This is a genomic window from Fimbriimonadaceae bacterium, from assembly GCA_023957775.1.
Taxonomy (GTDB): domain Bacteria; phylum Armatimonadota; class Fimbriimonadia; order Fimbriimonadales; family Fimbriimonadaceae; genus JAMLGR01.
In genome coordinates, this window is record JAMLGR010000014.1 from 1 (window position 1) to 57,671 (window position 57,671).

The following is a 57,671-nucleotide window of genomic DNA, read 5'->3' on the forward strand; positions in this document are numbered from 1 at the left end:
GGGGCCAGCCATCGGCGCGGCGGGGGAGTCTCACGCAGAGAACGCTAAGGGCGCAAAGGGGTAGGGAGGGCTCACGCGGAGGCGCTGAGGCGCGGGGGGGAGTTTCACGCAGAGGCGCAGAGGCGCGGCGGGGGCGTTTCACGCAAGGGACGCAATGGGCGCTATGGGGGCGTTTCACGCAAAGAACGCAATGGGCGCAAAGGGGGGGGCATCGCCCCAAGGCCCAAGGCCCAAGGCCCAAGGCCCATGGACGAAGGCCCAAGGACCAACCGGGCCCAAGGCCCAAGGCCCAAGGCCCAAGGCCCAAGGCCCAAGGCCGAAGGCCCAAGACCCAAGGGCCGGGTCATAATCGGACATGGCCACTTTGTCGCCCTCCGTCGCTACGCACCGTGTCCCTCTCGCCGAATCCGACCCTGCGGTGTACGCGCTGGTTCGGAAGGAGGAAGTGCGGCAGGAGCACCACTTGGAGCTCATCGCGAGCGAGAACATCGCGAGCATAGCCGTTCGGCAGGCGATGGCGTCCGTGTTGACGGACAAGTACGCCGAAGGCTATCCGGGCAAGCGCTATTACGGCGGGTGCGACGTGGTCGACGAGGTCGAGGAGTTGGCGATCGCGCGCGCGCAGGAGCTGTTCGGCGCCGAGCACGTGAACGTGCAGCCGCACAGCGGCGCGCAGGCGAATATGGCCGCGTACTTCGCGGTGCTCCAGCCTGGCGACACGCTGATGGCGATGAACCTCGCGCACGGCGGGCACCTGACCCATGGCAGCCCCGTGAACTTCAGCGGCAAGTTCTACAACATCGTCCCTTACGGGGTTCGGGAGAGCGACGAGCGGATCGACTACGACGAGCTGCGCCGATTGGCCCGCGAGCACAAACCGAAGATGATCGTCAGTGGGGCGACCGCCTACTCGCGGGAGTTCGACTTCGCCGAGTTCCGCAAGATCGCCGACGAGGTGGGCGCGCTGCATATGACCGACATGGCGCACTACAGCGGGCTCATCGCCGCGGGTGAGTACCCCTCGCCCGTTCCACACGCGGACATCGTGACCACCACGACGCACAAGAGCCTGCGCGGTCCGCGCGGCGGAATGATCCTCTGCAAGGAGGATTACGCCAAGGAGATCGACAAGGCGGTGTTTCCGAACGTCCAGGGCGGGCCGCTCATGCACGTCATCGCCGCCAAGGCCGTGTGCTTCGGCGAGGCGCTGCGCCCGTCGTTCAAGACGTACCAGCGGCAGATCCGGCTCAACGCCGCCGAACTGGCTGCGGCGATGGCGCGCGAAGGCTTCCGTATTGTCAGCGGGGGGACCGACTCGCACCTCATGCTCGTGGATTTGAGGCCCTTTGGGGTGACCGGCAAGATCGCCCAGTCCGTGCTGGACCGGGTGAACATCACCACGAACAAGAACTCCATCCCCTTCGACCCCGAGAAGCCGTTCGTGACGAGCGGCATCCGCCTGGGCACGCCCGCAGTGACGTCCCGAGGCATGAAGGAGGAGGAGATGATCGTGATCGCCTCGCTCATCGCCAGGGCGCTCAGGGGCCACGAGGACGAGGGCGTGCTCGAACTGGTTCAGCAAGACGTCAAACGCCTAGCCGAGTCTTTCCCCGTTCACGACGTCTGATCTCGTTCGTCGCTGGGGGTCACGAAGCGTTGAGAAAGGCGAGCGCCTGTTCGCGGGTTGTTCGGACCTCGGCGACGGATTTCGGCTTTCGGGCGATGCTGGCTTGCTTCGTGAGGATCAGATCGCGGATCTGCATTCCCCGCATCGTCACCGTTGCTCCGACGGGGAACATCACGGCGAGCGGAGTGGCGGCCGCAAGGTCCTCGATCACGGCGGTGAACAGGCTGCGCCCGCGCCGGACTCGGAGAACGGGGACCGTACAAGCGATCCCTCGCCGGCGCGCAGGGCGTCGGGCGTAGCCGTCCACGACAAACTCACCGAGATCTGGGAACTCATGCTGCAGCGCCATGCGTGGGATGGACGAGCGCAAGACTCGGGCCAAAGTGGGAAGGTGCGGGCGTGGCACCCGATGGGCACACCGCAGCCCGCTCCACCCGTTGTCACTCCCAGAGGGCTTACTTTTCTTCTTTGAAGTCGGCGTCGATGACCTCGCCTTCGGTCGCTCCCACTCCCGCGGTCGCCGTTTCGTCCTCATCCGTCGGCACATCCGAGGTCGCCTCTCCGGCGGACTCGCGGTAGAGCTGCTCGGCGAGCGCGTGGCTCTCGGCTTCCAACTCGGCGAAGGCCTGGCGCATCGGATCCTCCTCGTCGGCGGCGACGGCTTTGCGCAGCTCCGCGACCTTCTCCTCGATGCGGGTGCGGTCGCTCTCCGCAACCTTGTCGCCCGCCTCGCGGACCGTCTTCTCGACCGAGTGGCAGAGCTGCTCGCTCTTGTTCTTCAGCTCGGCGCGTTCCTGGGCGGCCCGGTCGGACTCGGCGTTGGCCTCGGCTTCCTTGACCATCCGCTCGATCTCATCCTTGTTGAGGTTGCCCGAGCCGGTGATCGTGATGCTCTGTTTCGTGCCGGTGGCCTTGTCCTGAGCACTCACTTGGAGCAACCCGTTCGCGTCGATGTCGAACGTGACCTCGATCTGCGGAACGCGCGCCGGCGCCGGCGGAATGCCCGCCAAGTGGAACCGGCCGAGGCTCTTGTTGTCCTTCGCCAGCGGGCGCTCGCCCTGCAGGATGTGGATCTCCACCTCCGGCTGGTTGTCCGTCGCGGTCGTGTAGGTGCGGCTCTTCTTGGTGGGGATCGTCGTGTTGCGGTCGATCAGCTTGTCGAAGATGCCGCCCTGGGTCTCCACGCCGAGGCTGAGCGGGGTCACGTCGAGCAGGAGGATGTCCTTGACCTCGCCGCCGAGCACGCCCGCCTGGATCGCGGCGCCGATCGCCACGACCTCGTCCGGGTTCACCGAGCGGTTCGGCTCCTTGTCCGTCAGTTTGCGGACAAGGTCCTGCACCTGGGGCATGCGCGTCGAGCCGCCCACGAGGATCACCTCGTCGATGTCCTTCGACTTGATCTTCGCGTCCTCGAGCGCCTGCTGGAACGGCTTCTTCACCCGCTCCATCAGCGCGGAGGTGAGCTCCTCGAACTTCGCCCGCGTGAGGTTCATGTCGAGGTGCTTGGGCTCGTTGTCCACCGCGGTGATGTACGCGAGGTTGATGTTCGTGCTGACCTGGCTGCTCAGCTCGATCTTCGCGCGCTCCGCCGCTTCGCGCAACCGCTGGACGGCCGCGCGGTCCTTGGTGAGATCCACGCCCTGGTCCTTCTTGAACTCCGCCGAGAGCCACTCGACGATCATCTGGTCGAAATCGTCGCCGCCCAGATGGCTGTCGCCAGCCGTCGAGAGCACCTCGACGACCCCTTCGCCCACGTCGAGGATGGACACGTCGAACGTGCCGCCTCCCAGGTCGAACACCAGGATCTTCTCTTGCGACTTCTTTTCAAGGCCGTAGGCCAGCGAGGCCGCGGTCGGCTCGTTGATGATGCGCAGCACCTTCATGCCCGCGATCTCGCCGGCGTCCTTCGTGGCCTTGCGCTGCGCGTCGTTGAAGTACGCAGGCACCGTGATGACCGCCTGGTCCACGGTGGTGCCCAGATACGCCTCGGCGTCTGCCTTGAGCTTCTGGAGGATCATCGAGCTGACCTCTTCGGGGGTCAAATCCTTGTCGAGGGCAGGCACGTGCACGACCACCGTGCTGTTCTTTCCGGCTTTGACCTTGTAGCTGACGCGCCCCGCCTCGTCCTTCACTTCGCTGAGCTTGTGGCCCATGAAGCGCTTGATGCTCGCGATCGTGTTCTCCGGGTTCACCACCGCCTGCCGCTTGGCCGTGACGCCGACCAGCCGTTCGCCGTTCTGCTTGAACGCGACGACGCTGGGGAGTGTGCGCGAGCCCTCTGCCGTCGAGATGACGACGGGCTCTCCGCCCTCCATCACCGCCACCACGGAGTTCGTGGTTCCTAAATCGATTCCAATCGTTTTTCCCATGCTTGTTGCCTCGTGTCCTTACCTTACCTTATCGGCTTGTTGCGATAGGTATGAAGACACTTGAGTCTATTACACTCAACGCCAGATGGCCGCAAAGGGTTCCCGGGGTCAGGGTTGGCCCGCAACCCAGAGCGCTTCGTACGTTTCGGGGTCCTCGCAGAGTTCGTGGGCGACGGGACCGTCGAAGATCGCCTCCCAGCGTTCTTCCAGTTCGGCGTCGTCGCGAACGATGCGGTCGTAGCTTTCCGAGTAGAAGGGTGGGAAGGTCTCCCCCGAGCGTTTGGCGATGGCCTTGCCGGCTTTGGATTTGGCGCGTTCCACGATCGCGGCGAGTTCGTAGGGGCGGCCGTGTTTGTCTTCGCGAACGGTGAAGAGCAGTTCGGTCGTTTCCGGCAGCACGCCGACGATGAGCAGATCCCACTTGTCCCCTTCGGGTTTGAGGAGTTCGCGCAGGAGGAGCAGGCGTTCCGCGGACTCGAGGGCGCGGCGGTGGCGAAAAGTGACGTAGTAGCGGACGTCGTCCGCGCGCCAGTGGGGCAGCCGCCCCCTCCAGATGCTGAAGTTCTTGAATGGATCCATATGGGAATCGGGAAACGGGAAACGGGAAACGGGAATCGGGAGTCGGGAGTCGGGAATCGGGATCGGGATCGGGTTCCTAAGACAGCGCGGCGTCGCCTCGTTCTCCGGTCCGGATTCTTACGGCATCCATCACTTCGCTGACGAAGATCTTGCCATCGCCGATTTCTCCCGTTTGGGCGGCCCGGACGATGCTCTCGAGCGCGGTCTCGAGCTCCTCGTCGCGCACGACGACCACGATCTTCATCTTGGGGAGCAGATTCACCGCGTAGGTGCTTCCCCGGTATTTGTCGGTGCGCCCGAACTGGCGGCCGTAGCCGCGCACCTGCTCGCAGCTCATCCCGGCGATCCCGGCATCCTCAAGCTCCTGCTTGACCGCCTCGAGACGGTTGACGCGGACGAAGGCCTCGACGCGTTTCATAGCACCTCCACGGTCAACGAGTCATTGGTGAACACGCAGATCTCCGAGGCGATGGCGAGCGCCTCGCGCGCGATGGCCTCGGCATCCAGGTCGCTGTGCCGCAGCATCGCCCGGGCCGCCGCGACCCCGTAGGCGCCGCCCGAGCCGATGCCGGCCACGCCGTCGTCGGGTTCGATGACGTTGCCATCGCCGCCGACGATGAGCATGCCCTCCCGGTCGGCGACGATCATCAGGGCGTTGAGCTGGCGCAGGATCTTGTCGGTGCGCCACTCCTTTGCGAACTCGACCGCGGCGCGTTTCAGGTTGCCTCCGAACGACTCGAGCTTGGCCTCGAAGCGGTCCTGCAGGGCCTGGGCGTCGGCGACGGAGCCGGCGAAGCCGCACAGCACGTTGCCCGAAGCGAGGCGCCGCACCTTCTTCGCGCGGTGTTTGAGGACGATGTTTTCGCCGAACGTAACCTGGCCGTCTCCGGCCAGCGCGGTTCGGCCGTCCCTGCGAATTCCAACCACGGTGGTGGAGCGAATCATGCGCGAAGTGTACTGTCCGCCGGCAGCGGTTGGCATCATGGGACCCTGCTGGCTCGTCCTTGGAAGAAGGGATGGGTTCCAACACGTTCGGATGGAAGGCTGCGGCCGTGGGTGCGCCGTTGCTTCTGGTCGCCGCGGCGTTGCTCTCGTGGAGCGGTTCGGTGGCGATCCGTGCCGAATGGATGCTGCTTGGCGGAGCCGCCGTGCTCGCGCTCGCCACTTCTCTGATCTTCCGGGAGTGGCGTCAGGTCGAGTTGGATCGCCGCGAGGATGCGTGGCGGCTCGAGCTCTTGGAGTTGGAGTCCACGCGCCAGCGGGAGGCCGTGGATGCACTCGCGGACGGGCTCGAGGTGGCGATTCTGATCTGCGGGGCCAAAACGCAGATCCTCTACGCGAACCGCCGCGCTCGGGAGCTGTTCGGCTTTGACGATCCGCGAGGGCGCCCCATCGTGGCGGTCACCCTCTCGTACGAGTTGGAGAAGCTCGTGCTTGGCGCCGAGGAGACGGGCGAACCCCAGTCGGCCGAGCTCACGTTCTCCTATCCCGAAGCGAGGGTGGCCCGGGTCAAGGCGTGGCTCGCGCCCGACGGCCGCGCGCTGGTGACGATCATCGACCTTACGGCGCTTCGGCACTTGGAGCGCGTTCGGCAGGACTTCGTGGCCAACGTGTCCCACGAGCTGAGGACTCCGCTCAGCGTCATCCGGGCGATGGCCGAGACCCTTCTCGAGGACCCCGAGGCCGACGAGGCGCTCCACGAAACGTATTTGGCGAAGATCGTAGGGGAGGTCGACCGCCTGTCGCTGATCGCGAACGACCTGCTGATCCTCGGCGCCGCGGAGTCCAACCCCGTCCGCAAGCAGGCGTGCGACGTGGCGGACGTGTTCCGGACGTCGCTCGGCCAACTGGAGCGCAAAGCGCGCGAGAAGGGACTCGAAGTCGCCTACAAGGGGCCGGACCATTGCGTGATCCCCGCGAACGCTACGCAGATCTCCCAGGTTGCGACCAACCTCATCGACAACGCGATCAACTACACGTCGCAGGGATCGGTGACCGTTGCGTTGCAGCGTCGGGAGAAGGACGTGCTGATCACGGTTGCGGACACGGGCATCGGCATCGCCTCCGAGCACCTCCCCCGGCTCTGGGAGCGGTTCTACCGGATCGACAAGGCCCGTTCCCGGTCCACCGGAGGCACCGGACTCGGCCTGAGCATCGTCAAGCACATCGTCGAAGTGCACGGGGGCACGGTCTCCGTCCGTTCCGCGCTCAACGAGGGCTCGACCTTCGAAGTCACGTTGCCGGTTGGGGACGAGGAAGCCACCCCCGAGGTGTAGAAGGTCTCACGCAAAGGACGCAAAGGGCGCAATGGGGGAGTCTCGAAGGCCCAAGGCCTAAGGCCAACGTAGTCTCACGCAAAGGACGCAAAGGGCGCAATGGGGGAGTCTCGAAGGCCCAAGGCCCAAGGCCCAAGGCCTAAGGACTAAGGACGACTCTCGGCCCCTCGTTACCACACCGGTCGATGATCGAAACGGCCACGCTCGTCGCGCCGGGGCTGAAGCCGGTCGTTGCCGAGCCTTCGCATCCCACCACGTGGCTAAGCGTCCACTTGCCGCCCTGCTTCTGATAGACCGCGGCGAAGAGGGCGTCTTTGTCTTTGGTTCGAATCTCCAATGTTCGCGCCTTCCCGGCACGCACCGCTCGAACCGTCGGCGTAGCGGGCGCTTTGCCGTCGAGCCAAGGCGAGGGAGGGATCAACGCGGCGTCGCGGTACGGGCCGGCCATGAGCGCGGCGGCCACCCCCTTGTCGGGGTTCATCAGCGCCTTCATGCTGAAGTGGACGTTGCCCCCGCGGTTGGGCAGTGCGCGTCGCGTGGCGGCCACTTGGTCGAGGATCTCCTGAACCGGCCATTTCGCGCTCGTCAGGATCTGGCTGGTGAAGTTGCCGGGCCACAGGTTCCGCTTCTTGACGTTCTGGCTCTTCCACCAATCGAGCAGGACGGTGTAGCTCTGCGGCTTCTGGTCGATCGGCCAGTACAGTTGCGGAGTGTAGTAGTCGCACCACCCTTCGACCAGCCACTTGCGCGCGTCGGCGTAGAGCGCGTCGTACTGGTCGATGCCCGCCTGGATCCCCTGGGGCACCCCTGGGCGATAGATGCCGAACGGGCTGATCCCGAACTTGACCCAGGGCTTCGCGCCCTTGATCGCGGTGTAGAGTCGGTGGATGAACCCGTCGACGTTGGCTCGCCGCCAGTCACCCAGCGCCAGCTTCCCGCCTCCCGCCTGATACTTCGCGTAGCTGGAGGCGTCGGGGAACGGGAGGTCCCTCTTCTTCTCGGGATCGCTCGGGTCCTTGACGGGGTAAGGGTAGAAGTAGTCGTCGATGTGGACCCCGTCGAGGTCGTACCGCTTCACCACGTCCAACATCACCGCGATCGAGTGGTCTTGCACCCGTTTCTCGCCCGGGTCGAGCCAGAGATAGCCGCCGTACGCCTTGGCGAGGTCCGTGGTTTGGGAGATGTGCGTGGGCGCGGGTTTGCCCTTGGCGGCCGGGTGCCAGGCCCGGTAGGGGTTGAACCAGGCGTGAAGCTCGAGTCCGCGCTTGTGCGCCTCTTCGACGGCGAACTTCAGGGGATCCCAGTTGGGCGAAGGCGGCCTTCCTTGGGCGCCCGTCAGGAACTCGGACCAGGGCTCCAGCTTGCTCGGATAGAGGGCGTCGGCAGCGGGGCGCACCTGGAGGATGAGGGCGTTGAGCTTGATCTTCTGGGCTTGATCGAGAATCGCGACCAGCTCCGCCTTGGCTTGCTCGGTGGAGAGGTCCCTCTTGGAGGGCCAGTCGATGTTGTCCACCGTCGCGACCCACGCGGCGCGGAACTCGCGCGGCGCCAGGGGCGGCAGGTCGGGCGGGACGAGGGCGATCGAAAGCAACGCGAGCATGCCCCAAGGATACCGATGCCTTCGCGTGCGGGCGCAAATGCGGGCGGGACCCGTCCCCTCGCGAGATCGGTATCCTCCCAGAATGATTCTCGTGGTTGGGGGGGCGGGCTACATCGGTTCGCACATGTGCCGGGTGCTGCGCGAGGCTGGGGAGCCGCATCTCGTTTTCGACAACTTCGAGCAGGGCCACCGGGAGGCGCTCCACGGCAGCCCGGCATTCGACGGCGATCTGCGCCGGCCCGAGGATGTGGCCCGCGTGTTCGCCGAACACCCGATCGATGTCGTCATGCACTTTGCGGCCTACATCTCCGTAGGGGAGAGCGTGAGGGAGCCAGGCAAGTACTGGCGCAACAACACCGCGGGCGTGCTCAACCTATTGGACGCGATGCGGGAGGCCGACGTGTCCAAGCTCGTATTCTCCTCGACGGCCGCGATCTTCGGCGAGCCGGAGTATGTGCCGATCGACGAGGACCACCCCAAGTGTCCGACGAGCCCCTACGGCCAGAGCAAGCTTGCCGTCGAACGCATGCTGGCGGACTTCGACACGGCGCACGGCTTGCGCAGCGTGTGCCTGCGCTACTTCAACGCCGCCGGAGCCTCGCCGGAGGGGGAGTTGGGCGAGGACCACACGCCCGAGGAGCACCTGATTCCCCTTGCGATTCTCGCCGCGCTGGGACGGCGCGCGGGGCTGAAGATCTTCGGCACCGACTACCCGACCCCGGACGGCACGTGCGTGCGCGACTACATCCACATCCTCGACCTGGCGGAGGCCCATCTGCTGGCGGTGCGCCACCTGCGTGCGGGCGGCGAGTCCCGTCGTTACAACCTCGGGAACGGGGTTGGGTTTTCGGTTCGCGAGGTGATCGACACGGTTGAGAGGGTGTCGGGTCGGCCCGTACCCCGCGAGGATGCCGCCAGGCGCCCGGGCGACCCGGCAACGCTGGTCGCCGCGAGCGACCGGATTCGGGAGGATTGGGGTTGGAAACCGACCTACCCGGACTTGGAGACGATCGTGCGCCACGCGTGGGCGTGGTTCGAGGCGCATCCCCAGGGGTACCGGAGCTAAGTCTCTGCTGGTGGTGGGGGGCCTTGCACGCCCTTCCAGCGGGCGTGGCACCCCCGGGGGTGCCCCCGGGACGGCCGGGTCCGGTCGCGGAGCGGCCCGCCCGGGTGCGGGAACACCCGAGCAGGGAGGGGAAGGGTCCCCCTGTCAGCGGGCCGCCATCGCTTCGCGGTTGATCTCTCCCACCGCGATGTCGGTGAGGTGTTTGTCGGTCGCGCCCTCTTCGTCGAGGGTGGTCTGCAAGGTCCGCTGGATCTTCGAAAGGCCGAGGTGCTTGGCGTAGGTGCGGACGCATCCGTACCCCGCCATCTCGTAGTGCTCGACCCTTTGCGCCGCGGCGATCAAGCCTGCGTCCTTGACGTCGGGGTCGGCCTTTTCGGCGATCATTTCGCTGCCTTCCTTGATCAACCCCTCCATGGCCTTGCAGTGCTTGCCCTTGGGGTCCTCGCCCAACTCCTCGAACACCTCTTCGAGGCGCGACACGTGTTGTTTGGTCTGCTCAAGGTGGTCGCCGAAGGCCCTCTTCAGACGGTCGTTCGACGCGGCGTCCTTCATCTTGGGAAGGGCCTTGAGAATTTGGTGCTCGGCGTTGTACAGATCCCTCAACTCCTCGACGAACAACTCTTTCAGATTGGTGACTCGATCGGACATAGTGACTCCTCCATGAAGTTTCGGAGGGCTCTCGGGCGGGATTGCCCGAAGGGCTTGCCTCCTTGGTCCCATTATCGAGGAGGCGGCGTGGCGTTGCCATCAAGATTCCGCAAAGATCAGCGATCGCCACGAAGCGCCCGTGCAAGGGGGTGGACCGCGCCGGCGTGGCGCGCGACCTCTCGATCGAAGCGTTGCCGGTCCACGAGGAAGAGCGGGATCCAAATCACGGGCCGGCGGCTCAGGTGGGCGAGGCGGAGGTAGGCGAATCCGGGTGCCAGCGTCATCTTGCGGATCGTAGCGAGATCGCCCCAAGCGAGGCGGTGGTAGCGGTTCCAGATGTCGTAGCCGCCGATCCCCTCTTCGTCCACATCGATCCGGTAGGTCCACGTCGCGTAGAACAGCGGAATCGCGCAGAAGGCCCACGCGCCCACGACGGCGACGGGGAGGTGCCACCACTCCCGGTTCGGATTGTCGATCGTCACCGCCATCACGGGAGCAAGCAACAAGAGGAACGCCGCCACCGTGCGGAACGGCACCCAGAACGAGCTGGCGAACTGGGTGCCTCGGCGCGGCTTCGAATGCCTCATCCATCGGAAGGGACGGGCGGGCGGGCGCGAGGGTTGCCGGACAAAGGGGTGCCACGCCCGCTGGACGGGCGTGGGTTCGAGTTTGAAGCTGGAAAGTGTCGGCGCATCCGCCCTGCGGCGTGGGACGCGCGCGGCAGTCCCGAACGGTCAAGGTTTCCAGGCCGCGGTGCCGTGCAGGGTGATCACCCCGTCGCTGGCCTCGATGGACGTCAGCGTCACGTCCAAAGGCAGGTCGGCCGCGTCGAACACGGGATTGACCTTGGCGAGGTTGGTCTCCACGAGGCCCCGAACGGGCGACGGGACACCGTCGGCGCTGGCGAGGTCGACCCAGATCTGCTTGCCGTCGACGAGTCGGAGCGTGCAGACCACGCGCGCCCGAATCTCGACGATCACGCGCGCGCTCGCCTCGACCACCACCTTTCCGTCCTCGAGTTGAACGTCGAACCGTTGCAGGCCGCCCGGCGCCTTCTGCTCCAAGAAGGCGGCCACCGCGTCCGCGCTGATTTTCGCGACGAGCTCGGCGGGGGCCATCGAGACGGCAAAGGGCTCCGTTTCGATGCGCGTGGCGTCGGCCTGGAGCGTCAACTCCTCGATCGTGAGACCGACGGAGGTCTCCAGATCGGCAAACGTCGCGGCCCAGGCTCCGGCGCGGATGGATTCGGACATGGGCGGAGCCTACCTGCCTGCGGCGGGCGTGTCCCCCCTTCGGCCTGCAGGTACGCTTTCGAGCCTGGGCGAGTGGCGGAACTGGTAGACGCGCTGGATTTAGGTTCCAGTGTCGCAAGACGTGAGGGTTCGAGTCCCTCCTTGCCCACCACGGGGGTTTGCGGGGCGGGGTTTCACGCGCACGCAAGGAACGCAAAGGGCGCACGGGTTTCACGCAGAGGCGCTGAGGGGTTTCACGCAAGGAACGCAAAGAGCGCACGGGGATGGTGTCACCTTGGGCGTCGGTGGGTGTAGGGTGTAACTGTGCTGCTCGAAGTGTGCTGTGGTTCGGTTGAGGAGGCGGTGGCGGCGGCAGGGGCGGGGGCGGACCGCCTCGAACTCTGCGCCGCGCTGCCCACGGGCGGGGTGACGCCTTCCATCGGGATGATCGAAGAGGTGCGGGCGCGCGTGAGCCTTCCGCTCGTGGCGATGGTGCGGCCCCGCGAGGGGGGGCCGTGCCCGCACGAAGCCGACTTCCGTGCCGCGGTGCGCGACGTTCGACGCTGCGTGGCCGCCGGGGCGGACGAGATCATCTGCGGCGTGCTGGACGCGGAGAGCCGCGTGGACCTTGCGCGAAACGCCGAGCTGGTATCGGCCGCGGAAGGCACGCCCGTGGCCTTTCACCGCGTGTTCGACATGGCGGCCGACCTCGACGAGGCGCTGGAGGCGCTGGTGGGACTCGGGTTTTGCCGGGTGCTGACGAGCGGCGGCGCCCCCAACGTGGACTTCGGTTTCGAAGCTCTGGTCCACCTGTTGGAGCGGGCCGCGGGCCGCATCGCGATCCTGCCGGGTGGCGGTGTCAGAGAGCACAACGCCCGACCCCTCCGGGAGGCGGGGTTCGAGGAGATTCACTTCTCCTTCCGGCGAGAGAAGGGAACAGGCTACGGCGGGGTCGCCGACACCGAACCGGACCCGGAGCGCATCCAAAGGATTCGCGCGGTGGTGGAGTAGACGGGGAGTGGCAAGGACCACAAACCACAAACCCCAAACCACGAACCTACAAGACGATCACCGACCGAATCACATTGCCGGTCTCCATCTCGTGGAACGCGTCCTCCACGTCCTCGAGCGCGATCGTCCGCGTGACCATGGCGTCGAGCTGGAGTTCGCCTCGCAGATAGAGGTCGGCCAGGAGGGGGAAGTCGTGCGAGGGGAGGGCGTCCCCGCAGTGGCACACGTGCAGGGCGGCCTTGTTCCAGTACACCCCGACCGAGAAATCCCCGAGGTTGAGGTTCAGCGCGTCGTCCTCTGCCGGGAACCCGATCGTGGTTGCCGTCCCGCCATAGGAGAGCATCTTCACGCACTGCTCGGTGCACGCCGGGATCCCCGTGGCCTCGAACGCGTACTCGACCCCGCCGTCCCAGCCGTCGTCGGTGAGTTTGCGGACCTCGGCGACAGGGTCGCATTCGGATGCGTCCACCGTGTGCGTCGCGCCAAAATCGCGCGCCCACTGGAGCTTCACCGGGTTCACGTCGATGCCGATGATCTGCCGGGCGTGCTGCAGTTTGGCTCCCTGGATCACGCTCAGGCCCACCCCGCCGCAGCCGACCACGGCCACGCGCGCGCCGGCGAACACGGGCGAGGTGTTCATCGCCGCGCCAACGCCGGTGATCACGCCGCACGCGAGAAGGCACGCTTTGTCCAGCGGCATCGCGGCGGGCATCTTGATGGCGGCTTTGGAGTGGACGACCGTGTGCGTGGAGAACGTCCCGCAACGGAGCACCTGCGAGCAGACCGCTCCGTCGGCCTTGCGCTTGATCCGGGGCTGGGGCCTCAGAGCGGCGTAGCAGTGCCTTGGGTCGCCACGCAGGCACGCCGGGCACTTCTCGCACGGCGCGCGGTAGGCGAGCACCACGGGATCGCCGGGCGCGAGCGACGTCACGCCATCGCCGACCATGTCCACATATCCGGCGCCTTCGTGGCCGAGCACGATGGGAAACGCCATCCCGCTGCCGTTCAGGTTCTTCACCGTGAGGTCGGTGTGGCAGACCCCGCTGGCGACCAGTTTGACCCGGACCTCGCCCGGCCCGGGATCGTCGACCACGATCTCCCGCACCACCGCCGGTTCGCCCGGCGCCTCCAACATCGACGCACGTCCTTCGATTGCCATCTGACCATGGTAGCGGACAGCCACGCGCCACGGGAAGTCATAGGCGTGAAACGGCCCAAATCAGATGCACGACGTCGTCCTTGAAGAGGTCGTCGTGCCCCCCACCCATCGCCGGCGATCCCTCGTAGATCATGCGGCTGGCGTCGAGGTTCAACAGCCAGGGCCGGGGTTGGGCGCCCGTCTCCGAGAGCCAGCCGCGAAGGTCGGGCGGATGCACGAGGCTCGCCAGCCGCCCCCCTTGGCCCAGCGTGGGAGGGCGGCGAGGCGGATCGCCCACACGGTGAAGGCCCACATATCCGGAGGCCATCCGCGCGTGGTTGGCAAACGGGTAGTAGAAGCCGTTGGCGAAGTCGTACGCCGAGTACACGCAGGCGATGGCGCCGCCCACCGCACGACGGGCGGGCTCCGCGCGGAAGAACGAGTCGGTCCCCGTGGCGGACTGGATCAGCGTCAGGGAGTGCACGGGTTGGGAGCCGGGGTTCTCGACGGCTAGGCGTTGGGTTGCGTTCTGCATGACGAGCCCGCCAAAACTGTGGCCCACGAGGTGAATCCGCGCCTCGTGCAACGCGTCGCACGATCGCGCCAACTGGCCGAGAAACGCCCCAGCCTGATCGCCGGCCAGCACGCCCTTGCGCTGCATTTCGAAGAATGCGAGTTGGTTCTCCAGCACGTTGGCGATCGCGTGGTAGCGGCTATCGGCGGGCAAGGCGGCCCGGAGCCAGCCCAAGGGCGTGCGCGCGATCCACGCGAGCGCGTCCCGAAGGTGCCAGGGCGGCGGCCGTCCCTTGCCCATCCGCTCGCGCGAGGGGCGGAGCGCGACGAGGACGACTACGAAGGCGACGGCCCAGAGCCAGGAGGAGACGGCCAACGGAGCCTCCCAAAGAGCCGCGGCGGCGATGATCGCGGTCAAGAACGGCAGGCTGCCCCGAAACAGGAAGGTGAGAAGCGAGATCGCGAGAAGAGGAAGCGCGCAGACGATCTGCAGCGGCAGCCAGGCGACGACCGCCGGCAGCGAACTGCCTTGGGACGCCTCGCCGCGGCGCAAGGCGGTGATGGCGGAGGCGCCGGCCAGGGTCAAGGCGGCCAGGGCGAGCACGGCCAGAACCTGGAGGTGCCACGGGCTTCCGGCGAACTCCGACCAGCGCACGCCCAGCCACTCCCACACGCTCGCCGCGGCCGGCCGAAGCGGTCGTGCGATCGCGGAGATCCCGGGAAGGGAGACGAAGCCGCTCCAAGCCGTCTCCAGCGCGCCGATCCAACTTCGCCAATCCCGGCCCATGGCAAAGGTGGCCAGCGCGCCGAGGCCGACGGTCGCCACCAGGAACTTCACCGTCGCGGCGAGCGCGCCGCGGAGCCCGACGGTCGCGGCGGCGCGTTCGCCCTGATCTTCCAAGACCGAGCGCGCGTCGGCCTCGAAGTAGCACGTCCACGCGAGAGAGACCTTTTCGGGCAGCGACGCGTTGGCCCCGGCCTTGACCTCGTAGCGGACGGCGAGGGCGTCGGTAAGCCGCCGCGCGTTTGCGTCCAGTTCGGGGTCCAGAGACGGCACATCGGGCGCGGACACCTGGGCGAACAGCGCGAACAGGTCCTCGAAGTCGTTGAGAAAGTCGCTCTCACCGGTGCCGGGGCAGCAGTCGAATGCCTCGCGCGCGAGCGCCAGGAAGCTGGCCTTGGAGCGGCGCCCCGCGGGGTCGAACCAGCCGTCTTCACCGGTGTCCGAGTGCCAGTGGAACGCGAGAAACAGCGGCGAGAACGGCCGGCTTCCGGTGTTGAGCACCCCTCTGCGGAACAGGGCGCTCATGCGGCTGAGAAGCCGATCGTAGGCGGCGACGCCGGCAAAGAGGTTGCGGTGCCAGCCGTGGCTCAGCACGAACACGTCGGTGAAGGGCTCGTTCCCCGCAAAGGTCTTGATGTTCTGAATGACCTCGAGCCGGTCCTGGTCGTCTCCCACTTCGAGCAGAGGCACCAGGAAGTAAGGGCGCATCTCCCGTAGGTCCAAGGCGGTGTCGGGCCTGAGTTCGAACGTGGGTTTGAAGCCCACCCGTTTGGCCTTCTCCCGAGTGGGTGCGTCGATGACGCCCGTTTCCGGAAGCCCCTCGGCCCGCTGGAACGCCAGGGTCGCACCCCTCGTCAGCGGCCCCCACTCCCCGTCGAGGGGACCCGGATCGACGGCAGCCTCCTTCAGAAACTGCTGCCACTTCCTCACCGAGGGAGACGGACTTGAGGGAACGTCGGGGGGCACGATCCGAGTTTAGGCGATCGGCGAGGCTGTGGCAAGGCTCCAGTTCCCGGCAAATTTGCCGATGCTCCTACCAGAGGACCTCCGCCCCATGAGCTCGAACGAATCCCAACCCACTTGCCCCCGCCCCCCTTCCACCAACCTGCCTTGGACCGGCGAGCGCATGGTGCCGAACGCCTCGGACATCGCCACCGAGTTGTTCCACTGGCAGCGCTACCTCTATTTCCGCCCGTGGTACGACGGCCGGCACGTGGTGGACGCCGCCAGCGGCGAAGGGTATGGAGCGAACTACGCCAGTGCCTTCGCATCGGAGACCGTGGGATTGGACCTTTCGGGCGAGGCCGTCGCGCACGCGTCGAGCCGGTACCCGCACGTCCGCTTTGTCGAAGGCGACGTGTGCGCGTTCGATTACAGCCTGGCCGAACTCGTCGTGAGTTTTGAAACGATCGAGCACCTGCCCGAGCCGGAGAAGTTCCTCGAGGCGCTGAAGGGCTGTCCGGGCAACGTGGTGATTTCGACGCCGAACCGAAACACGCACTCGCCGGGCCATAGCCTCCACGACGCACCGCTCAACCCCTTCCACACCGTCGAGTGGACGCCTTCGGAGTTCGCGGATCTGATCCGCTCGCACTTCCCCGATCGGCAAGTGCGATTCCTCTCGCAGGAGGGCCGATGGCCCGGACTGATTCGCGAGGGGCTGGACGAGGAGGCGATGTACACGATCGCCGTGATCGGGGACGGGGAATTGCCGAAGTGGCCCCGGTTGGGATTGGCAATGCCCGTACACGCCAACGCCAAAGCCGCCCACGACGCCGTGCTCGGCATCAGCCGGGTCTATCCGGGCGAGATCGAATTCGCGGTGGTGGCGAACGGAGCCGACGAGGGGAATCGGCTGATCCTGCGGGACCTGGCCAACACGTTCCCCCACATGATCCACCTCGTCGAGCTGGACCGCAACGAAGGGTTCGCCGGCGGGTGCAACGCTGGCCTCGAGTTCTTGTGGCAGGAGAGCTGGTTCGACTACTTCGGCGTGGTGAACGACGATGTGCTGCCAGCCACGGACTGCGTGTCCGAAATGGTGTGCGCGATGGTCGAGTTGGAGAAGCTCGGCTACCATCCCGGCCTCCTTGGCCCGACGAGCAACATCGTCGCCGGCGCGCAGCAGGTCGAGATCGGAGAGTTCGGCAACTATGCCCAGATGCTGGATTGCGCCGATGCGTACCACCGCGACCGGGTGAACTCGGCGAGCGCCACCCGCCAATTGCGAGGCCTGTTCCTCCTCATCCATCCCGAGTGCCTCAACGCCGTCGGCGGCTTCGACACGCGCTTTGGGCTTGGGAACATGGAGGACGACGACTTCAATCTGCGCGCCCATTACGCGGGCTTCACGCTGTGGATCGCCGACGGCGCCTTCCTGTACCACGAGGGTTCCAGCACGTTCCGCAAACTTGGACTCGACTACGAGGCGGGCATCGAGCGGAATCTCGACCTCCTCTTGGACAAGTGGGACGCGGAGAACCTGCTCGAACTGTGGGAACAGACGGAGAAGCCTGAGCGGGTCGCCGTTTACGAGCCGCTCCATCTGCGGCGCCCATCGCCGAGCGGATTCTCGCTCCACTTGAACGGAGAAAACGTGGACCTGGTGCATCAGGCCAGCGACCTCGAGTTTGCGGTCTGGATCATGAGCAACTTGAAGGGCAAGCCCCGCACGTCGCGGAAGGCCCTGATCGAGCTCCTCTCGGCGTAACGGGGGCCGGAGGCGCGAGCCACCCCCCGGGACACGGGTGTGCGTCCCGCGCAATCCCAGCTACTCGTGCGTGAGCGGGTTGGGCGCCGCGGGCGTGCGCATCTCGATTCGCTCGCCCGACGCGTCGGGCACCAGAACCCCGCAGGGGCCGCCCGAAGCGCTCTCCTCGAGCGCCACCTCCGAGCCGTCCATGCGCAACACGGGGTGGTAGAAGGGCGCGACGCGCTCCGCATTGCCCGTGATGTAGTGCCCGATCAACGCCCGGCGGAACCGATCCGGGGACGTGTTCGGGAAACTCCCGTGAATCAACAACCCGTGGAAGAAGAGCACGTCGCCCGGTTGCATCCGCACGGGCACGGGCGCCATGCCGCCCGGCACCGGGACCGTGACGTCGGTGAAGCTCTGGGTCGTGTCGGCGCGTTCGGTGCACAGAAGGGGCAGGGTGTGGGAACCCGGCACGACCTGCAGGCACCCGTTCTCCTCGTCGCAAGGGTCGAGGGCCATCCACGCGGCCAGGCAAGTGCCGGGGGCGGCGCGAAGATACGTCTGGTCCTGGTGGAGGGCTTGGCCCCGGGCTCCGGCAGGTTTGAAGTAGAGCATCGTCTGCACGGCGTACGGCTCCTCGCCCGAGAGGCTGCGCAGCGCCGCGCCGATTTTGGGGTCCAGCACCCAATCGCGGCTGATGGCGTCCCACCGGTGCATGTGGATCATGCGGGGGTAGCGTTTGAGGGGATCGTTCCCGCCGATGTCGACGCCGTCGTAGTCCCCCGGGTGCGAGCCCTCCTCCCGGAGAGCCATGAAGTGCTCGCGCAACGCGACGGCATCGCTTGGGGAGAACAGGTCGTGGAGGACGACGTAGCCCTCTGTCTCAAACTGCGTGCGCTCGGCCTCGGTCACGGGCATCGTTCCACCTCGTTTCCATTATGGATCGGTTTCGAAAGACGGTCAGCACGCCCGTCCAGCGGGCGTGGCACGCGGGTTCTTGCCCGGGCCGGTCATGATGAGGGTATGAGCGAACTGCTCTCGTACGAGGCGTTCCTGGATGCGGTGCGCCCGCACCTCGCCGTTCCGACCGGCGGCGAGGCCGCCGCGCTGGATCGCGCGGTGGGGCGCGTATTGAGCCAAGACGTTGTGGCGACCGAGGCCTACCCGCGGTTCGACAACTCGGCCGTGGACGGCTACGCCGTTGGCCATGCGTCGGACGCGCGAGCCGGGAGCCGGCTGGCGGTGGCGGCAGCCGTGGCCGCCGGAGACGCTCCGCCCGAGGGGATCGCACGCGGAACCTGCGTGCGCATCCTGACGGGAGCGGCGGTTCCCCCTGGCACGTGGGGCATTGCGATGCAGGAGGACGTCGAGACCGTGGCGGACGCGGTCGTGCTGCGTGCCGAATGCGCCGAGGGGGCGCACGTGCGGCGGGCTGGCGACGACTACCATCCCGGAGCCGTCCTGCTGCGAGCGGGTTCCCGCGTAGGGCCGGGAGCCGTGGCGGTCCTTGCCGAGCAGGGGGTCGGGACGGTGGACGTGTGGCGGCGTCCACGAGTCGGCGTACTGGCCACCGGAGCCGAACTCGTCGACGCCTCCCAGGAGCCTCCGCCGGGCTGTCTGCGCGACTCCAACGGGCCGATGTTGGCGGGATTGTCCCAGAGGTACGGGGGAGAGGTCCTCGGGGTGGAGCGCTGCGGGGATACGGAGCAGGCCACTTGCTCCGCGTTGGAGAGGCTTTGTGGCTCCAACGATCTTGTGATCACCGCCGGGGGTGTTTCGGTGGGGGATCGGGATCATGTGCCGGCGGCGGTGGAGTCCCTGGGCGAGGTCGTTGCGCACGGGGTGAAGATCAAACCCGGTAAGCCGATGCTCTTCGGAAGGGTGGGCCCGTGCTCCGTTTTTGGGTTGCCCGGCAACCCGGCGAGCGCGTTTGTGGGCTTCCACCTGTTTGTGCGGGAGGCGCTGGCGGCGGCCTCGGGGTGTGCGAATCCACGACTGGAGTGGATGGAAATTCCCTTTCTCTCCGAGCGCGAGGCCCACGGTCGGGACGAGTTCGTCAGGTGCGTCTGGGGCTACCGTGGAGATCGCTGGGGGGCCTGGCCCGCGGGGGAGCAGGGTTCGTTCGGCGTCCGGTCGCTCGCCGAGGCCACATGCCTGGTACGGCTCGTCGCGGGCTCGACGGGCCGCTCGGGCCAATTGCGGCCCACCTTGGCCGTCGATTAAGGGTTCCTGAGGTACCCGCCGATCCCTTCCGATAATCTGCTTGCCGGCCCGATTTCGCGTGGGCCGATGGGCTGTATATGGATAACCGTAGGAAAGCAGGCGCCGTGCGCGCCGTTGCCATAGGCGTCGGGCTTGCACTGACGGCCGTCGCTGGGGCGCAACAGGACGATTTGACGCAACTCAGCCTCTCGGATCTCATGCAGATCAAGGTGGTGTCCGCGTCGAAGCGCCCGCAGGGCCTTGCCGACGTGGCCGCCTCCGTCTTCGTGATCACCGGGGAGGATATCCGGCGGTCGGGTGTGCGTTCCATACCCGAGGCGTTGCGGCTGGCCCCCGGCGTGCAAGTGTCCCAGCAAGATGCGGGGACGTGGTACGTGGGCATCCGGGGATTCTCCGGACGGTTCTCCAACAAGCTGTTGGTTCTCGTGGACGGCCGAAGCGTCTACACTCCGCTCTTCTCCGGCGTGTTCTGGGACGCGGTCGATGTGCCCCTTGCCGACATCGATCGCATCGAGGTGATCCGTGGACCGGGCGGCGCGGTTTGGGGGGCGAATGCGGTCAATGGTGTGATCAACATCGTGACGAAGTGTGCCGCGGACACCCAAGGCGGACTCGCGGAGGCCGGGGCCGGGACCGAGGAGCATGCGTTTGGTTCGGTTCGTTATGGCGGCACGTTCGGGCGCGGCGGGCACTACCGGGTGTTCGCGCAGGCGACCGATCATGCGGCTTTGGACCGCTCAGACGGTTCCGCCGCCGACGATGCCTTCCGCTCGCAGCACATCGGATTTCGGGCGGACGACGCGTCCACGGAGAGGGACAACCTGACCGTCACGATGGGCGCGTTCGCGCGCCAGTGGTCGCAGGCAACGCTGAGCCCGGTTCTTGGGGCTCCGTACGGGACTCGAACCGTCTCCGATCAGTCCGCCCAACACTGGTACGGGCACCTGGACTGGGACCACGACAGCGGGCCGAACACGAAGACGGCCGTTCTTGGCAATTTTGAACACTTCGATCGGGACATGCCCGAGATCGCCACAAAGCGGACGACGTGGTCGCTCGATTTCCAGCAGTCCACGCTCGTCGATGCCGCGCAACGCTGGGTTTGGGGATTGGGATTCCGCCGGACCTCGGACCACACCGATGGGACGTTCCTCGTCGCGTTGGACCCGGCCAACCGCACCGAGGATCTCTGGAGCGGCTTTGTCAGCGACGAGGTCTCGCTCACGGACAAGACGCGGCTGACTCTTGGCGCCAAGCTGGAACGAAACGGCTACACGGGATGGGAGTTTCAGCCCAGCGTGAGGTTGCTTCACCAGCCGGATGCCGACCAGACCTGGTGGGCTTCCGTCAGTCGGGCCGTTCGAACACCGAGCCGCATCGATCAGGACGGGCGCATCAACTTTCGGGCGATGCCGGGCATGGGCGGGATGCCGACTCTGATCGCGCTCTTCGGCGACGGGTCCTTCGACTCCGAGAAGTTGACCTCGCACGAGGTCGGGTGGCGCAAGAGGGTCTCCGACACGCTGACGCTCGACGTTTCCGGCTACTACAACATCTACTCCGATCTGCGCAGCTTCGAGCCCGGGGCCGGTTTCCTCGAAACGTCTCCACCGCCGGACCACGGCGTTGCGCCTTACATCTTTGGCAACCAGATCAAGGGAACGACGCGCGGACTGGAGGTCGTCGCCCGCAGTCGCCCTACCTCCAGGTGGAATCTGCTCGCCGGTTTCGCGTGGTACCACGAGGACTTGCGGCTGACGGAGAACTCGTTGGATCCGTTTGGCCCCGGTGTGGGGGACGGCAGGGGGGTCACCCCGAGCCGGCAGTTCCTGCTGGTCTCGCAGCTCGACCTCGGCGGCAGCTGGCAGCTCGACAGCAATCTCTTCTACGTGGATTCGATCCAGGAGCTTGCGGGACACGTCGATCCCTACTGGCGTTGGGACGTCCGCCTCGGCTGGAGCCCAAGCCCCGACCTCACTCTGGGCCTCGTCGTGCGGAACTTGCTGGACGACCGCCACGAGGAGACGAACTCGTCGTTTCTCACGCCGTCGTCGAGCATTCCGCGATCGGCCACGCTCCAGGCTTCATGGCGCTTCTAGGGAACGAATGACGATCCGGACACCAGGAGGGAGTCGTTTGCGGGGAGCGTTGAGACTGCTCGGCGTCGCGCTTCTCGTCGTCTCCGGTTCTCTGCGGGCGCAGCAGGTGAGCGAGTACCAGCTCAAGGCGGCGTTCCTGGTGAAGTTCACCGCGTTTGTCGTGTGGCCTCCCAAGTCGCTGCCGCCTCCCAAGGAGCCGTTCGTGATCGGCATCGTGGGCGCCGATCCCTTCGGACGGCTGCTTGACGACGCGGTCAAAGACAAGTCCGTCGAGGGACGGCCGATCGTGGTGAGGCGCTTCGCTTGGGGCCAATCCTTGGACGCGTGCCGCGTCGTCTTCATGTCCGATTCCGAAGGACGCAAGGTCGCCCGCCTGTTGCTCGCGACCCAAGGCAAGCCCATTCTCACCGTGGGTGAGACCGAGAGGTTTGCCCAGCAGGGTGGGATGATCGGTTTGCGGGTGCTGAACAGCCGAGCGGCCATGGACGTCAACCTCGGCTCCGCCAGGGCCAACGGCTTGGCGATCCGATCCGGCCTGCTCCAGGTGGCCAACTCCGTGATCGACGGTTCGAGAGGTGGGTCGCGATGAGTTTGCAGATCCTGCTCAAGAACAAGCCTCTCCGCGCCAAGCTGACGCTTGTCACGACGATTTCCTGCACGGTGGCGATGCTGGTCGGCGCAGGCGGATTCATCGCGGTCGATCTCGCCTCGTTCCGCGTGCGCATGGTGCATGAGCTGAAGACCCAGGCGGACCTCGTGGCCGCCAACATCGGAGGTTCGATCGCCTTCGGAGACGAGGAGGGCTCGCGTCGGATTCTCCGTGCGCTCGGGTCGCGCCCGGAGATCCAGGTCGCCGCCGCCTACGACTCTTCCGGTGCCTTGATTGCGGGCTACGAAGCGCAGAACTCCACCGCGCCTCCGGTTCCCCTCGAGCCCCCGAAGCTCGGGTTGAGCAACGAGCGTGGCCGGATGCGTGTATGCCAAGAGATCGTGGTGGGCAACCAGAAGGTGGGCGTCGTCTACCTCGAGTCGAACTTCTCCCCCTGGTTCGACAGGCTGCGTGGCCACCTGGGCATCGGCGTGCTTCTGCTCTTCTGCGGGCTGTCGGTGTCGCTCGCGCTCTCCCGCAAGCTCCAGCGGCTGATCTCCGATCCCGTGACGCAACTGGCCGCGGCGACGCAGAGAATCGCCAACGAGAAGAACTACGGCTTGCGCGTCCCGTTCAGCAGCGACGACGAGTTTGGCACGCTGGTGCAGTCGTTCAACACGATGCTGCAGGAGATCGACGCGCGCGACGGCGCCCTGCTCAGCGCGAACAACGAGTTGGAGCACCGCGTGTCGGAGCGCACCGCCGAGTTGGAAGCGGAGGTCGCCGAGAAGCGGAGGGCGGAGGAGGCGCTCCGCAAGAGCGAAGAACGCTACCGCGCGTTTGTGCGGCAGAGCTCGGAAGCGATCTGGTGCTTCGAGTTCGAGTCCCCTCTCTCGCTTTCCATGACCGAGTCGCAGATTCTGGCCCATTGCTTCGCCCGCGGCCACATGGTCGAATGCAACGATGCCATGGCGCGCCTCTACGGCGCCGAGTCCGCGGCGAGCATGCTGGGCATTCGGCTCAAGGAGCTGCTCAGCCCGGGGGACAACGCCAACGTCGAGATGCTCCTTGCGTTCTTCCGCTCGGGCCACCGCCTCGAGGACGTCGAGACGCACGAGCTGCGCCCGGACGGGGAGGAGCGATGGTTCCTCAACAACATGGTTGGCATCGTCGAGGACGGCTTGTTGCTCCGGATCTGGGGCACCCAGCGCGACATCACCGAACGGAAGCGGGCCGAGTCCGCCCTCGGTGAGGCCAACCAGGACCTGGAGATCGCCATCGAGCAGGCCAAGGAGCTGGTCGAGGTCGCCGAGTCCGCCAACCGCGCGAAATCCGAGTTCCTCGCCAACATGAGCCACGAAATCCGCACGCCGATGAACGGGGTGCTCGGCATGACCGGGCTGCTGCTCGAAACCGAGTTGACGGATGAGCAGAAGGAGTTGGGCGAGACGATCCGGACGAGCGCCCAGTCGCTGATGAAGATCATCAACGACATCCTCGACTTCTCCAAGTTCGAGGCGGGGAAGATGACCGTGGAGTCGGTCGAGTTCAACCTCAGAGAAACGGTGGAGGACGTGCTCGAACTGATGGCACCGGTCGCGTTGGAGCGCGATCTCGAACTTGTCAGCCGCTTGCCGGTCAACTTCCCGGAGCACTTGAGCGGCGATCCCACCCGCATCAAGCAGGTTCTGAGCAATCTGGTGGGGAACGCCCTGAAGTTCACCGCCCAGGGCTTTGTCGAGGTGGGACTCGCCGTCGAGGACGAGGACCCCGACGAGGTCTCTTTCAGGATTTGGGTTCGAGATACCGGCATCGGCATTCCAAAGGACCGTCAGAACGCGATCTTCGAGAGCTTCACGCAGGCGGACGGCAGCACGACCCGCCGCTTCGGAGGCACCGGCCTCGGGCTTTCGATCTGCAGCCAGCTGACCAGGCTGATGAACGGCAGGATCACCGTGGAGAGCGAACCTTGGGCCGGTTCGACCTTCTCGGTCCATCTTCGGCTTCCCAAGTGCGATGTCGAAACGTCTGCGCCGACTCCGTACCCTGGGGCGTGCCACCTGATCTCGAGTCAACCCGCGACGTCTCGGGCGTGGGGCGACCTCCTGGCCGACCTCGGCTTCCGGGTCACGATCGGGGGGCTGGACGAGGTGGGCGCAGCCGATCTGGTGGTCGTCGACGGTCGGGACTTGGGCGGGTCGCCCCCACCGTTCCCCGAAACCGTGCCGGTGCTGGCATTGGGAACGCCCATGCTGCGGCCGCTCCTCTCCGAATCGTTGAGCGGATACCGGCACGCGATCGTGAATCGTCCGTCGCGACTGCGCGTCGTGCGCGGCGCTTTGGACCTTCTGCTCGGCGTCGTTCGAAAGGACGAGGCGATCGAACCGCGGACCTTGCGGAAGCGCGCATTGAATCCCACGGCGCTCGCCGCGATACGTTCCGAGGATCCAGCCTTGGCCAGGCAGCTGGTCCACGAGTTCGTCGAGTCTTCGGAACGGCTCCTCGAGGAGTACCGGAACGCAGCGTCCGCGGGCGATGCGAAGGGCGCGGCCAAGGCGCTTTCGGTGCTGGGAAGCAGCGCGGAGACGATTGGCGCGGAGCGGCTTCACGACCTGTGCGACGAGAAGGGATCTGGACGCGAGGGCCTGGACGAGTCGATCCAGGCGGAGTTGGCCGAGCTTCGGTTCCTGCTCAAGTCGGATTTGGCTGCCTAGGCATTGTACGGGGCAACCCCTATTTGGATGAAACTTCGACCATCGGCCGGTCGTCATCAATGCCGAACGAGTGGAGGAATGCAATACATGGTGAAGCGGGCTGTTCGATTGGGTGGGGTGCTGCTGGCGCTCTTCATTGCGACCCTTGGCGCGTGGGCAGACGGGTTCACGCAGGCGGATCTTGAGAAGATGGTGAGAGAGCTGGAGACGGTATTGCCGCCGGATCCCAAACTCCTCTATCCCATCAAATGCACCGTGGTGGAGAAGAACAACGTCAACGCCTACGCGACTGCGACCGAGGAGGGTGGAAAACTGCGCGCCACCATGGTCGTGTTCAGCGGGCTCGTCGATTTCGCGAAAGGCGATCTCAAGATGATTCGAGCGGTCGTGGCGCACGAGGTCAGCCACCTGTCTCGCGGCCACATCACGGGCCCCTCGCCCGCCGCGCGGGACGCCAGCAACCTCTGGACGCGCCAGCAGGAGTTCGATGCGGACATCACGGGCGCGGCGGCCCTCCAGCGGTTGGGCTATTCGAAGGACGACATGGTCCAGATGCTCCTGATGTTGGAGACCCTCAACGACCGGTCCGGAAGCTGGTGGGAGCAGATCAGCGCCGACCACGCGGATCCCAAGGCCCGAGCCGCGGAGATCTCGGACAACCCGACGGTGCTCAAGGCTCTGATGCAGTTCGATGTGGGTCTGGCCTTCATGGACAGTCGGCGCTGGGCCATGGCGGAGCGTTTCTTCGACGACGCGTATGCCCGCCAACCGAAGCTCGTCGAGGCGCTCGTGAATGGCGCCCAGTGCGAGCTCCAGCGCTACTACGAGTTCCTGCCGTTCGAAGTCCGGGAAAAGTGGCTGCGGCCCGATTTCGGCCCGATCTTGGCCAAACCGCAGCTCGGCTCCCGGGGAGACGTGGTCACCGACGGGGACCGCAAGCGGTACGCCGAGGCGCTGGCCAAGCTCGAAGAGGCTGTCTCCAAATCGGGGACGGTGCGGGCCAGGGAGCTTCTCGCCCTCGCCCAAGTGCTCGAACCCGACGGCAAGAAGGAGATCGTCCAGAAGGGGATCGACTCCATGAAGGCGATGACCCAGTCGTTGACGGACTCGAAAGAGGACCAGATCCTGCGGCTGCGGCTGGCCAACAACCTGTGCGTGGGATACCACCGGATCGACGACCTCAACGCCGGGTACGCCGCGTTGATGGACGCGCAGAGGAAGACGAAGTACTTCAACTACGCGCTTGGCGAGAACCTCGGTCGCATCACGGTCAACAAGCGGTCCGAGTCGGACGAAGAGCTCGCGATGAACGTGATGTTCACGTGGTTGAAGAACGCTCAGAAGGTCGCTCCCTACTGGGAGGCCGTCCACAAGAACTATGTGGACGCGTGCGGGCGGCTAAGCCTGAAGCCCAATACGATCGAAGCGCGGCCGTTGATGTTCTGCAAGGCCGTGACGCTCTACGTGGGAGGCCGCGAGTACGGCCTCTTCCGCCCCATCGAGGAGTACCGCGACGGCTTGGGAGATCCCGACGCAACGATTCGCTTCAGCGACGTCTACACCGACCTGATGGAGATGCGCTGGAAGGCGGGCAACATCTCGATCTTCACCGAGCGGGGCAATGCGATGCGCCTGACCACGTACGAATCGGGTTCGCGGCTGTTCCTGCAGCCGACGGATCGCGCCGTCTCCGGCGGGTTCAACATCACGGTGGGCATGAGCGAAACGGACCTCAAGAAGATCCTCGACCCCGAATCGGGCGTCAAGGTCAATCTCGCCAAAGGTGGCGATCTGGAGGAGTGGCGCTATTGGTCCGGGCTGAACTTGGGAATCCTTCTCGAGGACGGGCGGGTGAAGGGGTTGACGATCACCCCCGTGGACGAGTGATGCCCGCGCCCGCCTCGACGACCGGGGTCGTCGGGGCGGGTTTTGCGAGCCAGGTCGTGCGAACCCCTTTGTCGTCGAGGAGCACCAAGAGGAGGCCCCGTTCGCGGATCGGCCCGACCTCGGCGATGGTGGAGAGGGGAGGGATTTTCGCGAAGAGCTCTTGGCTCTTGCCCCCACTGCGGACCGTCGCGAGGAGATTGCCGTTGGCGTCCACGGTCCCCGAGATCGCGAACAGGGTCCCGTCGCCGGTTTCGAAGAGCCCGGAGGCCTTGCCTTGGGAGGTCGCGCTCAGCGTGAGCTTGCCCGTGCTGCGCTCCATGGCGTCGTCGACGGCGTCGACGTTCCATTCGATCGATCCGGCGAACCGGCCCGCACCCGCACCGGTGTAGGCGAAATCCGCGATCAACGGGCTACCCAGCTGGGCGATCGACGCATCGTACGCCAGCGCATCGACCTTCGCATCTTCGCCGGCCGCGCGCGCAAGGTCTCCAAGCTGGCGCATCGCCTCGAGGTGGACGAACGGGTAGCCCCACGAGCGCTCGGTGCGGGACTCTTCGAGCAACGGGACGGCGTCCTCCTTCTTGCCGAGTTTGAGAAGTGCGAGCCCTTTCAAGGCGCGCGCGTAGCCCTCCACAGGCTCCGAGTCGGAAAGGGTTTTGAGGATCTCGTCCCGTTTGGGTCCATCGGCGTCGAGGTACGCGCGCAACAGGGTTTCGCCAAGGCCCTCTGCGCCCGGGTAGGGAGTGAACTTCGCGAGCAAGGCGCGGGCGCGGTCGGGCCGGCCCCGCATGGCGTGGGTGAAGGCGAGGTGACGGATCGCGTCGCTGGCGACCGGGCCCGCGGCGAGGGCCATGGTTTCCAGCTTTTCGCACGTCGCGTCATCGCCCGCGCCCGCGAACGCGATGACCAGCGTGCTGAGCGCGTCGGCGGGCACGGTGCCTGCGTCGATGAGCTTCCCGAACTGCTCGCGACAGGCCCGAGCGACCTGCATTTGCCGTTCCATCATCGCGCCCATCCGCACCAACGGCCACCAGCCGTACACGGTGGGCCCCAGGTCTTTGCGCACCTCGTCCAGCATGAGGAACGCGCCGTTGGCGAACATGGCATACGTTTCCGCCGGGACCTTCCCCTGGTCGAAGGCATCGCCCAGAAACGCATCGAAGAGCTCGACGAACTCGATGCGCAGCCCCACGGGATCCGGCGCGTACGACTCGGCTTCGGCATAGGCCTTGAGCAGGGCCTCGCTGCCCCCTTGCAGCGCGTCGGCGACGGAGGCGGCGAGGCGGGCCTTCCATGAGTACTTGAAGCGCTGGGCGATGGCGGCCGCCTCTTGGGCGACTTGGGCCGAATCTGCGCCCAGCACGCGGAGCCCTTGAAGCATGGAATCGGCGTCGCGAACCGACTCGAAGGCCAACTTGACCTCTGCGACCGCCCCGGCGCGGTCCCCCTGGTCGCGCAGGATTTGGGCTTTTTTCACGTGCCAGATCGAGACGTGGGAGCCACCCGCCTCGATGCGCTGGTCCACGAGCTTGGCGAACTCGGCGCGGGCACCCTGCGTTTCCAGGAGATTGGCCAGGAGGAGGGCTCCGATGTTGGCCGTCGGCTCCTCCTCGGGGTCTTCCGTGCGGTTGGCGACGCGGCCGAAGGCCTGGCGGGCGTCCTCGAGGCGGTTCTCCAGGACCGCCGCTTCGCCCGCGAAGTAGTCGCGGAACCGCGAGGGAAGTTCCTCGAGCTTCTGCACGTCGCGCAGGAACGCGATCTGGGCGTCCTTCTGGGCGTAGAGCTTCAAGACGCTCCACGCCACGTAGGCGCTGACCGAGTCGTGCCCGAGCGCGAACACGCGCTGGGCGGCCTTTGCTCGTTCGACGGGGTCGAAGGACGTGTCCGGATCGAAGCTGGCCGAGAGGCTTCCGAAGTAGGATGCGGGATCCTCCGTGCGGACCTGGCGGAACCGTTTGGAGGCCTCGGCCTGGCGTTCGGTGAGGTAGAAGGTCAATCCGAGCATGTAGGTGCCGAAGGGGGATAGCCCTATCGACTCGGCGGCCCGGAGAATTTCGACGGCGTCTTCGGGGCGCCCGCCGTCGAGGAGCACGGACGCGTACTCGGTCATCGCGGCCACGAACGCGTCGGGATCGAGGGACTTCGCCTGTTCCCGAAAGGCGGCGACCGTCTCGGGATCGCCACTTTCGGGCGGATAGGCGGCAAGAAGCACGTCCTCGGTCGGACTGCTCCACACCGCCGGGACCTGGGCGTCGTCGCCGTAGTCGCGTTCGGTGTCGGCCTGCGTTTCGCTCTGGACGCGTTTGCCCACTTCGGAGGCCCAGAGGGCGCCGGACACCGGATTGCGCGCCTTCGGATCTTCCAAGACGCGAAGGAGGTGGTAGGCGAACACCCCGTGTTGGAGGCGCCCCTCCTCGTAGGAGCGTTGCCCGGGTGCCGTTCCCAGCATGACGGCGATGTTGGCTTCGCGGCCGAGTCGTTGGAGCTCCTCGCCGAACGGATTCTCCTTGCCGCTCCGGCATGCGTCGGCGATGATCAGGACGTTCTTAAGCCCTCGTTTGACGAAGCGCTGGACGAGGGACGCCACGGGAACGCCGACGACTTTTGCGGAGGCTTTCCGGGCATCCGTAGGCAGCAGGAAATCGCCCTCGGGGAGACCGACGCCGTGGCCGGCGAAGAAGAAGACAAAGAGGTCGCCCTTGTCGAGCCTGGGGTCCGCCAGGAGGGTCTCCAGTTCGCCGATGATGTGCCCCGCGGTGGGGGTGTCTTTGGCTTCCCCGTCGTCGGTGAGGAGCCGCAGGGTGTCCGGTTCGAACCGAAAGCGCTGGACGAGCGTGTCCGCGACGGCGCGCGCGTCGTCGCACGCGTACTTGAGGGGGGCGTAATCCTCGTACCCTTCGGCGCCGATCACGATGGCCCAGCGCTTTCCCTGCACGAACGGGACCGTGGTCGACGCCGCAGGCGCCCGCTGGCCCCACACAAGCGGGACGAGGGCCAGGAGGAAAAGGGGAACGAGTCTGAGCCGCACGAAGTCCATGATAACCTTGGAAGGGGTCGTTTGCGGGCTCTCTTTGGCTGCGGGAGCCGTGCGGGAGGGATTTGGCGCGGACGAAGGGATTCGAACCCCCAACCCTCAGTTCCGAAGACTGATGCTCTATCCGTTGAGCTACGTCCGCCTGAAGAGCGAGTCTACCTAGGCGGGCTTGACCCAGCCCACCCTCGTGAGGGTACAAGGGCTGTCCGATAATTCAATCGAAATGGTCGAACTGCTGGAATGCCCGGTGTTGGGATTGGAGGACACGTTCCCCGAGAGCGTGCACGTCCTGCATCACCCTTCGACCGGCAAATACGGTTGCTACTGCCACGAGGGCGTGCACGGCGTCGCGAGTTTCGAATCCAAGGGTGCGGCGATGCGGTTCAGCGAGCAGATCGATTTGACGGGGATCTGCATCGTCGAGGTCAGCTTCGAGGATGCGCGCCAGATCGCCAAGGAGCGGCCGATGCCCGTGGTGGCTTTGATGCTCCTCGACCGACTGGATGCGCCCCTCATCCACTACGTTCGCTAACAGGCGGCGCATGTGCCGCAACCTTGCACGTGTCCTAAACTTCGATATCGAGGCGAGCGACGTTGCGATTTTTGCGAGGAATGCAAAAGGGGCCTTTCGTTTCTTGAAAGGACGTCGTATACTGTCTCTAGATCGGAGGTTGTTTCAGGGCGAGTGACCCTGGGCCACCTTTTGAGAGGAGAATTGGGATGCGAAGATTCGTTACGTTGGCCATCGGAGCGGTGCTCGTCGCGCCCGCTTCGGCATTTGTGTACTCGGCGGACGACGGCGTTGCGGAAGCGAACTACGGCAACGCGAACGGCGGTTCGATGATGTGGCTCAACCACTTCACCGTCCAACCAGGCGGCACGGTCATCAACCAGGTTTTGGGTGCCTTCGGCAACGTCCCGAACGGGGCGGCCGTCACGGCGCACCTCTGGTCGGACCCGAACGGCGACGGCAATCCCATCGACGCGGTGTCGTTGGCTTCGGGCTCCTCGGTGACGGCGAACGCGCTGACCAACACGTTCAACGCCTTCACGATCCCGACGATCGTGCGCCCGGTGGGCACCTCGTTCTTCGTCGGGTTCCGAATGTCGTTCGCTGCGGGGATGACTCCCGCCCGCGTGGACATGACGGTTCCGCACGGCCAGAGCTGGATGGTGGTGGGCAACAGCCCGAACAACCTCTCGGGCGCCGTCGCCTACGACGGGAACTGGCTCATCCGAGCCAACGCGGTTCCCGAGCCGACGAGCGTGATCGCGCTTGCGGCAGGCGCCGCAGCGCTCCTTCGCCGACGCAGAAAAGCCTGAACCTCCACCGCTCAAGATCCTGAGCAGGCGTGCCATGGAATTGGCACTCCTGCTCTTTTTTTGCCAAACAGGGGTTGACGTTCGGGTTCCATTCAGAGGTACCTTTTAGCAGTCACTCTCAATGAGTGCCAGTCACACACATTTGGAGGATGGAACCTATGGCCAAACTGAAACCGCTCGGCGACAAGGTCGTCGTGCAGGTCCTGGAGCAAGACGAGAAGACTGCTTCGGGACTGTATCTGCCGGACACCGCGAAGAAGAAGCCCCAGGAGGGGAAGGTGGTTGCGGTAGGAACCGGTCGCGTGCTCGACAACGGCGACCGCAACAAGCTCACCGTCAAGACCGGCGACCGCGTGCTGTTCAGCAAGTACGGCGGCAACGAGGTCACCCTCGACGGCGAGGAGTACACGATCCTCGACGAAGACCAGATTTACGCGGTGCTGAACTAGCGTTTTTGCCTCACCCAAGCAGCAAGGAGAACACACAATGCCAGCCAAACAGCTTTTGTACGATGAGAATGCGCGTCGCGCCCTCGAGCGCGGCGTGGACAAGGTCGCGAACGCGGTCAAGGTGACGCTCGGTCCGAAGGGCCGCAACGTCGTGCTCGACAAGAAGTGGGGAAGCCCCACGATCACCAAGGACGGCGTGACGGTCGCCAAGGAGATCGAGCTCGAGGATCCCTACGAGAACATGGGCGCGCAGCTCTGCAAGGAGGTCGCGTCGAAGACGAACGACGTGGCGGGCGACGGCACGACCACGGCGACGGTGCTTGCGCAGTCGATCGTGGGCGAGGGCCTGCGCTACGTGGCTGCGGGCGGCAACCCGATCGCGGTGAAGCGCGGCATCGACCATGCGGTCGAGGCCGTGGTGGCCGAGATCAAGAAGGCCGCCAAGCCGATCAAGGACAAGGAGCAGGTCGAGTTCGTCGCGACGATCGCGGGCAACGACAACGAGATCGGCAAGCACGTCGCCGAGGCGATGGACAAGGTCGGAAAGGACGGCGTCATCACGGTCGAGGAGAGCAAGGGTCGCGACACGAACCTCGAAGTGGTCGAGGGCATGCAGTTCGACCGCGGCTACGTCTCGCCGTACTTCGTCACCGATCCGGAGCGGATGGAGGCGGTGCTCGAGAACCCGCTGATCCTGCTTCACGAGAAGAAGATCTCGAACGCGCAGGAGTTGATCGCCTTCCTCGAAAAGGCCGCGGCCACCCGACGGCCGATCCTGCTGATCGCCGAGGACATCGAGGGCGACGCGCTCGCCACGATCGTGCTCAACAAGATCCGGGGCGTGCTGCAGGTGTGTGCCGTGAAGGCGCCGGGCTTCGGCGATCGCCGCAAGGCCATGCTCGAGGACATCGCCACCCTGACGAACGGCAAGTTCATCAGCGAGGATCTGGGCACGAAGCTCGACAACGTGGCGATCGACATGCTCGGCACGGCGAAGAAGGTGATCGTGACCAAGGAGGAGACGACGATCATCGAGGGCGCCGGTTCGAAGGCGGACGTCATGGGCCGCATCGGCATGATCAAGGCCCAGATCGAGAAGACCGACAGCAACTATGACCGCGAGAAGCTCCAGGAGCGCCTGGCCAAGCTGAGTGGCGGTGTGGCGGTCATCAAGGTCGGCGCGTCGACCGAGACCGAGCTCAAGGAGAAGAAGCACCGGTACGAGGACGCTTTGTCCGCGACCCGTGCGGCTGTCGAAGAGGGGATCGTCCCCGGCGGCGGTGTGACGCTCCTCGCAGCCGCGAAGGCGCTTGGTGCGATGAAGGCGGAAGGCGACGAGGCCACCGGCATCGCCATCGTGCGCCGAGCGCTCGAAGAGCCCCTGCGCCAGATCGCCGAGAACGCGGGCCTCGAGGGCAGCGTGATCGTCGAGAAGGTGAAGGGCGCCAAGCCCGGCTTCGGCCTCAACGCGGCCACCGGCGAGATCGTGGACATGGTGAAGGCCGGCATCGTCGACCCCGCCAAGGTCACGCGCAGCACGATCCAGAACGCGGCGTCGATCGCAGGTCTCGTGCTGACGACCGAAGCGCTGGTCGTCGAGAAGCCCGAGTCCAAGAAGGCCGCGCCGGCCATGCCCGGCGGCGGCGGCATGGACGGCATGGACTTCTAGTCCGAGCCCCAAGCCCCCCGCGCCACGGCGCGGGGGGCTTTTTTGGTTTGTGGCGGGTGGGAGAGGTTGGCCGGATCGAACCGATCGGACCGATTGATCGGGAAGAAGTGTCTTAAGTTTCATATGATAATATAATAACTGTCATGTCCCGTCCACTCATTCCCAAGCATGGCGGCTACCGGGACCTGAGGGCGTTTCAATGTGCCGAAGCGGTTTACGATGGCACGGTGGCCTTCTGCGCACGGTTCCTGGACAAGCGCTCACGCACGATCGACCAGATGGTTCAGGCGGCGCGGAGCGGCCGTCAGAACATTGCGGAGGGAAGTCGCGCTTCGGGCACGTCCAAGAAGACTGAGTTGAAACTCGTCAGCGTTGCTCGCGCCAGCCTCGACGAGTTGCTCCTGGACTACGAAGACTTCTTGCGTCAACGTGGGTTGACCCTTTGGGGAAAGGACCACGTCAAGGCTATGTTCATTCGGGGTTTGGGTAGACAGCAAAGTCCGGAAGTTCGACCCTACGAGCGCTACCGAACATACGTCGAGACGAAGTCGGCGGAGACTGCGGCCAACACCATGATCTGCGTGATTCATCAGGCCAATTACCTGTTGGACCGTTTGCTCCGGCAGTTGGAGCAAGCCTTCGTGGACGAAGGGGGCTTTACCGAGAAGCTCTACCGGGCGCGCTTCGAGGCTCGCGATCGGCGTTAGAATGGGCTTGTCGTGAAACCTCTGGTTGCCGTCGTGATGCTTCTAACGATTCTGGGGTGCGCCAAGCAGGGACCCTCGAACCAGCGGGTGCTTCCGCCAAAGCCGGTGGCGAAAGTCAATGTTGAACCCGTCGAGACCTCCCAACTGCCTCGACCCGGATCGCCGACGGCCAACCCGAAGGAGTGGGAACTCGCGTTCGTACGGGACGACGACCTTTGGGTGGGTCGTGGCGATGGGTCGGGGACGACTCTCGTCGCCAAACAGGCAAACAGCCCCACTTGGTCTTTCGACGGGAGGTGGCTGGCGTATCGCCAAGGTAGGACACTGCGCTTGATGGATACCCGAACCAACAAGACCACCACGCTGGCGGAGGGAGGCGAGGTGCTGGAGACAGGCCCTGCTGGGTGGGGGATCGACCGTGTGCAGATGACATTCGACCCGATCCAACCGAAGCTGGTTGTGGCGATGGGAGAGGGCTTGCGGGTGTTCGATCTCGACGGAGATCCGCAGTCTCCCCGGGACATTCTCGTGAATCTCAACTGGATCGAAGGGTGCCCGACGTGGTCGCCCTCGGGTTCGAAGCTCGCGTTCACCCGGAACGGCGACGTTTGGATTGCCCTCCGCAACGTCGAGCGCTGGCGTGCTGCCATCCGCGACGGAGGCGGGCTCCATGACGAGGGCGGGTACTCGGTGGACTACTACGACGACGCGCGCCGCTTGGTCGCGCTGGCCGTTTGGAATGATGGCGAGACGGGCGTCAGCGCAAGGACACCCTTTTGGGTCGACGGTCTGGCTTGGACGGCAGACGAGAAGCGGCTGATCTTCCACTTTCAGCGTATGGGAGGCTCGGGCGTGTCCCAGGTTGGCACCATCGACCTTGAGCCGGTTGAATCAGGCGATTGGGAGCTGCAAAGTGGATTTCGCACCAAGGTGACCTGGCTCACCGGGATTGGCGAGACGACCCTTTGGCCGCAGGTCTGCCCCGACGGCACCCGTCTCAGTGTGGTGCGAGACGGTGGGCTGGAGATCCTCCCGTGGGACGGTTCGGCACCGCAGAGCATCCTCGGCGACGTGTGGGACTACGCGTGGCGACCGTTCCAGCCCTCGAACGCCTCGATCTCTGTCAATGCGCCCAAGTAGAGTTCGATGGCGAGACTTCGAGGTTCAACCAGCAAATCTACCGTACCGGGTTCCGCATATATGTACTAAGATGGCATTTGAGAAGTTGTCTACCCGAGGGGGGAGTTGCCATGTATTTGAAAGGAAGACTCCGAGGAGTTGTGCTCCTTGTCTGCGTTAGCTTCGCGGCTGTGTCCCAAGCGGCATTCGACTTGTGGGCGATCGACTACGATTCAGGGGACCTGTACGCGTTCGATCCAGGAAACGTCGTTGGCGGCGTCGTCACGAACGACATCGTCGGGTCGACCGGGGTGACGGGCTGGGCGTGCCTCGAGTACAACCGGAGCGACCGATTCCTGTACGGATTCACGACCGGGAGCACAGCGGCCCTCTACAGGATCGATCCGCAAAACGCTCGGGCGACCCAAATCGGAGCACTGAATGTGGGCTTCGTGTTCGAGGGTTCGCTCGTTTTCGCCCCCGACGGTACGGCCTATGGAACCAATGCCGGCACCGCTCAAGCGCCGAGCTTCTTCACCGTCAACCTGACGACGGGGGCGGGCACGATGGTGAGCACGATCGGCGGCTTGGCCCACGACGTGAACGGGACCGCATGGAGGCCGGACGGCAAGATCGCCGGCATCGATCGGGTCACCAATAACCTCCTGATCTACAACCCCGCCAACGGCTTTATCTCGGACCAGCTTGGCGTGACGCCCGTACTGGGCGAGGTCGGTGGGATGGCCGTGCTCCGAGGCCAGGCCTATCTGTCGACGAGCGGGCCCGGAGGGGTGTTTCCAGCGGACAACAAGTTGTACAAGTTGAATCTCGAGACCGGAGCTACGGTCGAGGTGGGCACGCTCGCGGCGTTGGGCGGTACGGGCTTCAGTGGGTTGGCCGCCGTGCCGGAACCGGCGACGATTCTGTTCCTGGTCGGAGGATTGGCCGGGCTTGCCGCACGGAAGAGGAGGTAGGAAGAGATGAAGAGACCTACAGGGATTGTTGCGATCGTGGCCGCGATCGCTGTGGGCGCGTTCGCGGTCGTTCGCGTGCTGACGCCGAGGGCCGCGGAGGGCGCGTTCGGAGAAAGCCGAGTTGCCATTCCCACCAAGGCCGAGCCGGATGCCGGTTTCTTGGACGCCTACGAAGAGTACATCAAGCTGCGTGCCTACCCTCGCGAGGACGTCGACTGGATCGGCTTCCAGAATGCGGCGATCGAGCGTGACGCGCTGATGGATCACGCCATTACGGATGCTCCCGTTTGGAAGTATGTCGGTCCGACCGAGTTGGGGAGTTCGGGCGGGATGTGGTTTGGGCCGTCGCCCGTGTCCGGGCGCGTGTCGGCAATCGCCTTCGAACCTGGGATTTTGAATCTCCCGAAGGTCTATGCCGCATCGCCGAGCGGGGGGGTATGGCGGGATCAATACCCCTACGATCGTTGGGTCCCGTTGTCCGACGAATGGCCCTTCCTTGGTGTGAGTTCGATCGCGATCCATCCAACGAATCCCCAGCTCATTCTTGTAGGGACGGGTGACTTCGACGGTGGGAATCCGCTCGGAGCCCGCGGCATCCGACGGACTGTGGACGGCGGAACGACTTGGACGGAGATTTTGAGCCCTCCGGCGGCGGGCATCTGCATCAGTGCGATTGCGTTCGACCCTGACAATCCGAACATCGTGATCGCGACGGCCGGTCGGGGCCAGCAGGGTCTGGCTGGAAATGGAAGGATCTATCGCTCGACGGATGCGGGGAGGACGTGGGCGGCCGTTGGAGGGACGCCCGCGGCGATTTGGAGCAGCGTCGTGATGGGTGCGCTCAGCAAGACCACGGGCGTTCGCTTGTATTACGCCACCGCAACCTCACCGACAGGGATGGTCTGGCGATCGGCGGATCAGGGTCAGACGTGGCAACAGCTCCCGGTGCCGCTCATGAACGCGGCTTACGACGCGGTGGAGGCTGCGACCTCCCCCACGGACCCGGGAGTGGTCTACGTCCTGGCGGGCAGAAGACCGCAGAACGCGGCGAACGTCGGTGTTTGGCGGAGCCTGACGGGGGGTGCCGTCGCCAGTTCTTGGAAGAGCGTTTCAGCCAACGTCAACTCATTCCCCCACCACGACCAGGGGACCGACTTCTACAACTGGGATCAGGTCTTCTACGATGCGCACATCGCGTGCTCGACCTACAAAACGAACAACGCGGATGTCGACGTTCTCTACGTTGGTTTGATCGACCTCGTGGCTTCGGTGAACGCCAATACGGCCGATCCTACGGCGGTGCGCTGGAAGAGCGTCGGTATGACGTACTCCTCCAACACCCCCGGCCTGCACAACGACCAACACTCGATCGCATTCCAGCCCAACCATCCCAATACCGCTCTCGTTGGGTGTGACGGAGGGCTGTACTGGATGCAGTTCGATCCCACAAACGTGCGATGGACCTTTCGGCAGTTTCTGAACGGCCACCTGGGCATCTCGGAAGTCTATACGGCGGCGTTCTTCGGAGGGAATGGCAGGAATCCAAACGCGGCCACGCAAATTCTTGCCGGCGTGCAGGACAACGAGCACTACCGTATTGATTCGAATGGCGAGTGGCCGAACGCGGTGCAGAGTGGGGACGGCCATGGAACGGGCATTATCCCGGTTCAAACCGGCGTGCGTCCCAACGTGGTTGGTCCGGGCATGATCCAGTACGCGTCGGGCTACACCAGCACGACGTCGGGACGGAAGATCAAGTACCTCACGATGCAACGGACCGCCGATGCCTGGGCCCATCAGGCCAGCGTCAGGCCGTTTTTCAACGTCGGAGGAGCGGGGGGCAATCAGGCAAACAACGAGGCGTCCCTCTTCTTCCCGCCGATCGCGATCAACCCGACCGCCGACGAGGTGTTCACGGGGTCGGTGTTCCTCTATCGGCGCACCGCGAACGCAGCTTGGGTGCGAACGGGTCTTGACAACGCCGACCGGAACCCGATCACCGCGCAGCCGATCACGGCGATTGCCGTGGCACCGTCCAGGCCCGCCACCGTCTACGTGGGCGCTATGGACGGCTCGGTCTTCGTATCGCGCATGTCCGGCAAGGGTGGGTCGTGGACGCAAATCGATGGGGGCACCTTCCCCCGCCCGATCACAAGCATCGCGGTGCATCCAACGCAACCGAACACGATCTTCGTGACGCTAGGCGGAAACACGGGGCAACCGCGACGCGTGTACACCTGCGCCGACACGTCGATCCGACGCATCCGTTGGACGAGCGTTTCGGGCACCGGTCCCAACGCAACGCTTCCTGATGTCCACACGACCGTGATCACGCTGGATCCCGACGCGCCGTCGAGGATCTTCTATGTGGGGACAGACATTGGGTTCTTCTATACCAAGGACGCCGGGCGGACTTGGAAGGACGGGAACACCAATCTGGGGTTGCCCAAGGTCGCGGTGAACTCCATCTCGGTCGTTGGCAACCACGCCAACGCGACGATCTACGTGGCCACGTACGGGCGTGGTCTGTGGCAGGCACGGTATGGGGACCTTCCATGAGGCGCCCGCGGCCCGCCCCAAAAGTTGTGGACACGCGGGCCGAATGGCCTCGGTAGGCTAGCGCGCGGGAAGAGAATGCGGTAGCTTCTACTTTCCCATAGGAGGAAGCAAGCGAATGAGTATCACAGCACAAGGCGTCGACGCCCGAGCGTATCTGAGCGGATGGCTCCAGGGCCTCACCGGCATGTATTCGGCCGACATCATGGCGATCCCGGACGACCAGTGGGAGGCCACGCACGGTGGATGCACCAAGTCGGCGCGGGACCTCACGGCGGACGCGATCGGAATGCTCGGCTGGACGACCGAAGCGCTGAAGGGCAACGTCGTCGAACTTCAGGAGTCGTATGTGAACGAGCAGCTCAAGGGCGCCTGCGCGACGAAGGGGGGTGCGTGCGAGAAGTTGGCGGCCGCCTCGCAAGCGTTTGCCGCGGCCCTCAATTCGGCGAGCGACGAGGCTCTCAACGCGATGGTGACCCCGCCGTGGAAGATGGACGCTCCGCTCTTCCTGATCGCCCAGATCGCGGTCAGCCACCTCTGGTACCACGACGGCCAGCTCAACTACATCCAGTGCCTCCTGGGCGACGACCAGGTCCACTGGATGCATTAGGGACGGGAATCGGGAATCGGGAATCGGGAATCGGGAATCGGGAATCGGGAATCGGGAATCGGGAATCGCTCTTGAGTGCTCCATCGTCCTAACCCTCACGGAGGTGGACGATGGAGTTTCTCTCTGCATTGTGGATACCGATCGTCGTTTCGGCGGTCTTCGTTTGGATCGCCAGCTTCTTGACCCATATGGTGTTTCCGCACCACAAGAAGGAGTGGGTCGGGCTACCGGATGAGGCCAAGTTCAACGCGGCGCTCGAAGGGGTTCCTCCCGGACAGTACATGTTCCCATTCGGGACCATGGAGGATCAGAAGAACCCCGAGTTCCAGGCCAAGATGAAGGCGGGCCCTTGCGGCACGCTGACGATCTGGTCGGGTCCGGTGAACATGGGGCGGAACCTCGTGCTCACCCTTCTTTACTACATGGTGGTCGGCCTCTTTGCCGCTTACGTGGCGTGGCATGGGCTCGGGGAGGGGGAGCACCCCTATCTGCTGGTGTTTCGCATCACGGGTGCCGTTGCGTTTGCGGCGCACGGTTTGGGTTGGATGTCGCACGCCATCTGGTACGGCTGGAAGGGATTCTGGGCGGATCTGGCCGACGGTCTGCTGTACGCCCTCATCACCGGAGGCACCTTCGGCTGGCTCTGGCCGCACTGAGCACGCCGGGCCAGGCTCTTCCTCGTCTGGCTGAAGAACGACCTCAAAAAGGTCGCCCGGGGTCAAGTTGTAGCGAGACCCCGGGCTCAGAGGGCGTCCCGGCGCACCGGGAGCAGGGGGCTGAAATGGGACCGCGCGCCTCTTTCAGCATCCTGCGAGGAGGTTCCCTGGGTTACAGCTTCTTCAAAATGGCCAACATCCGGAGCCACGCCTTGTTGCGCCCCTCTTTGTTGGCGGCTTGCGCGTCGGGTTGTTCGCCGCTCCGCATGAAACCGTGTCCCGCGCCCTCGTAGACGACGGGTTCGTACGTCTTGCCGGCGGCCTTCATCAATCGCTCGCTCTCGGGAATGGTCGAGCTGACGCGGTTGTCGTTTCCGCCATAGAATCCATAGACGGGACACTGGATTTTGGCGAGCAGGGCGGGGTCGGTCGGCCCCGTGCCGTAGAACGGAAGCGCCGCGGAGAGATCCTTGCGCGCCGTCGCAAAGAGAAACGTCTGTGTCCCGCCCCAACAGAACCCCGCCACCGCGAGTTTGCCGTTTGCCGAGGGGAGTCTCTTTCCGTAGTCGCAGGCGGCGTTGAGATCGCCGATCACCTGCTGGGAGGGGAGGCCGCTGATCGCTTCACGAATCTTTCCGACGTCGGGAAAGGAGTCGGACCTGCCGCCGTTCGGACCCATGCCCGACAACAGGTCGGGGGCGATGGCGATGTAGCCGTACTCGGCCAGTCGGTCGGCGACGGACATGACCCAGTCGGACATTCCCATGATCTCGTGGATGACGATCACGACGGGGGCCTTCTCCTTGCGCTCCGGATAGACGACGAAGCACTTCACCTTGCGCGGACCGTTGTCGACGGACACCCACTCCTGGTGGCGGGGCGACGCGTCGACGCGCTCCTTGGCCCAATCCTGGGCGAAACCGGACGCGGCGACGAGCAGGGCGGCGGTCAAGGCAAGCAGTCTCATATCCCCATTCTACGAGATCGTCCCTTCAGGGGAGAAGCGCGGGTGGTGGCTCCGTAGTGATCACGACCAGCTTCTCGATCCCGTTCCAGACGACCTTGGCGCCGAGCGCCTCGCTGATGAAGCGCAGCGGGATCAGGGTGCTGCCCTCGATGATCTGGGGAGCGACGTCGAGGATGACGGGCACATCGTTGCGCAGGGCGGTCGTCTCTCCGATGCGCATCCAGATGTGGCGGCCTTCCTTCTCGGCGGTCACAACCTTCTTCTCGTCGTCCCAAGTCACGGTGGCGCCAAGCTGTTCGAACACGCTCCGTACCGGAACGAGCACGCGTCCGTCCCGGATTTGGGGTGGCGTGCCGTCGTAGGTGCCGGGGACTCCGTTCACCTCGACGCGAACGATCTGGCCCTGGCCCATCGGGAGGGCGACCACCGCGGCCACGACGCAAGTCAGCAACGTGTTCATCGATTCGATTATTCCCGACTTTGCCACAATGGGGACGGACGCGCGGCCAATCGCGCTGGAGGATTGAATGCGTTGGAAGGGACGGCGCGAGAGCGGCAACATCGAGGATCGCCGCGGGGCGAGGACGACGGCGGTCGGCGGGGGAATCGGGGTGGTGGTCCTCCTCCTGATCGCCTGGGCGCTCGGCGGGGACCCGGTGCAATTGCTGTCGCAGTTGAGCGAGGGCGGCGTGCAACAGGGCCAGAGCGCACCCGACCCGGCGGAGGAGCCGCTGCGGGAGTTCGTCGCGGTGACCCTGGCGGATACGGAGCAGGTTTGGAACGAGTTGCTCCCCCAACAGGCGGGTGTCGCGTACCGCGAGCCCAAGCTGGTGCTCTTCACGGACCGGGTTCAGAGCGCGTGCGGGTTGGCGGGGGCGGCGGTCGGTCCGTTCTACTGTCCCGAAGATGAAGATGTGTACCTCGACCTCGGATTCTTCGAGACGCTTTCCAAGCGTTTGGGCGCCAAGGGGGATTTTGCCAGGGCGTACGTGGTCGCCCACGAGGTGGGCCACCATGTGCAGAAGATATTGGGCACGATGGAACGGGTCGACGCCCAAAGACGGCGATTGAGCGAGCGCGAAGCCAATGCTCTGACGGTCCGCCTCGAACTGCAGGCGGACTTCTACGCGGGCGTGTGGGCCCATCACGCCCGGTCGGTCGCGGGGCTGGACGAAGCCGACATCCGCGAAGCGATCGAAGCCGCGGGAGCGATCGGAGACGACACGCTTCAGATGAAGGCTCGCGGGGAGGTGGTGCCCGACGCGTTCACGCACGGCACCAGCGCGCAGCGCACCCGCTGGTTTCTCCGAGGATGGGAGACCGGTCGGTTGTCCGAAGGCGACACGTTTGCGGCGCGGTCGCTCTAGGTTTTGTTCGAACCCGCAATTTTGCGGGGGTCAGGCCGCGGCAAAATCGGATACGGTGGACAGGCGGCACCTAGCCGCGCGGGGTGGCCTGTTCCCCCGTTCGAGCGGGCGAAAGAAAGCGCGAGGGGGGTGGTGCAAGCCGCCCCCGGCTTTCGGCGGGCGGGCAGTTTTCGTTTTTTTGCGAATTCCCGCGAATTTCGTGAGCAATACGGACGGTTGAGCCCGTCCTTCAATTGCCGTGCCCTGCGGTGCATCTTGAGCTTCGTGGGGTTATAATGCGGTCATCGTGTCGCGCACGTCTTCGACGCTACGGTCGAACCTGTTTGACATGATGGAGTTGGGCACTTATACTCGGGCGAGAGGTGTGTTGATCGTGTTTGGAAAGACTAAGCACCGCGGGTGTCGCGGATTGCTCTCAGGGTTCATGGTGATGGGGCTGCTGGCCCTATCGGGATCGGGTTGGGCGGGCGGCGGCCAGAAGCTGTCTGCGAAGCCAGTCGATCGCGTCACCCAGGAGCAGATGCAGAAGCGCCTGCGCGTCTCGGCGCAGCAGTTCAGGGAGAACAAGGGCCAGTGGGATTCCCGCGCCCGGTTCCTCTTGCAGGCAAAAGGCGTGGACGTGTGGGTGACCGATTCCGGTCTGGTGTTCGATCACTATCGAAGCACCGAGAAGGACGGCGCCCACGGGCGGAAAGGCAACGTCGTGGGCCTCGAGTTCCTTGGAGCGGCTCTCCATCCCGCCGTCGAGGGCGAAGGCCCCGGCCGCATGGTCTGGAGCTACGCCAACGAGAACGGGAAGGTCAACGGCGTGCGCGGTTTCGAAGAGACGACGACGCGCTCCCTCTATCCCGGGATCGATCTTCGCACCTATGTCGAGAACGGCTCGCCCCGTTACGATCTCATCGTTGCACCCGGAGCCGACCCGAGCTCCATCAAGATGGCGATTCGCGGAGCCCAATCCGTCGACGTGAACCAGAAGGCCGAACTGGAAATCGGTACGAGCCTTGGGACGGTCAAGCACGGAAGCCTCGTTGCGTACCAGATGGTGAACGGCCACCGCTCCCCGGTCCCCGTCCGCTTCGACCTCTCTGCGGACGGCACGGTCGGATTTGCGCTCGGCTCCTACGACCCGGCGAAGGCTGTGGTCATCGACCCCCTCGTTTACGGTTCGTACTACGGCGGCGACGACGGGTTCGACATCGTGCGTTCGGTCGTGGCCGACGAGGATGGCGGCGTGTACCTGACCGGTTCCACGCAAGCGTCCATGTTCCCCGCGATCTACGGCCCCTACGGATTCGCCATTGCCGGCGGATGGGACATGTTCGTCACGAAGTTCCAGGGAGACGCGTATACGCACGACTACTCGGCGCTCGTCGGCGGATCTGCCGACGACATCGGCTCGTTCATCGATGTCGATCCGTTCGGCAACGTGTGGGTGGTGGGAACGACTGCCTCGGGCAACTTCCCCGGACACAACCGCAACGTTCAGTACCTGTCCCTGACGACGGGGCCTCCTCCTTCGAGCGGAACCTTCACCCTTCGGTTGTTGGGCCACACCACCTCGATGTTGCCTTACAACGCGAGCGCCACCCAGGTGAAGAACGCGCTCAACGCGCTCCCGGGAATCTCCGGGGTGCAGGCGACCTCGGTCCAGAACCTGCCGAACGGCACGATCCGGATCGTGCTCCCCTTCCCCGGCACGATCACCGTCCAGAATGCCGGGATCGCTCCCAGCGCCTATGGGATCACGCAACAACCGGGGACCGTTCCGTTCCTCATGCGGTTTGCCAACAGTCTGATCACGGTGTTGGACCCTCTGCCGACCACGCTGCTGATGTGGGGTGGCGACAGCGGAAACGGCCTTGAGACGCCCTCCGGCTTCAAGATTGTGCCGAACGACAACCCCGCTCCGACCGATCCGGTCGAGTTTGTGATCGTTGGCAACACGACGGCGGCCAACCCGTTGCCTGAGAACGGCGGTTCTGTTCCGCTCTCGCAGGATGGCTACATCCTTCGCTATACGTTCGACGGGACATCGTTCACGCAGACCGACGGCCGGTACATCAGCGGCAACAATTCGGCGAACGTGATCACGGGTCTTGCCGTCGACCGTTCGGGTCAGGCCTACGTGGCGGGCACGGTGGGTTACAACTCCAACGTGGACACCTCGGTGTTTGCGGCGTTCGCGACGACGGGCAACGTGTTCCCCGGAGGCCGCCTCCTGCGCCTCAACGACGCGTTCATCCGGAAGTACGACCGCAGCGGAACCATCCTCTATTCGGCGCTCATCGGAGGCAACGGAAGAGATTCCGGCGCGGGCGTCGCCATCGACGCGGCGGGCAACGCCTACGTCACCGGCATCGCCTCCTCGTTCAACTTCCCGAGAACTCCGGGAGTTTACGGCGAGAATTTCGGTCCCGGCGCCCTCGTGTTCTGCACGAAGGTGAACCTCGACGCGTCGCAGATCGTTTACTCGACGCACCTGCGGACCACCCCGCCGGTGAGTGTCAGCGGCATCGCCGTCGACAACTCCGGCAATGCGTACATTTCGGGCATCGCCAGCTTTACGCTGACGTTCCCGGTCCCAGCGGGAGATCCCAACGAACCGACGAGCGCAAGCTTCGGTGCCGTGCCGACGACGACGGATGGCCTGCGAACGACCTACACGTCGCCGCAGCCGCCCGAGTTGCCGACGGACGACGGGTTCCTGTTGGTGCTCAACGCCAACGCCTCCAACCTGCTCTACGGGACGTACATCGGCGACAACCTCGACGAGTTTGTCTACGCGCCGTACACGGACCGCTTGGGCGACGTGTGGGTGTTCGGCTACTCGGACTCGTTCCGTCTCTATCAGCGCGTTTCGAGCACGGGCACGATCAAGCAGTACGTCTCAACCGGTCAGTTGGCCAACGAGTTCCTGTCGGAGTTCGCCTTCAAGCGAACCGGCGACGCCTTCGGGACCACGGCCATTCCGGGCGTTCTGTACGGCCTTCGCGAGTCGCCGTTCACGGCACCCGCGACCATCACGACTCAGAACCGCCGAGACGGCTTCCTCATCAAGCTGAGGCTCGGCCTGCCTACGATCGGCAGCCTCGTGCTGACACCCAACTCGGTGGCGGGCGGCCTCGGCGCCTCGTCCACCGGTACGGTGAACCTCACGCTTCCGGCTCCGGCGGGCGGCATCGACGTCGTGCTCACGCTCGACAATGAGGCGGCAACCTTCTCCGGTTCTGGATTCCAGGACACGATGGTGCTCACGATCCCAGGGGGCCAGCAGTCGGCCAACTTCGACGTGTTCACCGAAGCCGTGACCCAGACGACCAACGTCAACATCAGGGCCACGCTGGAAGGCAACTTCGTCAACCGAGTCCTGACCGTGCAGCCGTGGCTGACGCAGGTCACGGTCAGCCCGAACTCGATCGTCGGCGGCAATCAGGTCACAGGTAGAGTCCGACTCTTCCAGCCGGCCATCACCGACATCACGGTGGACCTCTCCACAGACAACTCGAGTCTCCTGAGCTTCCCGAACGGAGCGACGGTCATCGTTCCCGCCGGGCAGGACACCGCGACCTTCCTGGTCGATACGGAGGGTGTTGGCGCCCAAACGGTGGCTAACGTGACGGCGACCCTGTTGGGAGTTGGCAAGAGCCAGCCGGTGACCGTGTTGCCGGCCAATCTGGTCAACGTCACCTTCAATCCCACCCGGGTTACCGGAGGCACGGCGGCGACGGGAACGGTCACCCTCGACGGAAAGACCGGTACCGCGTTCGACGTCGATCTGACGATCGATGCGGGAACTGCGGGCTACCAGATCATTCCGACGACGATCACCTTCAACCCGGGCGACACCTCGAAGAGCTTCACCGTCCAGACGGTGTACGAGCCGGTCGACACCCAACGCAAGATCACCGCGACGCGACCGCAGCAGGGCGGCTACTCGGCCCAGAGCCGGGTCGGCACGCTCTTCATCGACGCGTCCGAACTCATCGCGTTCACCATCGACAAGACGCAGGTCAACGTCGGGGAGAACGCGACCGGAACGGTCAGCCTCAGCAAGGCGGCCGGTACCGGAGGGGCGGTGGTCAACCTCTCGGCGAGCAACAGCCTGGTCACCGTGCCGGCGACCGTGACGATCCCCGCGGGTTCGACCACGGGCACCTTCACGATCACGACGACCACGGGTGCCGTTCTGGGCGACCAGACGGTGGACATCACGGCCTCGCGCGGCCCGGTTTCGATCGTTCGGACCCTGACCGTGTTGAGTTCCACGCTCGGTCTGTCGCTCAACCCGACGTCGGTGGTGGGCGGCGACAGTTCGACCGGAACGGTGTCGCTCGGTGCGGCCGTTTCGAGCGATGTGATCGTGAGCCTGAGCAGCAACAACGGAGCTGCCACCGTCCCTGCGACGGTGACTATCCCGACCGGGGCTTCGTCTGCGACCTTCACGGTCAATACGTCGATCGTCTCGTCCAACGTGAACGCGGACATTACGGCCACCGCCGGAGCCTTGAGCTCGACTGCGACGCTCCAGATTCGTGCGGTCGGCGTGGTCGGCATCTCGTTCACGCCGCCGAAGGTGCGCGGTGGATCCACCTCGATCTGCCGCGTCACGCTGGACTCGCCGGCGCCGGCCGGCGGAGTCGTGGTGAGCCTCAGCCAGTCCAACCCGCTCGTGGCGACGATTCCCTCGTCGATCACGATCCCGGCGGGTGCGACCTACCTGGAGTTCACCGTCCAAACGCGGCGCGTTTCGCGGACCCTGGCCACCCTGGTGACCGCGACGCGAGGCACCACGAGCGTCTCCGCGATCCTCACCGCCACGCGGTAGGGAACCGGAGAACAAGCGAAAGGGCCGATGACCAGATTGGTCGTCGGCCCTTTGCGTTTGACCGAGGTCCCACTGCGGATTCGCGTCCCTCGGGTAAAACGGTCCCGTGAAGCTCGGAGAAGGGTTCCTGCTCGGGATGATCGTCGGTACGGCGACCGGCGTGCTGCTCACACGCGCGCACCGCGTGTGGGAAGAGGATGCCGAATCGCTCTCCGAAAGGCTCACGGATTACGTGGGCGAACTCGAAGAGCGGATCTCCGTGTTGGAAGACCGGACGGTGAAGGCAACGAAACGGCCCTGATTGGTTGTTGGGCCTTGGGCCTTGGGTCTTGGTCCTTTGTCCTTGGGGGTTAGCGGGGGTGGCCGTTCTCGTCCAGATCGTAGATGCGCGGCGCGCCTGTGGCGAGCTCGAGGCCGACCACTTCGTCTCCGGTGAGGTTGTCCAGCTTCATCACGATCGATCGGTTCGAGTTGCCGTGGGCCACGACCAACACGTTCTTTCCCTGCCGAATATCGCCCAGGATGCACCGCTCGAAGAAGGGCAGGGTGCGTGCGGCGGTGTCCTTGAGCGACTCGCCCCCCGGAGGCGGCGTGTCGTAGCTTCGACGCCACAGTTTGACCTGCTCGGGGCCGTACTGCGCGCGAAGCTCGTCCTTGTTCAACCCTTGGAGATCGCCGTAAAACCGCTCGTTGAGGGCTTGGTCTCGGATGATCGGCAGTTTGACCCCCAACTCCTCCAAGAGGATCTCCAGCGTCCGCTGGGCCCGGGTAAGCGCGCTCGTGTAGGCAACATCGAACGCGATCTCCCGGATCGCGCTTGCGGCCGCCCTGGCCTCCTCCTCGCCCGCAGCCGTCAGGGGAACGTCGACCCAACCGGTGAATCGATTCTCGAGGTTCCAAAGAGACTGGCCGTGGCGGATGAGAACGAGCTTGGGCATGCCCGAAGGATACTCCAGGGCTACTCCAGAAGGAACAGGATGAGATCGGTCTCGGGATACGCGTCGTAACCCTCGGCTTGGGCCAGACCGCGCAGTTGCCCGCGATGGTACGTGCCGTGGTTGACCACGTGCATCGCCATCTGAGCCAGCGTGAACGTGGCATCGCCACGACGCAGCGGGACCTGGAACTCCGCATCCAAGTCTTCGGCCTCCACGAACGCCTTCCACGCGTTGGTCGTCTCCGCGAACAGCACTTCGAGACCGATGTCGACCCGCGCCTGCACGATTTCGACGCCACACGCCCCCAACCACCAGCGCTGCGTCCCCAAGATGTGTTCGACCACCTTCTGGGCGCGTCCCATGTCTTGGAATCCTCCCAGGGCCCGAATCCACTGGCGGTTCGCCCAGAGGTCGTAGTCGAATCCTCGGCGAAGGAACTGCGACAACTCCATCAGACCATCCTCCCAAACCGTACCGGGACGCCGCTCGGATTCCCGAACAGCTCGCCGTCGCGCACCGCGACGGCCCCTCGCACCACCGTGTGGACGGGCCACCCGCGGAGTCGCTCGCCCAAATAGGGGCTCCAGCCGCAGCGCGACGCGATCCACGACTGCTCGAGCACCCGCTCCGCCTCGAGGTCCACCACCGTCAAATCGGCGTCCATGCCCTCCGCAAGGGCGCCCTTGCCCTCGATGGCGAAGAGTCGGACGGGCCCTTCGCTCACAGCCCTGACGAACTGCCCGAGGCCGAGAACCCCCTGGCTGACCAGGGTGAGCATGACCGGCACGAGCGTTTGCACCCCGGGCATGCCGCTTGGGCTGAGGGGATACGGACGGGCCTTCTCCTCGACCAGATGGGGCGCATGGTCGGTGCCCACGGTGTCGAACACGCCTGCGGCCAAGGCGGCCCTCAGCGCCGCCTGGTGCGTGGCGTCGCGCAGCGGCGGGTTCTGCTGCGCCCGCGTTCCAAGGCGCGTGTAGCAGTCCGGAGCCGCGAAGAACAGGTGCTGCGGGCAAACCTCGGCGCTGACGGGCAGGCCGCGGCGCTTGGCCTCGACGATCAGAGGGATCTCCTCCGCGGTGCTGACGTGCAGGATGTGGACGGGACGCCGCGTCTCCTCGCACATGCGGATCAAGCGCTCGGTTGCCAGCCGCGCACACTCGGAGTCGCGAATGAGCGGGTGTTGCTCGACCTTCGGATGCGCAAAGGCGGCGATCCGCTCCCTCAGGCGCGGCTCGTCCTCGGAGTGGACGGCGATTCGGCGGGTCCCCGACTTCAGCACGCGCAACACGTCGGGGTCCTCGCTCACGAGCAGGTCGCCGGTCGAACTGCCCATGAACAGCTTCACGCCGCACGCTCCGGGAAGCGTTTCCAACTCGGCCAGGGCCTCGATGTTCTCGAGGGTCGCCCCGATGTAGAAGGCGTGATCGGTCCACGCCCTGCCCCGCGCCCGCGAGAGTTTGTCTTCGAGAGCCTCGCGGCTGACCGTCGGAGGAGTGGTGTTCGGCATCTCGAAAAGGGTGGTGACGCCCCCAAGCACCGCCGCGCGCGTTCCCGACGCGAGGTTCTCCTTTTGTTCCAGCCCCGGCTCCCGCATGTGCGTGTGGGAGTCGATCACACCCGGCAACACGGTCAGATGGGTGGCGTCGAGCACTTCCGCGGCCGAGGCGTCGTCCAGGGCGCCCACGGCGGCGATCCGGCCTTCGGCGATGCCGATGTCGCCTTCGAACGTTCCGTTCGCCGTCGCCAGGGTGCCGCCGCGTACCAGGAGATCGAACTGCACGCTTCGATTCTGGCACGCCCCTTCCGATAATTCCCTTGAGATGCTCTTGTCCTTTGCGGCCGCCTTCGCGGTCCTGCGTCCCATCGCGTTCCCTCCAAGCCCCATCCCGCACGAGGTGAGGCGGGGCGCGGCCCTGTACATGGCGGGGAAGGGGATCGATCGGACACGGGAGGAGGACCGGGCCATCCTCGGCGTGTGGTTCGACGGCCGCATCAAGCGCGACGTGGAAGAGGCGCTTTGGGTCTCGCCTTCGTTCGTCTCACGATGGCTCGGGTACCTCGAAGCCAAGGAGAAGTGGTTTCCCGGCGAGATCCAGTTGCGGTGGGACGCCGTGCGGACCCTGTTCGACGGGCGGATCGTGCTGGTCGTTCACCTCTCCGCCTATCCGAAGTGGGTGGATCCGGACTACGGCTTGACAGGCAAGGGTGACCCTGCGGAGGTCGATGACGTGCGTTTCTTGGTGACCGCGGGCGGCGACCTACCGGAAGCAGGCGCCTTTGGATCGCCCTACCGTGCGGAAATCCAATGGGCGCACCCTCGCCCGCAACCTACGTTGACCGAGCCCCATGCGGCCCTCCTCCTGCGCGAGCAGGCCCGCTCGGCGGGTCCGCTCGAGCGTAGGGACTGGGTCGATGCGATGCCGTTCCTCCAGGCGATGGTCCCCGAGTTTCGGCAACCCTCGGGGCTGCAGGGAATTCGGTTGGGTGGATTTCACTCCGCCTGGTACCTGCTGGATCTTCCCGCGTCGGAGGCGGTGCGCCGGTCGCGATCGTTCGCCGTGCGCGTGTTCAGCCCACGCAAGGAGCGTGTCGCCCGCTTCGAACTGATGAGCGGTCGCTAGGCCAGCGACCCCATCGGATCCCACGGATCCAGTTCGATGGGTTCCTGCTCGAGCACGGCCCTCACCTCGTCGGACACGTGGCGCTGATCGACGACGACCTCGTACATGTACTCGTCGAACCACCGGTCGGTCATCTGAAGGTAGCCCTTGTCGCCGCACTTGTCGCCCCACGAGTTCTCGACCCGCCACTTCAGCGGCCGTCCCGCCTCGTCGAGGTCGACCCCGGTGAACACCATGGCGTGCGTCATCTGCGATTGGCCGTAGCTGAGCCGTCCCGCCTTGTCGATCGTCGGCGTCACGCCGTAGAGCAGCGCCGTGTCGTGGATCTCAAGGTCCATCACGCCGAGGTCGCGGTCGAGATGCTTGCCCACATCGTTGCCGAACCACACGGGCTCGCCGTCGACGAGCTGGGCGATCGCCGCCCGCTTCATCACGGGCATCTCGACGTTCACGTAGGCGATGGGATCGCCTCCGACGACGTTGCCCAGATACTGGACCGTGTAGAGGCGGTTGAACGGGTGCTGAGGCCTCGGATCGTGGATGAGGCAGATCTTCTGATCGAGATCCGCGTGCAGGTGGCGCTCGTAGAACTCCTGCGGTGTGATTTCGCCATCGCGCACGAACGCGCGGTCTTTGTCCCGCCACTGCCAATGGAAGCGTGTCGGGGGCTCTCCCAGGTGCACCGCGAGCATCCGGTACACGTCCTTCATCGCCGCGTTCTTCGTGGCGCGCAGAGCGTCCTCGGAACTCCCTTCCGAAGCCATGCGGCGCAATCTCCACGCGGCGTCCCGAAGCACGTGGGTGACTTGAAACACCATGGGACCGGTCGCGCTGCTGCTGTCGGTTTCGGGCATCACGGTCTTGGGAACCACTCCGTACTTCTTCACGAGGCTCACGAACATGTGCCACTGCCCCCCGTCTTGAATGGGCGAAGCCAGCAGCCAACTGAGGAGGCGACTGCCCTCCGGCTCCTCGAGGGTGCCCAAGATGGACTCGAGGAAGAAGTTCGCCTTTTCAAACTTGTCCCAGAACGTCAGGTAGCTCTGGCTGAGCTCGAACTCATCGCCCACGTTCATGTTCGATCGGGCTTGGGCTCGGAGCGTGTTGAGCGCGGCGAACAGCCAGCACCGGCCGCTCTGGTTCTGGGAGGTGCTCGCGCCCTCCTTGAGGTGATGGCTGAACGAGTGGTCGACGAGGACGACCCGGCTGCGGTTCAGGGCCGCCTTGGCGAGGGGCGTCGTGCATAGGGCGTTCATCGCCTGACGGTTGCGGGGATCGCTGGCAAAGGCCGTGCGGCACTCTGCGAGCATGTGGGCATCGAGTTCAACCGAGCGGGCGGCGGGAGTAGTGGCCATGCCGATTGGTTTGACGCGCATCCGACGGAGTCCTGCCATGAAGGAAAAGGGCCGACCCCACAGCAGCGTGGAGCCGGCCGGCACAGGAGGATGGCGCGGGTTTACAGCTCTTCGGACGTGGAGTCCTTCAACAGACCCCAAGCGCCCGCAACCGACGCAAGACCCACAGCCACGATGGCGAGACTAAAGAGCATTCTTCTCTCCCAGATTTGGTGCCACCCAAGGGAGATTTCGGTCGAATGCGGCGCGCCGTTCCCGTGCCTTCTACCGGCACCGGACGAATCCGGCATCCTTGCTGACCGCAAGCCTACCGACGGTGGTCTTACGGGCGCGGGGGTCCATAATGGTCTTATGAAGTTGGAATCCGCCCTGCTGGACGTCCTCGCCGAGCGCGTCTTGGTGTGGGACGGTGCCATGGGCACGCAGATCCAGGCTGCCGGACTGGTGGAGGCAGACTTCGTGCTTCGGGAGGGTCAAGCTGCCGGTCCGGAGTCCACGGCAGCGTGCGCGCGTTTGGGGGGCCGCACCTTGGAGGGCTGCAACGAACTGCTCTCGCTCACGCGCCCGGACGCGATCGAGGCGATCCATGCCCGCTACTTCGAGGCGGGGGCCGACCTCGTGGAGACCAACACGTTCGGCGCGACTTCCATCGTGCTCGCCGAGTACGAGATCGCCGAGTTGGAGTACGAGTTGGCACTCGCCTCGGCACGGATCGCCGCTCGGACGGCCCAACGCTATTCGACCCCCGCGAAACCTCGCTTCGTCGTGGGGGCTCTCGGGCCCGGCACCAAGCTCGTCAGCTTGGGCCAAACGAGTTGGGCCGAGTTGGAGCACACCTACGGCCGTGCTTTCCTGGGATTGCTCGAAGGCGGCGCAGACGCGCTGATGCTGGAGACGCTGCAGGACCTCCTGATGGTCAAGGCGGGCATCGTCGCGGCGGAGAGGGCGATGGCCGAGTCGGGGCGACGGGTGCCGCTGTTCGTGCAGGTCACCATGGAGCAGACGGGCACGATGCTCATGGGCACCGAGATCGGGGCGGCTCTCAACATGCTCGAGGCGTTTCCCTCCGTCAGCGCGATCGGCATCAACTGCGCGACGGGGCCGGTCGAGATGGCGCCCCACGTGCGCTTCCTCGGGAACAACAGCACCCGCCCCTTGAGCATCCAGCCCAACGCGGGTCTCCCGCAGATGAAGGCGGGTCAGGCCGTGTACAAGCTGACTCCGGAGGAGTTGGCTTCGCACCACGACCGATTCGTCCGGGACCACGGGGCGGCGCTTTGCGGCGGCTGCTGCGGCACGACGCCAGAGCACATCCGCGCCGTGGCCGGGGAGGTCGGCGGTCGGGCGCATTCCGCGGATTGCCACTGGCTCCGCGTTCTGGGCGTCTTTCCAGGTTTCGATTTCGAGATCCGTGGCGAGGAGCAGGAGGCGGCGTTCGCCCTCGTGGGGTGTTCGAGCCTCTACCAGTTCCAACCGTATCGGCAGGACACGAGCTTCCTCATTGTCGGCGAGAAGACCAACGCCAACGGAAGCAAAGCGTTCCGCGAGATGCTGGCCGCGGAGAACTGGGAGGGGCTCACGGAGCTGGCGCGCGAACTCGAGGGCGAGGGGTCGCACGTGCTGGACGTCTGTACCGCGTATGTGGGCCGCGACGAGGAGCGGGACATGCGGACGCTGCTTTCGCACTACAACCGCCAGGTCACGGTTCCCCTGATGATCGACTCGACCGAGGTCAACGTGATCGAGGCGTCGCTGCAGCACCTTGCCGGCAAGCCCATCGTGAACTCGGTGAACTACGAAGACGGGGGCGAACGGCTGGAACGGGTGTTGGCGCTGTGTCGCCGTTACGGAGCGGCCGTCGTCGCCCTGACGATCGACGAGGAGGGCATGGCCAAGACCGTGGAGCGCAAGGTCGCCGTGGCCGAGCGGATTCTCGCCCGGACGCGCGGGCACGGGATCGCGGACCACGACGTTTTCATGGATTGCCTCACGTTCACGCTCGGTTCGGGCGACGAGGAGTTCCGCGAAGCGGGGAAGGCGACGATCGAGGCCATTGCCGAGTTGCGAAAGCGGCACCCGAACGCCAACACGATCCTCGGGGTGAGCAACATCAGCTTCGGCTTGCGGCCGGCCGCGCGCCAAGTTCTGAACTCGGCGTTCCTGCACTACGCCCTCGAGGCGGGGCTCACAAGCGCGATCGTGCACTTCTCGAAGATCCAACCCGAGAACAAGATCGAGCCCGAGGTGTGGAAGATCGCCACGGACCTTGTTTACGATCGACGGGAATACGCCGAAGTCGCGGGGTAGCATCCACCCATGCTGATTTTCGGCCTTGCTCTAGCCGCCCTGTCGATTGCGGGCGTGCCCCAAGATCCGCCCGCGGCCGTCCTCGGCGACGAGGTGACCGTCGGGTTCAAAGCCACTTCCGGCGAAACCGTTGTGGACTCGACGGAGGAGCGGCCGCCGCTCGTCCTCGAACTGGGCAAGCGCGATCTGATCCAGGGGTACGTCCAACTGCCCATGCCATCGCTCGACAAGGGCATCGTCGGCATGCACGTCGGCGACTCGCGGACCATCGAGGTTCCCGGCTCCGAACTGTTTCCAGGGCTGCAGGTGGGCGGGCTGAAGTCGGACGCGCCGATGAAGTTCGAAGTCAAGTTGCTCTACCTTCAGAAGCCAGGCGCGACTCCCGCCATCGCGATCGAGGAGTTGGCGCCCGGCGAGGGGCCCGAGGCAAAGGCCGGCGATTCGGTGGAGGTCCACTACCGGGGCACGTTCCTCAACGGTGTGGGATTTGACAACTCGTACGACCGGGGCCAGCCGTTCACGGTGAAGCTCGGGGGCGGCCAGGTGATCAAGGGGTTCGACCAGGGGTTGGTCGGCATGAAGACGGGTGGCAAGCGGCGCGTGACGATCCCGTACCAGCTCGCCTACGGCGCGCAGGGAAGGGGCGGGGGCATGCCCCCGAAGAGCACCCTCGTGTTCGAGTTGGAAGTGATGTCGATCAAGTCGGGCCAGTAACGGCTACTTCTTGAGCGCCGCGTTGGCGGCCTTGGCGACGCGCGACTTGCGTCGTGCGGCGGCGTTCTTGTGGATGATGCCGCGCTGAACGGCCTTGTCCAACGACTTGATCGCCACGACCAGCGCCTGGGCGGTCGCCTCGGAATCACCGGCGGCCGCAGCGACCTTGGTCTTCTTGATGTGCGTCTTCAGCGCGCTGCGCACGCCTTGGTTCACGAGGCGCTTGCGCTCGCTGCGCTTGATGTCTTTCTTGCTCGACTTGATGTTTGCCATAAGATTCCAATCCGGGAGGATACCCGACTACTTCTTCACCACGAACTTGCGCTTCGTCTTGTCGAAGCCCTGGTCGTACTTCTTCGCGTCGTAGTGCCACACCGGCGATCCAGAGCGCTGATAGAAGCAAAGGTAGCTGCTGAGGAGGGAGGCCACGAGGCGGCGGGACGTGCGTCGCACCACGTTGACCTCGGCGAGGATGGTTAGGAAGTCCGCGCCCTTGGGCCAGTGGCCCATGACCTCGACCAGGACGTCGAGGGTGCTCATGCCGTCGGCTCGGGTCTGGATCTCGCGAAGCTCTTCCATTCTCTGGGAGCTGATGTAGACGACGGGGTCGGTCTGCTCGAGCCAGGCGAACTCCAACACATTGGGTTTGGCGGTCTTCGTCAGGCTGAAGACGGCGCCGCTCTCCACCGGCTGCTCGTACCACCAGTCGATCAGGTTGTAGATCAGCCGCGCTTCGTTGTTCATCCACGCCTGGAGCTCCCGGCCTTCCGGATCGATGAGAATCAGCTCTTGGATGGTGGGTTCGGTGTCGAGCCAGTTCGTGGGGATCTGGCACATAGGGAATGTGCCCAGTTCGCGGTGGATCGACTTCAGCACGAGCCGAAGTTGCTCCGGCATCGTCTTGGGCGCGGGTTGGATCTCCTCGTCGAGGACGTCCGTGGCCAACGGGTGGGAAAGCAGTTTGCGCAGCGAACTGGAGAGTCCGTCGTCGGTCAGTTCCACGTCGATGCGTTCGCCCTCTTCGTCGGTGAACTCCGTTTGCACGAACTGGAACGGCTCGGGCACCGAGTAGATGAAGTCGGGAGCGGTGTTCGGTTTTCGGAACCGGTCCGCACCGACCCACCACACTTCCGGTTCGCCCTGGAGCGCCGCCATCACGTTCGCCATGTCGTCGGGGAACGTCTTGGTGCCCGGCGTGATCTCGTACATCTCCTCGAGCAGCGACGTCGCGGTCAGCGTCGCATCGCTGGCGACGATCTTCTTGACCATGGTCTCCACGTCGGTGAGTTTGACCTCGATGGGGGCGGCATCCTCGACCTCGATGGTCGGGGCGATCTTGTCGGCGAGTTTCACCGTGGCGGACACCCATTTCTTCGTTTCCGCCTCGGGGTAGATCTTGCCGTCGGCGGCGAAGATATAGCCTGGCACCGAGAGCAGTTCCGCGAAGAACTTGCGCGCGTCGAAAACGAGCGTCGTGCGGGGGTCTTGGCTGTCGATCTCGCTCCACGCGACGGCTCCAATGGCCTTGGCACGCATCGGCGCGGCCTTCTCCAGGGCCGTTGCGGCCGCGCCCGGCTTGCGCCAAGCGATGCCCTTGAGGAGTTTCTTGGCCTCCTCGAACTCTTCGACGGACAAGTCGTTGAGGGCAAGGGCGCGCTCGATGGTTTCGTCGCTGGCGAGGAAGCCCCACGACGCCAGGGCGACGTCGCCCGTCTTCGTCGCGACGAACAGGGGGCTGACGTCGACCAACCGCGTCAGCGGCGCCTCGATGGACTCGGGCTCCACGTCTCGGACGAGTGCGACCTCTTGAATCAGGAGGGGGAGCGGCATCGGTCCGCCAAAGCGCTCCACGACGAGGTGGACGGCCGCCGCGAACGGGCGTCCGGCTCCCTCGACTCGGGCTGCGGGAATCCACCGCCGCTCGAAGTAGACAAATCGGCCGGGATTCGAGGCTAGCATCGACCGAACGGTCGTGAGGTTGATTCCGTGCGGTTTGAGTTTATCGGCGAGTTCGCCCAGCTTGAGCGCAGACTCCATCTCGGTGAGTTTTTCGAGGATGAGACGGTCCACGTAAGAGCGGGCGAACAGTTCTTCGGGCTTGAAGTCGATGGTCTTTGCCAAGGGTAGGGTCCTCGCATCGAAAACGGGCTCGACGCAAACGGGGATTATACCTTGTGTGGGTGTGCGGTGTGGGGTTTGGGGTGTGCGGTGTGGGGTTTGGGGTGTGCGGTGTGGGGTGTGGGGTTTGGGGTGTGCGGTGTGGGGTGTGGGGTTTGGGGTGTGCGGTGTGGGGTTTGGGGCGTGGCAACCTTCGGGGGTTGGCTTGCGTTTAATGGAGTGTCCATGAAGAACCACTCGCGCCGGGGATTCACGTTGATCGAGCTGATGGTCGTCGTCGCGATCATCGCTTTGCTTGCCGCGCTG

At 65.2% G+C, this 57,671-nt stretch carries 48 protein-coding genes and 2 tRNA genes (1 of these 50 running past the window's edge); 28 read left to right on the forward strand and 22 right to left on the reverse strand.

Going from position 1 to position 57,671, the window contains the following annotated elements:
* Positions 1 to 355 precede the first annotated feature (355 nt).
* Entirely contained in the window at positions 356 to 1,627 is a 1,272-nt protein-coding gene (locus M9921_11860; GenBank protein MCO5297542.1) for a serine hydroxymethyltransferase, read from the forward strand.
* Positions 1,628 to 1,646: 19 nt separating this feature from the next.
* Here M9921_11860 and M9921_11865 read toward each other — a convergent pair whose 3' ends face one another.
* From M9921_11865 to hslV, 5 genes are all read right to left on the reverse strand, one after another.
* Complete coding sequence (locus M9921_11865; protein MCO5297543.1) at positions 1,647 to 1,976, reverse strand: hypothetical protein; 330 nt, start codon at positions 1,974 to 1,976, stop codon at positions 1,647 to 1,649.
* Between the two features lie 106 nt (positions 1,977 to 2,082).
* On the reverse strand, positions 2,083 to 3,996 hold the full coding sequence (gene dnaK, locus M9921_11870) for a molecular chaperone DnaK (protein MCO5297544.1): 1,914 nt from the start codon (positions 3,994 to 3,996) through the stop codon (positions 2,083 to 2,085).
* A 108-nt stretch (positions 3,997 to 4,104) separates the two neighbouring features.
* On the reverse strand, positions 4,105 to 4,575 hold the full coding sequence (locus tag M9921_11875; protein ID MCO5297545.1) for a hypothetical protein: 471 nt from the start codon (positions 4,573 to 4,575) through the stop codon (positions 4,105 to 4,107).
* A gap of 76 nt (positions 4,576 to 4,651) precedes the next feature.
* On the reverse strand, positions 4,652 to 4,993 hold the full coding sequence (locus tag M9921_11880; protein MCO5297546.1) for a P-II family nitrogen regulator: 342 nt from the start codon (positions 4,991 to 4,993) through the stop codon (positions 4,652 to 4,654).
* Entirely contained in the window at positions 4,990 to 5,520 is a 531-nt protein-coding gene (gene hslV, locus M9921_11885; GenBank protein ID MCO5297547.1) for an ATP-dependent protease subunit HslV, read from the reverse strand. Before hslV ends, M9921_11880 begins: the two co-directional genes overlap by 4 nt.
* A 71-nt stretch (positions 5,521 to 5,591) precedes the next feature.
* Between hslV and M9921_11890 the strand changes: the two genes are divergently transcribed.
* Positions 5,592 to 6,851, forward strand: coding sequence for an ATP-binding protein (locus M9921_11890; GenBank protein MCO5297548.1), 1,260 nt, complete (start codon positions 5,592 to 5,594; stop codon positions 6,849 to 6,851).
* Positions 6,852 to 6,990: 139 nt separating this feature from the next.
* Here M9921_11890 and M9921_11895 read toward each other — a convergent pair whose 3' ends face one another.
* Positions 6,991 to 8,451: a family 10 glycosylhydrolase gene (locus tag M9921_11895; protein ID MCO5297549.1), complete on the reverse strand. Its 1,461-nt coding sequence runs from the start codon at positions 8,449 to 8,451 to the stop codon at positions 6,991 to 6,993.
* A gap of 82 nt (positions 8,452 to 8,533) precedes the next feature.
* Here M9921_11895 and galE point away from each other — a divergent pair, with 82 nt between their 5' ends.
* The gene (gene galE, locus M9921_11900) at positions 8,534 to 9,517 is read left to right on the forward strand and encodes a UDP-glucose 4-epimerase GalE (GenBank protein MCO5297550.1); all 984 of its coding nucleotides are present in this window, start codon (positions 8,534 to 8,536) and stop codon (positions 9,515 to 9,517) included.
* A 144-nt stretch (positions 9,518 to 9,661) separates the two neighbouring features.
* Here the strand turns inward: galE and M9921_11905 are convergent, their stop codons facing one another.
* The 3 genes from M9921_11905 to M9921_11915 form a co-directional block, all read right to left on the reverse strand.
* The gene (locus tag M9921_11905; GenBank protein ID MCO5297551.1) at positions 9,662 to 10,165 is read right to left on the reverse strand and encodes a ferritin-like domain-containing protein; all 504 of its coding nucleotides are present in this window, start codon (positions 10,163 to 10,165) and stop codon (positions 9,662 to 9,664) included.
* Between the two features lie 116 nt (positions 10,166 to 10,281).
* On the reverse strand, positions 10,282 to 10,752 hold the full coding sequence (locus M9921_11910) for a hypothetical protein (GenBank protein MCO5297552.1): 471 nt from the start codon (positions 10,750 to 10,752) through the stop codon (positions 10,282 to 10,284).
* Positions 10,753 to 10,899: 147 nt separating this feature from the next.
* On the reverse strand, positions 10,900 to 11,418 hold the full coding sequence (locus M9921_11915) for an LmeA family phospholipid-binding protein (GenBank protein ID MCO5297553.1): 519 nt from the start codon (positions 11,416 to 11,418) through the stop codon (positions 10,900 to 10,902).
* A 66-nt stretch (positions 11,419 to 11,484) separates the two neighbouring features.
* Between M9921_11915 and M9921_11920 the strand changes: the two genes are divergently transcribed.
* Together M9921_11920 and M9921_11925 are read left to right on the forward strand one after the other, a co-directional pair.
* Positions 11,485 to 11,569, forward strand: a tRNA-Leu gene (locus M9921_11920).
* A gap of 152 nt (positions 11,570 to 11,721) precedes the next feature.
* Complete coding sequence (locus tag M9921_11925; GenBank protein MCO5297554.1) at positions 11,722 to 12,408, forward strand: hypothetical protein; 687 nt, start codon at positions 11,722 to 11,724, stop codon at positions 12,406 to 12,408.
* A gap of 46 nt (positions 12,409 to 12,454) precedes the next feature.
* Here the strand turns inward: M9921_11925 and M9921_11930 are convergent, their stop codons facing one another.
* Both M9921_11930 and M9921_11935 read right to left on the reverse strand, forming a co-directional pair.
* Positions 12,455 to 13,567, reverse strand: coding sequence for an alcohol dehydrogenase catalytic domain-containing protein (locus M9921_11930; protein MCO5297555.1), 1,113 nt, complete (start codon positions 13,565 to 13,567; stop codon positions 12,455 to 12,457).
* Positions 13,568 to 13,604: 37 nt separating this feature from the next.
* On the reverse strand, positions 13,605 to 15,809 hold the full coding sequence (locus M9921_11935; GenBank protein MCO5297556.1) for a peptidoglycan-binding protein: 2,205 nt from the start codon (positions 15,807 to 15,809) through the stop codon (positions 13,605 to 13,607).
* A gap of 88 nt (positions 15,810 to 15,897) precedes the next feature.
* Here M9921_11935 and M9921_11940 point away from each other — a divergent pair, with 88 nt between their 5' ends.
* Positions 15,898 to 17,553, forward strand: coding sequence for a methyltransferase domain-containing protein (locus M9921_11940; protein ID MCO5297557.1), 1,656 nt, complete (start codon positions 15,898 to 15,900; stop codon positions 17,551 to 17,553).
* A 60-nt stretch (positions 17,554 to 17,613) separates the two neighbouring features.
* On the opposite strand, the gene M9921_11945 is transcribed toward M9921_11940, so the two are convergent.
* Positions 17,614 to 18,456 (reverse strand): phytanoyl-CoA dioxygenase family protein, encoded by an 843-nt coding sequence (locus M9921_11945; protein ID MCO5297558.1) that lies wholly within the window; start codon positions 18,454 to 18,456, stop codon positions 17,614 to 17,616.
* A gap of 105 nt (positions 18,457 to 18,561) precedes the next feature.
* On the opposite strand from M9921_11945, the gene M9921_11950 reads away from it, so the two are divergent.
* The 5 genes from M9921_11950 (at position 18,562) to M9921_11970 (ending at position 27,050) form a co-directional block, all read left to right on the forward strand.
* Positions 18,562 to 19,761 carry a molybdopterin molybdotransferase MoeA gene (locus M9921_11950; protein ID MCO5297559.1) on the forward strand — a complete coding sequence of 400 codons (1,200 nt, stop codon included), beginning with the start codon at positions 18,562 to 18,564 and terminating at the stop codon, positions 19,759 to 19,761.
* A gap of 104 nt (positions 19,762 to 19,865) precedes the next feature.
* Positions 19,866 to 21,860 carry a TonB-dependent receptor gene (locus M9921_11955; GenBank protein ID MCO5297560.1) on the forward strand — a complete coding sequence of 665 codons (1,995 nt, stop codon included), beginning with the start codon at positions 19,866 to 19,868 and terminating at the stop codon, positions 21,858 to 21,860.
* Between the two features lie 49 nt (positions 21,861 to 21,909).
* Positions 21,910 to 22,449: a YfiR family protein gene (locus tag M9921_11960; protein MCO5297561.1), complete on the forward strand. Its 540-nt coding sequence runs from the start codon at positions 21,910 to 21,912 to the stop codon at positions 22,447 to 22,449.
* A complete protein-coding gene (locus M9921_11965) occupies positions 22,446 to 25,163 on the forward strand; it encodes an ATP-binding protein (GenBank protein MCO5297562.1) in 2,718 nt (905 codons plus the stop codon). The genes M9921_11960 and M9921_11965 overlap by 4 nt, the downstream gene beginning before the upstream one ends.
* A 78-nt stretch (positions 25,164 to 25,241) precedes the next feature.
* On the forward strand, positions 25,242 to 27,050 hold the full coding sequence (locus M9921_11970) for a M48 family metallopeptidase (GenBank protein ID MCO5297563.1): 1,809 nt from the start codon (positions 25,242 to 25,244) through the stop codon (positions 27,048 to 27,050).
* Here the strand turns inward: M9921_11970 and M9921_11975 are convergent.
* Both M9921_11975 and M9921_11980 read right to left on the reverse strand, forming a co-directional pair.
* On the reverse strand, positions 27,031 to 30,078 hold the full coding sequence (locus M9921_11975) for a caspase family protein (GenBank protein ID MCO5297564.1): 3,048 nt from the start codon (positions 30,076 to 30,078) through the stop codon (positions 27,031 to 27,033). The genes M9921_11970 and M9921_11975 overlap by 20 nt on opposite strands.
* Positions 30,079 to 30,150: 72 nt before the next feature.
* Positions 30,151 to 30,226: transfer RNA gene (locus M9921_11980), tRNA-Arg, on the reverse strand.
* Between the two features lie 81 nt (positions 30,227 to 30,307).
* On the opposite strand from M9921_11980, the gene M9921_11985 reads away from it, so the two are divergent.
* From M9921_11985 to M9921_12030, 10 genes are all read left to right on the forward strand, one after another.
* A complete protein-coding gene (locus tag M9921_11985; GenBank protein ID MCO5297565.1) occupies positions 30,308 to 30,616 on the forward strand; it encodes a hypothetical protein in 309 nt (102 codons plus the stop codon).
* Between the two features lie 188 nt (positions 30,617 to 30,804).
* Positions 30,805 to 31,407 (forward strand): PEP-CTERM sorting domain-containing protein, encoded by a 603-nt coding sequence (locus tag M9921_11990; protein MCO5297566.1) that lies wholly within the window; start codon positions 30,805 to 30,807, stop codon positions 31,405 to 31,407.
* A 158-nt stretch (positions 31,408 to 31,565) separates the two neighbouring features.
* A complete protein-coding gene (gene groES / locus M9921_11995) occupies positions 31,566 to 31,856 on the forward strand; it encodes a co-chaperone GroES (protein MCO5297567.1) in 291 nt (96 codons plus the stop codon).
* A gap of 37 nt (positions 31,857 to 31,893) precedes the next feature.
* Positions 31,894 to 33,525 (forward strand): chaperonin GroEL, encoded by a 1,632-nt coding sequence (gene groL / locus M9921_12000; protein MCO5297568.1) that lies wholly within the window; start codon positions 31,894 to 31,896, stop codon positions 33,523 to 33,525.
* 143 nt (positions 33,526 to 33,668) lie between these two features.
* Complete coding sequence (locus M9921_12005) at positions 33,669 to 34,232, forward strand: four helix bundle suffix domain-containing protein (GenBank protein ID MCO5297569.1); 564 nt, start codon at positions 33,669 to 33,671, stop codon at positions 34,230 to 34,232.
* 12 nt (positions 34,233 to 34,244) lie between these two features.
* Entirely contained in the window at positions 34,245 to 35,372 is a 1,128-nt protein-coding gene (locus tag M9921_12010; GenBank protein ID MCO5297570.1) for a hypothetical protein, read from the forward strand.
* A gap of 140 nt (positions 35,373 to 35,512) precedes the next feature.
* Positions 35,513 to 36,325, forward strand: a complete 813-nt coding sequence (locus M9921_12015; protein MCO5297571.1) for a PEP-CTERM sorting domain-containing protein — start codon at positions 35,513 to 35,515, stop codon at positions 36,323 to 36,325.
* A gap of 6 nt (positions 36,326 to 36,331) precedes the next feature.
* Positions 36,332 to 38,884, forward strand: coding sequence for a hypothetical protein (locus M9921_12020; GenBank protein MCO5297572.1), 2,553 nt, complete (start codon positions 36,332 to 36,334; stop codon positions 38,882 to 38,884).
* 115 nt (positions 38,885 to 38,999) lie between these two features.
* A complete protein-coding gene (locus M9921_12025) occupies positions 39,000 to 39,491 on the forward strand; it encodes a hypothetical protein (GenBank protein ID MCO5297573.1) in 492 nt (163 codons plus the stop codon).
* Between the two features lie 110 nt (positions 39,492 to 39,601).
* Positions 39,602 to 40,147: a hypothetical protein gene (locus M9921_12030; protein ID MCO5297574.1), complete on the forward strand. Its 546-nt coding sequence runs from the start codon at positions 39,602 to 39,604 to the stop codon at positions 40,145 to 40,147.
* A 172-nt stretch (positions 40,148 to 40,319) separates the two neighbouring features.
* Here the strand turns inward: M9921_12030 and M9921_12035 are convergent, their stop codons facing one another.
* A complete protein-coding gene (locus M9921_12035; protein ID MCO5297575.1) occupies positions 40,320 to 41,114 on the reverse strand; it encodes a dienelactone hydrolase family protein in 795 nt (264 codons plus the stop codon).
* A gap of 25 nt (positions 41,115 to 41,139) precedes the next feature.
* Positions 41,140 to 41,574: a copper amine oxidase N-terminal domain-containing protein gene (locus M9921_12040; protein MCO5297576.1), complete on the reverse strand. Its 435-nt coding sequence runs from the start codon at positions 41,572 to 41,574 to the stop codon at positions 41,140 to 41,142.
* A gap of 67 nt (positions 41,575 to 41,641) precedes the next feature.
* Here M9921_12040 and M9921_12045 point away from each other — a divergent pair, with 67 nt between their 5' ends.
* The 3 genes from M9921_12045 to M9921_12055 all read left to right on the forward strand — a co-directional run bounded on the left by M9921_12045 (position 41,642) and on the right by M9921_12055 (position 47,610).
* Positions 41,642 to 42,481, forward strand: a complete 840-nt coding sequence (locus M9921_12045) for a zinc metallopeptidase (GenBank protein ID MCO5297577.1) — start codon at positions 41,642 to 41,644, stop codon at positions 42,479 to 42,481.
* 373 nt (positions 42,482 to 42,854) lie between these two features.
* Positions 42,855 to 47,309, forward strand: coding sequence for an SBBP repeat-containing protein (locus tag M9921_12050; protein ID MCO5297578.1), 4,455 nt, complete (start codon positions 42,855 to 42,857; stop codon positions 47,307 to 47,309).
* A 106-nt stretch (positions 47,310 to 47,415) separates the two neighbouring features.
* Positions 47,416 to 47,610 (forward strand): hypothetical protein, encoded by a 195-nt coding sequence (locus M9921_12055; protein ID MCO5297579.1) that lies wholly within the window; start codon positions 47,416 to 47,418, stop codon positions 47,608 to 47,610.
* A gap of 49 nt (positions 47,611 to 47,659) precedes the next feature.
* Here M9921_12055 and M9921_12060 read toward each other — a convergent pair whose 3' ends face one another.
* From M9921_12060 to M9921_12070, 3 genes are read right to left on the reverse strand one after another with little or no spacing between them, the layout of a single operon-like run.
* The gene (locus tag M9921_12060; protein ID MCO5297580.1) at positions 47,660 to 48,247 is read right to left on the reverse strand and encodes a 2,3-bisphosphoglycerate-dependent phosphoglycerate mutase; all 588 of its coding nucleotides are present in this window, start codon (positions 48,245 to 48,247) and stop codon (positions 47,660 to 47,662) included.
* 20 nt (positions 48,248 to 48,267) lie between these two features.
* A complete protein-coding gene (locus tag M9921_12065; GenBank protein MCO5297581.1) occupies positions 48,268 to 48,699 on the reverse strand; it encodes a hypothetical protein in 432 nt (143 codons plus the stop codon).
* Positions 48,699 to 50,030, reverse strand: a complete 1,332-nt coding sequence (locus M9921_12070) for a dihydroorotase (GenBank protein ID MCO5297582.1) — start codon at positions 50,028 to 50,030, stop codon at positions 48,699 to 48,701. The genes M9921_12065 and M9921_12070 overlap by 1 nt, the downstream gene beginning before the upstream one ends.
* 40 nt (positions 50,031 to 50,070) lie before the next feature.
* Between M9921_12070 and M9921_12075 the strand changes: the two genes are divergently transcribed.
* A complete protein-coding gene (locus M9921_12075; GenBank protein ID MCO5297583.1) occupies positions 50,071 to 50,871 on the forward strand; it encodes a hypothetical protein in 801 nt (266 codons plus the stop codon).
* Here M9921_12075 and M9921_12080 read toward each other — a convergent pair.
* Entirely contained in the window at positions 50,868 to 52,226 is a 1,359-nt protein-coding gene (locus M9921_12080; protein ID MCO5297584.1) for a C1 family peptidase, read from the reverse strand. The genes M9921_12075 and M9921_12080 overlap by 4 nt on opposite strands.
* A gap of 351 nt (positions 52,227 to 52,577) precedes the next feature.
* Between M9921_12080 and M9921_12085 the strand changes: the two genes are divergently transcribed.
* Together M9921_12085 and M9921_12090 are read left to right on the forward strand one after the other, a co-directional pair.
* Positions 52,578 to 54,533, forward strand: a complete 1,956-nt coding sequence (locus M9921_12085) for a homocysteine S-methyltransferase family protein (protein ID MCO5297585.1) — start codon at positions 52,578 to 52,580, stop codon at positions 54,531 to 54,533.
* 9 nt (positions 54,534 to 54,542) lie between these two features.
* Positions 54,543 to 55,247, forward strand: a complete 705-nt coding sequence (locus M9921_12090) for an FKBP-type peptidyl-prolyl cis-trans isomerase (protein ID MCO5297586.1) — start codon at positions 54,543 to 54,545, stop codon at positions 55,245 to 55,247.
* 3 nt (positions 55,248 to 55,250) lie between these two features.
* Here M9921_12090 and rpsT read toward each other — a convergent pair whose 3' ends face one another.
* Together rpsT and M9921_12100 are read right to left on the reverse strand one after the other, a co-directional pair.
* A complete protein-coding gene (gene rpsT / locus M9921_12095) occupies positions 55,251 to 55,520 on the reverse strand; it encodes a 30S ribosomal protein S20 (protein MCO5297587.1) in 270 nt (89 codons plus the stop codon).
* Between the two features lie 27 nt (positions 55,521 to 55,547).
* Complete coding sequence (locus M9921_12100; protein ID MCO5297588.1) at positions 55,548 to 57,368, reverse strand: hypothetical protein; 1,821 nt, start codon at positions 57,366 to 57,368, stop codon at positions 55,548 to 55,550.
* Positions 57,369 to 57,590: 222 nt separating this feature from the next.
* Between M9921_12100 and M9921_12105 the strand changes: the two genes are divergently transcribed.
* A protein-coding gene (locus M9921_12105; GenBank protein ID MCO5297589.1) for a prepilin-type N-terminal cleavage/methylation domain-containing protein crosses the window boundary here: on the forward strand, positions 57,591 to 57,671 show its start. 600 nt of this gene lie beyond the right edge of the window; only the first 81 of its 681 coding nucleotides appear in the window; the start codon lies at positions 57,591 to 57,593; the stop codon falls past the right edge of the window.

Bases quoted from the DNA above. Each gene is read 5' to 3' on its own strand.
- M9921_11860 (MCO5297542.1), top strand. From the start codon at position 356: ATGGCCACTTTGTCGCCCTCCGTCGCTACGCACCGTGTCCCTCTCGCC.
- M9921_11865 (MCO5297543.1), bottom strand. From the start codon at position 1,976: ATGGCGCTGCAGCATGAGTTCCCAGATCTCGGTGAGTTTGTCGTGGAC.
- dnaK (MCO5297544.1), bottom strand. From the start codon at position 3,996: ATGGGAAAAACGATTGGAATCGATTTAGGAACCACGAACTCCGTGGTG.
- M9921_11875 (MCO5297545.1), bottom strand. From the start codon at position 4,575: ATGGATCCATTCAAGAACTTCAGCATCTGGAGGGGGCGGCTGCCCCAC.
- M9921_11880 (MCO5297546.1), bottom strand. From the start codon at position 4,993: ATGAAACGCGTCGAGGCCTTCGTCCGCGTCAACCGTCTCGAGGCGGTC.
- hslV (MCO5297547.1), bottom strand. From the start codon at position 5,520: ATGATTCGCTCCACCACCGTGGTTGGAATTCGCAGGGACGGCCGAACC.
- M9921_11890 (MCO5297548.1), top strand. From the start codon at position 5,592: ATGGGTTCCAACACGTTCGGATGGAAGGCTGCGGCCGTGGGTGCGCCG.
- M9921_11895 (MCO5297549.1), bottom strand. From the start codon at position 8,451: ATGCTCGCGTTGCTTTCGATCGCCCTCGTCCCGCCCGACCTGCCGCCC.
- galE (MCO5297550.1), top strand. From the start codon at position 8,534: ATGATTCTCGTGGTTGGGGGGGCGGGCTACATCGGTTCGCACATGTGC.
- M9921_11905 (MCO5297551.1), bottom strand. From the start codon at position 10,165: ATGTCCGATCGAGTCACCAATCTGAAAGAGTTGTTCGTCGAGGAGTTG.
- M9921_11910 (MCO5297552.1), bottom strand. From the start codon at position 10,752: ATGAGGCATTCGAAGCCGCGCCGAGGCACCCAGTTCGCCAGCTCGTTC.
- M9921_11915 (MCO5297553.1), bottom strand. From the start codon at position 11,418: ATGTCCGAATCCATCCGCGCCGGAGCCTGGGCCGCGACGTTTGCCGAT.
- M9921_11930 (MCO5297555.1), bottom strand. From the start codon at position 13,567: ATGGCAATCGAAGGACGTGCGTCGATGTTGGAGGCGCCGGGCGAACCG.
- M9921_11940 (MCO5297557.1), top strand. From the start codon at position 15,898: ATGAGCTCGAACGAATCCCAACCCACTTGCCCCCGCCCCCCTTCCACC.
- M9921_11945 (MCO5297558.1), bottom strand. From the start codon at position 18,456: ATGCCCGTGACCGAGGCCGAGCGCACGCAGTTTGAGACAGAGGGCTAC.
- M9921_11950 (MCO5297559.1), top strand. From the start codon at position 18,562: ATGAGCGAACTGCTCTCGTACGAGGCGTTCCTGGATGCGGTGCGCCCG.
- M9921_11965 (MCO5297562.1), top strand. From the start codon at position 22,446: ATGAGTTTGCAGATCCTGCTCAAGAACAAGCCTCTCCGCGCCAAGCTG.
- M9921_11970 (MCO5297563.1), top strand. From the start codon at position 25,242: ATGCAATACATGGTGAAGCGGGCTGTTCGATTGGGTGGGGTGCTGCTG.
- M9921_11985 (MCO5297565.1), top strand. From the start codon at position 30,308: ATGGTCGAACTGCTGGAATGCCCGGTGTTGGGATTGGAGGACACGTTC.
- M9921_11990 (MCO5297566.1), top strand. From the start codon at position 30,805: ATGCGAAGATTCGTTACGTTGGCCATCGGAGCGGTGCTCGTCGCGCCC.
- groES (MCO5297567.1), top strand. From the start codon at position 31,566: ATGGCCAAACTGAAACCGCTCGGCGACAAGGTCGTCGTGCAGGTCCTG.
- groL (MCO5297568.1), top strand. From the start codon at position 31,894: ATGCCAGCCAAACAGCTTTTGTACGATGAGAATGCGCGTCGCGCCCTC.
- M9921_12005 (MCO5297569.1), top strand. From the start codon at position 33,669: ATGTCCCGTCCACTCATTCCCAAGCATGGCGGCTACCGGGACCTGAGG.
- M9921_12020 (MCO5297572.1), top strand. From the start codon at position 36,332: ATGAAGAGACCTACAGGGATTGTTGCGATCGTGGCCGCGATCGCTGTG.
- M9921_12025 (MCO5297573.1), top strand. From the start codon at position 39,000: ATGAGTATCACAGCACAAGGCGTCGACGCCCGAGCGTATCTGAGCGGA.
- M9921_12030 (MCO5297574.1), top strand. From the start codon at position 39,602: ATGGAGTTTCTCTCTGCATTGTGGATACCGATCGTCGTTTCGGCGGTC.
- M9921_12035 (MCO5297575.1), bottom strand. From the start codon at position 41,114: ATGAGACTGCTTGCCTTGACCGCCGCCCTGCTCGTCGCCGCGTCCGGT.
- M9921_12040 (MCO5297576.1), bottom strand. From the start codon at position 41,574: ATGAACACGTTGCTGACTTGCGTCGTGGCCGCGGTGGTCGCCCTCCCG.
- M9921_12045 (MCO5297577.1), top strand. From the start codon at position 41,642: ATGCGTTGGAAGGGACGGCGCGAGAGCGGCAACATCGAGGATCGCCGC.
- M9921_12060 (MCO5297580.1), bottom strand. From the start codon at position 48,247: ATGCCCAAGCTCGTTCTCATCCGCCACGGCCAGTCTCTTTGGAACCTC.
- M9921_12065 (MCO5297581.1), bottom strand. From the start codon at position 48,699: ATGGAGTTGTCGCAGTTCCTTCGCCGAGGATTCGACTACGACCTCTGG.
- M9921_12075 (MCO5297583.1), top strand. From the start codon at position 50,071: ATGCTCTTGTCCTTTGCGGCCGCCTTCGCGGTCCTGCGTCCCATCGCG.
- M9921_12080 (MCO5297584.1), bottom strand. From the start codon at position 52,226: ATGGCCACTACTCCCGCCGCCCGCTCGGTTGAACTCGATGCCCACATG.
- M9921_12085 (MCO5297585.1), top strand. From the start codon at position 52,578: ATGAAGTTGGAATCCGCCCTGCTGGACGTCCTCGCCGAGCGCGTCTTG.
- M9921_12090 (MCO5297586.1), top strand. From the start codon at position 54,543: ATGCTGATTTTCGGCCTTGCTCTAGCCGCCCTGTCGATTGCGGGCGTG.
- rpsT (MCO5297587.1), bottom strand. From the start codon at position 55,520: ATGGCAAACATCAAGTCGAGCAAGAAAGACATCAAGCGCAGCGAGCGC.